Consider the following 57,671-nt stretch of genomic DNA (forward strand, 5'->3'; position numbering starts at 1 on the left):
ACCAACTGCTGCTACTTTAGCTGCAACTGATACTTGTGGAAATGCAACTGTAACCTTTAACGAAGTAAGAACAGATGGATCTTGTGTTAGTAATTATACCTTAACTCGAACTTGGACTGCAACTGATGTTTGTGGAAATGCAACTTCTGTATCACAAATCATAACGGTTAAAGATTCAACAGCTCCAACATTCACTTCAACAGCTCCCGCAAATGTGACTGTAGAATGTGATGCAGTACCAACTGCTGCTACTTTAGCTGCAACTGATACTTGTGGAAATGCAACTGTAACCTTTAACGAAGTAAGAACAGATGGATCTTGTGTTAGTAATTATACCTTAACTCGAACTTGGACTGCAACTGATAATTGTGGAAATGCAACTTCCGTATCGCAAATCATAACGGTTAAAGATTCAACAGCTCCAATGATCACAATAAATGCTACTAATATTGAAGTAGAATGTGATGGAACTGGTAATACTGAAGCTTTAAACAATTGGTTAAATTCTAATGGTGGCGCAGTAGCTTCCGACGTTTGTTCAACTGTAACTTGGAGTAATAACTTTAATTCAGTATCTGATACGTGTGGTGCAACTGGAACAGCAACTGTAATTTTTACAGCAACTGATAACTGTGGAAACACTTCAACTTCAACGGCAACCTTTACAATTATTGATACAACAAGCCCAACAATTTCAACACAAGCTGCTGATCTTTCAGTGCAATGTGATGGAACTGGTAATACTGAAGCTTTAAACAATTGGTTAAGTTCTAATGGTGGCGCAGTAGCTTCCGACGTTTGTTCAACTGTAACTTGGAGTAATAACTTTACTTCAGTATCTGATACGTGTGGCGCAACAGGAACAGCAACTGTAATCTTTACAGCAACTGACAACTGTGGAAACTACTCAACTTCATCGGCAACATTTACAATTATTGATTCTTCTAATCCAACTATTTCAACACAAGCTGCTGATCTTACAGTAGAATGTGATGGAAATGGAAATACTCAAGCTTTAAATACTTGGTTAGCTTCTAATGGTGGTGCAGTAGCAACGGATATTTGTTCGGATGTAACTTGGAGTAATAACTTTACTTCTGTATCTGATACGTGTGGCGCAACAGGAACAGCAACTGTAATCTTTACAGCAACTGATAACTGTGGAAATTATTCAACTTCATCTGCAACATTTACAATTGTTGATACAACAATACCAGTATTTACAAGTGATTTACCAGGAAACATAAGTGTTTCATGTGATAATCTTCCTGAAGTACAAACGTTAACAGCAGTTGATAATTGTGATGCTAATGTAGTAGTTACAGTAGCTGATACTTTAAACTATGAAGGCTCTAATTGCGCCGGTTCTTATAGTATTATTAGAACTTGGACTGCAACTGATGCTTGTAACAATAATGAAAGTCATACTCAGATTATTACTGTTACAGATACAACACCTCCTACTCTTATAACTCCTTTAGAAGCTGTAATCGATGTAATGTGTTCAGAAATTCCACCAGTACCAACACCGGAATTTACAGATAATTGTTCAGGAATATTAGATGTAGTTTATTCAGAGACAGTTACTACAATTTCTATTTACGATTATACAATTACACATCAATGGATTGTATCTGACAATTGTGGAAATGAAGCAACATTTTCTCAAGTAATTAACGTAAAAGTTGAAGAGCCATTTGATGCAATTAACTATTCTATTTGTACTGAAGATCAGGAAATTGATTTATTTTCTGTATTGGGAGTTACTACTCCTACCAATGGAGTTTGGTCTGAAGTTACTAGTTCTGGCGGTTTAAATGGAAATATATTTAATCCGTTAAACGTAACCGTTGGCTATTACACGATACAATATGTAGTTACTCAAGAAAATAATGATTGTCCTCTGATATTTGAAATTTATTTAAATGTAAACGATGATTGTATCGTACTAGCAGCTTGTGATATCACTGTTTACAATGCAGTTTCTCCTAATGGAGACGGCTCAAACGACTTCTTCTTCATTGACGGATTAGAATGTTACCCTACAAACAATGTGGAGATTTATAACAGATGGGGAATACTTGTTTATGACGAAAGTGGTTATGATAATGCAATGAAATCATTTAAAGGGAATTCTGAAGGAAGAAGTACTATCAACAAAAACGAGCCGCTACCTGACGGAACATATTTCTACATTTTGAAATATACAGATGAGGAAAATAAAAATTTTAATAAATCTGGGTATTTGTACCTTAATCGTTAATGAATTATAGTAATTAAAAAAATGAACAAGATGAAAACATATATCTCTATAATTTGTACATTACTTTTATGTGGTTTGAGCTATTCACAACAAGACTCTCAATATACCCAGTACATGTATAACACTGCAAATGTAAATCCGGCCTATGCGGGTTCAAGAGGAACTTTAAGTGCATTTCTCTTACATCGAACTCAATGGGTAGGATTAGATGGAGCTCCATTAACTAATAATTTTAGTGTAAACACACCTTTAGGCGATTCAAATTTTGGTGTTGGATTATCATTCACAAATGATAAAATAGGACCAACAAATGAAAATCAAATTTCGGCAGATTTAGCTTATTTTATTCAAGTATCTGAAAACTATAAATTATCTGTAGGACTAAAAGGAACTGCTAATTTGTTTAATTTAGATGTAAATAAATTGACTATATATGATCCTCTTGATCCTCAATTTCAAAATGTAGATACCGAATTTTCTCCAAATGTAGGAGCCGGTTTGTATTTGTTTTCTGAAAAAGGATATGCAGGATTGTCAGTTCCTAACTTTTTTGAAAGCTACAGATATAATGATAATGACATAGAAATTACTAAAGAAAAAATGCATTTTTATTTAATTGGAGGCTATGTTTTTGATATAAGCGAAAGTTTAAAATTCAAACCTGCTTTGTTAGCTAAAATTGTAGAAGGTGCACCAATTCAAGCAGATGTAACAGCTAATTTCTTATTATTTGATAAGTTAACGTTAGGAGCTGCTTATAGATGGGACGCTGCTGTTAGTGGTTTAGCCGGATTTCAAATTTCTGATTCGTGGTTTATTGGCTATGGATATGATATGGAAACCACTAAGTTAGCACGATTCAATTCAGGTTCGCACGAAATATTTCTTCGTTATGAACTTTTTAGTAAAACTCGAGTTTCTGCACCTAGATTCTTTTAAAAAAATATGATTATGAAAACAAAGTATATTTTTATTATCCTAATAGGTATGACCTTCTCAACATTTGGTCAATCGGCTAAATTAAAAACAGCCGATAAAAAATACGAACGCTATTCTTATATTGATGCAATTGAGATTTATGAAAAAGTTGCGGAAAAAGGTTATAAGTCAGTAGATTTATTTGAAAAATTAGGAAACTCTTACTATTTCAATGGCGATTTAGATAAGGCAGGAAAAGCGTATGAAGAATTGTTTGCACTTAGCCAAGATGTGGATTCTGAATATTATTTCAGATATGCTCAGACTTTGAAATCTCAAGAAAAATATGAGATGGCAGATGAATATATGGCTAAATTTAATCAGAAAACATCTGATTCTAGAGGTAGATTGTATGCCCAAAACAAAGATTATATAAAAGATATAAATGCAGTTTCAGGTAAATATGCAGTTGATAATACAGCTATAAATTCTGAATTTTATGATTACGGACCTTCATTTTTTGGAAAGAAATTAGTTTTTACTTCTTCTAGGATTGACGGGAATACAAATCCAAAAATTCACGATTGGACTAAGCAAAACTTCACAGATTTATTTGTAACATCAATTGACAATGAAGGAAAACTTGGAGCGGTAGAAAACTTTTCAAATGAGATCAATACTAAATTCAATGAGTCTTCTCCCATTTTTACCAAAGATGGAAAAACAATGTATTTTACTAGAAATAATTACAACAACGGAAAAAAAAGAAAGAGTAATGATAAAGTAAGTATTTTAGAGAAAATATATAAAGCAGAATTAGTTGATGGTAAATGGACCAATGTTACTGAGTTACCATTTTGTAATGATAACTATTCAACAGCTCATCCAGCTTTAAGTCCAGATGACAAAACAATGTATTTTGCATCTGATATGCCAGGAACTTATGGATTGTCTGATTTGTTCAAAGTAACAATTGATGCCAATGGAAAGTTTGGAACACCAGAAAATTTAGGAGCTACTATAAATACGGAAGGTCGAGAAACATTCCCTTTTGTTGATGCTGATAACAACTTATTCTTTGCATCTAATGGTCATCCTGGTTTAGGAGGTTTAGATATTTTCGAAGCAAAATATGTAAACAAGCAATTTCAAAATCCAGAAAACGTAGGTAAACCAATCAATAGTCCTAAAGATGATTTTGGATATGTAAATAGAGATAAATTAGGATTTTTCTCTTCAAATAGAAATGGTGGCGCTGGTTATGATGATATTTATTCGTTTAAAATTTGTACCCATAAATTATCTGGTATAATAACTGATATAGACACTAAAAAGGTTTTACCCAATTCAAAAGTGATTATATTTGACAATCAGATGAAACAAATAAGTGAGACAAATTCTTCAGAAACAGGATATTACGAATTTGAAATAAACTGTGATAAACAATATTATGTGAGAGCTTCAAAAGAAGAATACGAAACTACTGAAAAAATATTTGAACCTGTTAACGAAAAAGGTGAATCAAAATTAAATATTGAATTAAAACGTAATATAATTCCAATTGAAGAAGGTACGGATTTAGCGAAAGTATTGAACATAAGTATTATCTATTTTGATTTAGATAAATGGAATATTAGACCAGATGCTGCATTAGATTTGGAAAAAATAATTGCCGTTATGAAACAGTATCCATCTATGATAATTGACATCCGATCACATACCGATAGTCGTCAAACGCATAAATACAATGAATTACTTTCAGACCGTAGAGCAAAATCTACTTTAGAATTTATGGTTAAAAATGGAATTGAGAGAAAAAGATTAACGGCAAAAGGATTTGGAGAATCTAAATTAATAAATGACTGTAGTGATGGAGTTCCGTGCACTGAAACAGAACACCAACAGAACAGAAGAAGTGAGTTTATTGTAATTAAAATGTAATTAATTAAGTCTTATAAAAAAAGCAGCTATTCCTCTAAATGAAATAGCTGCTTTTTTGGTACTAACAAATATGAAAAACTACTTTTTTATAAACATATTTGTATAATATTTTTTTCCGTCAGCATCTGTTTTTATAGATACACCAAAATGAGTGTAATCACCTTCTAAATTTGCTTTGTGGCTTTGACTATTAATCCAAGCATTTACAGTTGAAAACGAGGATGAATAACCATAAGCAACGTTCTCTCCTACTCTAGCAGCACCTAAAACTTGCTGTAAATTTACTTTTCTTTCGCTAAATCCATCATGATTTACGCTCTTTACAGCAATCATATATTGATTATGTTCACTTGATTTGTAAGAAATATGTTCAATAATTTCTAAAGCATTTAACCCTATTGAAACTCGATAAGCATTAACCTCATCTAATAATTCTAGTTCCATCGCAGAATGAGAATAGCCTTTTAACGCTTCAATTGCAGTTGGGTTTGCAGCATTATCTGAATCAGATGAACAAGAAGTAAAGGTCAATACTGTAATTGCTAAAAAAGCTGCTATATAATTTTTCATAATTTCTATCTTTATACGGTAAACGGTCAAAATAACCGACGAAATAAGTAATACACTTGACAAAAGTATAAAACTATCGATAACACGCAAATATAATCGATGAAATGCTTAAAAATTTAACATATTTTGTGCTATAATAAGTATTAATTAATATTTTACTTACAAAAAAATCCCAACTAGTACTAGTTGGGATTTTTTTTGCGAAATTTTTTTATTATTTTATGGTGCTAATCTTTCTATTCGCCACTCATAATTATCTTTTAATTTGTATCTAATTCGATCATGTAAACGATTAGGTCGACCTTGCCAAAATTCTACTTCTACAGGTCGAACTAAAAATCCTCCCCAATTGGTAGGTCTTAGAATTTCATTCCCTTCCAAATCATTTTCTAACTGTTTTAAATTATTCTCCAAAAATTTCCTGTCGGGAATAATTTCACTTTGCGGCGAAACAATTGCACCGAGTTTACTTCCGTCGGGTCTTGAGGCAAAATAATTATCAGAAACAATAGCACTCGTTTTTTCAGCAATTCCTTTAATTATAATCTGACGTTCTACGGTTGGCCAAAAAAAAGATAAACAGACATTTGGATTGTTTGCTAGTGCTTTTCCCTTTTCGGAATTATAATTAGTATAAAAAATAAAACCTTCTTCATTAAATTTTTTCAATAATACAATACGGGCCTTTGGAAAACCATCTAAACCAATTGTATTTACCGTCATAGCATTCACTTCTTCAGCGGCGTTTAATTCTTCGGCTTCATAAAACCATCGGTGAAATAAATTAATTGGATCTTCAGGAATTGAATCTTCCAAAAGTTCACTTTTCTCGTATGACTTTCTATAATTACTTAAATCTTTCATCTTAATAAGCTGTTTATACAACAAAGTTACAACTCAAAAATAGAATTACCTCAAAACAAAAATTAAAATTAAACCTTTTTGAATATCTTTAGTCTTAAGTAATCAAACGTACTACTTTGCAAGACGAAAAAGCATTTATTTTAGAACTATTACATCCGAAAACGCAGAACGAAGCGTTTAGGAACCTCTTGCAATTGTATCAAAAACCATTATACAATCATATCAGAGGAATGGTTTTGAATCACGATGATGCTGATGATGTACTTCAAAATACGTTTGTGAAAATTTTCGGCAATCTTAAAAATTTTAAAGGTGATAGTAAATTATTTTCTTGGATGTATCGAATTGCCACGAATGAAGCGATAACTTTTATGCAACAAAGAGCTAAAAAACAAGGTATTTCAAATGAAGAAGTGCAGCAAAAAGCAATAAACAGTTTAGAAAGTGATGTGTATTTTGATGGAAATGAAATTCAACTCAAGTTGCAAAAAGCAATTACACTCTTGCCTGAAAAACAGCAGATTGTATTCAAAATGAAATACTTTCAAGAGTTAAAATATGAAGAAATGTCTGAAATCTTAGAAACTTCTGTTGGCGCACTAAAAGCGAGTTATCATCTTGCAGTTAAGAAAGTTGAACATTTTTTAAAAACAAATTAAACCTTTACGAATTATAATTGTCTAATGAATATGGAACCAATAGATAGAGAACATAACGATAAAATTGAATCCGGATTTAAAATTCCAGCAAATTACTTTGAGCAGTTTGAAGCTAAAATGATGGCACAAATTTCAGTGGAAAAGGAAATAAAAGTTGTTTCAATCTTTCAAAATAAGCAACTTTGGATTAGCAGTATTGCAGCTGCGGTTTTGCTAGCAATTGGTATTCCGGTTTACTTTACTATGGCTAATGAAACTAAGTTAGATGCTACAACTATTGAAAATTATTTAGCAACGCAAAAAAGTGTTGGTATGATAGAATTAACAAAACATTTAACTGATGACGATATTGAAGAATTAGAAGTTTCACTTGGAGTTACTATTGCAAACACAGACGGAATTGAAAACTATTTATCTGAAACAGAAAATTTAGACTACATTATAAACGAATAACATTATGATAAGAAAATTTATTGTACCCATTTTATTTCTTCTCGTTACCAATTTTTCCTTTGCACAAGGACACAAAGAAAAGCAAGAGAAGATAAAAGCCCTTAAAGTGGCTTACATTACTGAACAGTTAGAATTAACAACTGATGAAGCACAAAAGTTTTGGCCAATTTATAACGACTATCAAGAGAAACAATTCGATTTGCGTCACGAAAAAATGCGCACAATTCTTGGAAAATTAGATGTAGGAAATATTGAGAAATTATCTGAAAAAGAAGCTTCTTCCCTACTGTCACAAATGCAAAGTATTGAAGAAACATTATTCACACTTCAAAAAAAGTACACCAAAGACTTACAAGGAATAATGAGCGATAAAAAAATAATGAAGCTCAAAAAAGCAGAAGGTGATTTCAACCGTCATTTATTAAAACAAATGCGAGAAAAACATAAAAATTAAGGCAGAAGCGCTCAACAAATTGTTGGGCGTTTTTTATTTAATATCAAACCGGATTAATTTATTTTTACCAGTGGCATAAAATATTTTTTTAGAGGCAAATCTAAAGGTAAATAAGTCTTTATCGTCTGAAAATTTAATCCAATTCTTCCCAAAATCTGCTGAATAAAACAAACCGGTTCCTCCTACTGAAATTAATTGCTTTCCCTTAGTATTTGGTACGAATTGAACGCAAGAAGCATAACCAAAAGCCTGGTTTTCGGCTATTAAATCCCACGATTTTCCTCCATTAATAGTAATTGCTTTGTTTCCTGAATTTTGTTCTTGTTTTAAGTAATTCCCACCAGCGATAATTCCCATTTTAGCATCATAAAAATCAGCTGTGAAAATTCCAGTCATTTCTTCCCCTTGAATAATTGGCGTGTTATAAACATTCCAAGTTTTTCCAAAATCATTCGACACAAAAACACGAGATTTTTTTCCGCCTGAAACCATAAAAATGCTTTTTCCTCTTACGATTAAATTCGTATTACTAGTTGCGAATGCTCCTTCTCCATCTTCTACTTTTGGTAAATTTTCACATGGAACTTTTTGCCAAGAATTTCCGCCATCAGTAGTTTTGATAAACGATAAGCAATTTCCCATTGGATCGCCCATTGCAAAACCATTTAATTCATCTGCAAATTGCATACTGTCGTAAAAAACTTTATCGTCTTCTTCTTTATAAACTATTGTTTCTTTTTTGGTTTTTTTATCAATCTTCAACAACAAAGCGGGATTTCCAACCGTTAGTATAAAAACTGCTTCTTTAGTAATTGCAATGCTTCGGAACTCTGTTGAATTTGATACAAATCCGATTGTTTTTAATAGTAAAGTGTCTTTTTTCTTATCGTAATAACCAAATCTTCCTTTATCCATTCCCAACCAAATATAATCTTCATCCACTAAAAGAGCTCTACAACTCATTTTTTCATTGGAAAGTAGTTGAGATTGGAACTTTGGGCTAACCAAACTATTTTGTTTTGTAGCACATCCGAAGCAGAAAATCAGCAATAAAAAGAAATAATTTTTCATAGTTATAAATTATTCTCCAAATATAAAAAATCTGTTACAATAAAAGCAAAAACGCAACTACCTATAATTCAATAAATTAATCTGTAAAATATTTTTTGGCACAGAAATTGGATAGTCAAAATTAAGAAATATGTGTTTAACCTAAATACGGAAATTATGAAAACGAAATTACTGACTTTGAGTGCAATTGCAATGTTATCGATAACATCATTAGTCGCTCAGGATAAAACCACAGTTAGAGCAACAAGTGCTGATATTAGTGACAACTTAGATTTAAGAGCTATTGCGACCGTATTTGGTGATGCATCTAATTTAGAAGATTTTGAAAATAGAATCAACGATCCTAAAGCTCAAATTTCAAACCTAGATTTGAATAACGACAATTATGTTGATTATTTACGTGTTATTGAATCGGTTGAAGGAAATGCACATTTAGTAATTGTACAAGCCGTTTTAGAAAAAGATGTTTACCAAGACGTTGCTACAATTGAAGTGCAAAGAGACCGAAACAATAAAATTCAAGTTCAAGTTGTAGGTGACGTGTTTATGTATGGTGAAAATTACATTTACGAACCTGTTTATGTTCACAGTCCTAGAATTTATAATACATTTTGGGTAACTAATTATAGTCCGTATTATTCTTCTTGGCATTGGAATTATTATCCAAGTTATTATACTTATTGGGCTCCATATCCAGTTTACAGATATCGTAATAACGTTCACATTCACATAAATTTTGGTCATTCTTATCATTATGTAACGAATAGAAGATGTCAAGTTGCTTATTCTTCCTACTATGGAAGAAGAGGAAACGGTTATGAAACTAGGTATCCAGATCGTTCATTTTCGCACCGAAATGCAGGTTATGCAAATCGTCAAGATTTAGACAATAATAGGAGAGTAAATTCGCCAAGAGGAAGAAATGAAATGGCCGGAAATAATTCGAGAAACAGCGATTCAAATGGCGTCAGAGGAAATAGAGAAACTAGTACTTCGCCAAGAACGAGAGAAGTTAATGGTTCTAGAGATACAAATACGACGCCAAGAACTAGAGAAGTGAATGGAACTAGAGATGCGAATACATCACCTAGAACCAGAGAAGTTAACGCAACTAGAGATGCTAATGCTACTCCAAGAACTAGAACTGCAGAAGTTTCGCCAACAAGAAACACATCTCTTCCTAGAACAAATTCAACTAGAGCAGAATCCAATGCACCTAGACAAAGAGATGCAAATATAGCTTCTAGCACAAATACGCCAAGAAATTCTCCAAGAGCGGAAAACCAAAGAAATTCGGCTGAACCTAGAACATCTTCTCCTAGAGCGGATAATCAAAGAAATTCGGCTCCTTCAAGATCGAGTGGTCCAAGTGCTGGAAATCAAAGAAGTTCTTCACAATCTAGTCCAAGAATGAGTGCACCTAGAGGAGATTCAGGCCAACGAAATAGTTCCCAGAGAAGTGATTCGGGTTCAAGAAGTTCCGATTCCCGAAGCTCAGGAAGAGGATAAATCATAAAGCTGCCAAATAAGGCAGCTTTTTTTATTTAAATTCGTATCTTTGCAAGCTGATTTAAAATATAAAATGAGATTACATAGAAATTTAGTATTCACAACGATTGATTCGCTAATGGCAATTTTCAATGACGCTGAATATGCTGATAAAGTGGTAGCTAGAGCTTTAAAAAAAGACAAACGTTGGGGAAGTACGGATAGAAAATTCGTAGCAGAAACGATTTATGAAATTGTGCGATGGAAACGTTTATACGTTGAAATTGCAGAAGTAAGAGAACCATTTGATAGAGATAAAATTTGGAGAATATTTGCTGTTTGGGCTGTTTTAAGAGGTTACACCCTACCCGATTGGAAATATTTCGAAGAAACGCCGGTTAGAAGAATCAAAGGGAAATTTGACGAATTAACAAAAACTAGAAAATACAAAGAGTCAATTCCAGATTGGATGGACGAATTGGGTGTTAAAGAATTGGGCGAAGAAATTTGGACCAAAGAGTTAGCGGCTCAAAACCAACAAGCTAAAGTAATTCTGAGAGTAAATCTTTTGAAAACAACAAAAGAAAAACTAAGAGCTATTTTGATGGATTTAAATATTGCAACGGAATTTAACAAAGAGTATCCAGACGCTTTAATCTTAACAGAAAGAGCGAATGTGTTTTTAACAGATGCTTTTAGAGACGGTTTGTTTGAAGTACAAGATGCTTCTTCTCAATTAGTGGCTTATTTCTTGGATGTAAAACCAGGAATGCGAGTTGTAGATACTTGTGCAGGTGCAGGTGGAAAAACCTTGCATTTGGCTTCATTAATGGAGAATAAAGGGCAAATTATTGCAATGGATTTATATGAAAGTAAATTAAAGCAATTAAAAATTCGTGCTAAACGAAATGGTGCATTTAATATTGAACCAAGAGTTATTGAAAGCACGAAAACTATTAAAAAATTACACGAAAAAGCGGATCGAGTTTTAATCGATGCACCTTGTAGTGGTTTAGGAGTTTTAAAAAGAAATCCGGATAGTAAATGGAAACTTCAACCTGAATTTATTGAGAATATCAAAAAAATTCAGGCGGAAGTATTAGAAAATTATTCTAAAATCGTAAAACCAGGTGGTAAATTAGTTTATGCTACTTGTTCCGTTTTACCTTCAGAAAATCAAGAACAAATTGAGCGTTTCTTAACCACAGAAATTGGAAAAGAATTCACTTTTATTCAAGATAGAAAAGTTTTAGCACACGAAAGTGGTTTTGACGGTTTTTATATGGCTTTATTAGAACGAAAAAATAAATAGTATGAAAAAGAACTTTACTTTAATATTTTTTGCATTTGTTTCTTTAGCTTTTTCACAAGCTGGAGCACCAGCAACACCATATTACAATGGTTTTAACTGGACTTTAACTGGAATGAGTTTAAAAAGTGCTTTGGAAACAAAGATTACAAGCACTCATACCAAATTTCTCACTTACGCTGAAGCTGAAGATGCTATTAAAATTATTGATTTAGATCCAAATGACGTAACTAATACCTATTTATTTTTAGTTTATGGATTTAGTAGTAATGTTTGTACTTACGTAAGTGAATCCAACTTTGGGAATTCATTAGATGATAATGATCATCGAAGAAGACATAAAGAAGCAGATAGTGGCGCTCAAAATTGTGCTTGGAACAGAGAACATACTTATCCAAGAGCTTTAGGAACACCAAATTTAGAAGACAATGAAGCCAACGCAGATGTACATCATTTAAGAGCTGCTGACGTTGCAAGAAATGGATTACGCGATAACAATAAGTTTATTGATGGAAATGGAAATTCTTTTGAAAGTGGAATTTTATGGTATCCAGGTGATGAGTGGAAAGGTGATGTTGCACGAATGATGATGTATATGTATTTAAGATACGGATCACAATGTTTGCCAACAGGTGTAGCACAAACTGGAATAGCAACTGCCGCAAATGATAGTAATATGGTGCAATTATTTTTAGAATGGAATGCAGAAGATCCTGTTTCTCAATATGAAGATAACAGAAATACTTATCTTGGAAATACAGCAAATACTTATGCACAAGGAAATAGAAATCCGTTTATTGATAATCCTTACTTGGCAACCGTAATTTGGGGTGGTCCTCAAGCGGAAAATAGATGGCCAACAGTTTTCGTATTAGCTACAGATACTTATGCTTTGGAAAATAGCTTAGTTTATCCGAACCCTGCTGTGAACAATGAAGTTTATGTTACAACGTCAACAGAATTAAAAACCATCATTTTATACAATGTTAACGGACAAATTATACAAGAGATTAAAAATCCATCTAAAGTTGAAAACAACGCTTATAAAGTGTCTAATTTACCAACAGGTTTTTACATCATGCAATTAGCATCTGAAAATGCATCAACTATAAAAAAATTGATTGTAAACTAATACTTTCAAGCTATAAAATAAAAAAGCATCATTTAACGTGATGCTTTTTTTATGGTTTAGATTGTTACAAATGAAATTACAAAACTCATTTAATAGTAACTAAAAACTATTAATGGCAATCAACTTCAGGCTGAACAAATAAACTTGTATTGCTTGGAGAGATGTAAGGAATATCAAGACCTAATCCTCTTATAATAAACAACATTCCTATTAAAACTGCAATTACTGGAATTGCTTTTTGAATCTTTCCTCTTAAAGAAAATGACATTATATTGGAAGCATAAACCACTACTGTTAACATTGGGATTGTTCCTATTCCGAATAAAATCATATACAAAACTCCTAAAGATACACTTTGCATTGCTGTTGCTCCAAATATTGCGACGTAAACCATTCCGCAAGGCAAAAAACCATTTAATAAACCAATGGTAAACAAGGATTTATAGTTCTTCTTTTTAAATTGTTGGCCCAAACTCGATTTTACTTTCATAATAATCTTGTAAACCGGTTTTGAAAAGTTATATTTTGCAAATACTTTTTCAGGAACCAACGCCACTACTATCATCAAAATTCCGACAACGATAGATAATTGCTGTTGCATTCCGGCTAAATAAAAGCTTTTTCCTAACAAGCCAAAAACCAATCCTAAACTACCATAAGCAAATAATTTGCCAATGTGATACGTAAAGATTTGAGTGATTTTCTTTGCCTGATTGTTTCGATCTACAGGCAACATCATAGCAATAGGACCGCACATTCCTACACAGTGAAAGCTACTTATTAAACCAAAGATAAAAGCTGAATAAAGCATATTATTAAATCAAAAAATAAATTATAAATTCCAAATAGAACTAAAACTAAGCAGGCTTTATAACTAGGATTAGAAATAGACAGTTTCTTTGTTCAAATAGTCTTTTCCTTCGTAATTCCAATCTACAGAAATGTCCCACAGACCGCCGGTCAAATTACTTTTAGGTATGAGCAAATGTGAACTAGTTAGTGAAATCGAAACTTCAAAATCTAGTTTTTGACTTGACGGTCTATATAAGGACACTTTTCCATTAATTTTTGAATAATCGAAATCAGCTGGAAATTCAACTTGAATTCCTTCATCATTCTTTTTTATTATTACTTGAGTTGCTAAAGCATTCGCATTATTTTTCTTTTCAATTTCGTGATCAAGAGCTCCTTCTGCTTTGTAATAATCTTCAGTTACTAATTCATTATCATATTTTCGATCGGTTTGTACTCTATATACAAACGATAAAATAAATAGTATAAACAAAGTAAATGCAATTACAATTCCTGTTCCCCAACTAATTTTCATATCTATAATTTTATTTAAAACGTTCTTGGACCCATAAAATTGGTCGTTGCGGTTTCTATTAATTTATCACCACTGTAAACTTCAATGACAATTTCCATTTTATCATCTTCTAAAAGTGCTTGATTAATTTCAACAAACATGGTTCCTTGTACTAATCCTTGTTCTTTTATAACAATTGCTTCTTTACCAACTAATTTGATTTCACCCTTAGTGTTTCTAAGTTTAAAGTTAATATCTTTTAATTCGTTAACGGTTTTGTTTACAATTTTAAAAGTAAAAACATTACTAATGTTCTCGCCTTTATGTTCAAACATTTGACCCGGCATTCTTAGTACAGTTGCTTCAACATCATTACGTAAAAACAGCATTGCAATTAAAACACCAATTAAGATGATTAAAACTGCTATATACCCTTTCATTCGAAGAGTCAATTCGAACTTGCGTTTATTTACAATTTCATCTTCACTGGCATAACGAATTAGTCCTTTTGGTAAGCCTACTTTTTCCATAACAGCATCACACTCGTCGATACAAGCGGTACAGTTTACACATTCTAACTGCGTACCGTTACGAATATCAATTCCGGTAGGACAAACTACAACACATTGGTTACAATCGATACAATCACCATAACCAGCAGCTTCTCTATCTTCACCATTTCTCCATTTTTTTCTACCTTTCTCACCTTCTCCTCTAACGTGATCGTAAGCGACATTAATCGATTTATTATCTAATAACACACCTTGCATTCTTCCGTAAGGACAAGCAATAATACATACTTGTTCTCTAAACCAAGCAAAAACAAAATAGAAAATACCTGTAAAAATTAATAAAGGAATTAGTGTGCTTGTATTATTTACTGGTCCTTCAGTTATTAGTTTTAACAACTCATCACTTCCAATTAAATACGCTAAAAAAACATTTGCTATGAAGAATGAAAAAATAAAAAAGATCGTCCATTTAGTAGCTCTTTTTCTTATTTTTTCAGCATCCCATTTTTGTCTGTCTAAGCGTAATTGTGAACCTCTGTCGCCATCAATCCAATATTCAATTCTTCTGAAAACCATTTCCATAAAAATAGTTTGCGGACAAAACCAACCACAAAATATTCTTCCAAAAGCAACAGTGAATAAAGTTAATCCTATAATCCCAACAATCATTGACATCACGAACAGATAAAAATCTTGTGGCCAAAAAGGAAGTCCAAAAATATTAAATCTACGTTCCATAATGTTAAACATCAAGAACTGATTTCCATTTATTTTAATAAAAGGTGCTACTACTAAAACAACTAATAATATGTAGCTAAGTATTTTTCTTTTCTCCCAATAAGGTCCAGAAGGTTTCTTTGGAAAAACATAATTTCTTTTTCCATCTTCAGATATAGTTGAAATACTATCTCTGAAACTTTCGTCTGGTAAATTTATATTAGACATATTTTATACATTTTTAGTGCTTATAATTTAATTAAAAAAGGTTTTGGGTTTTCCCAAAACCTTTTTAGTTTTATTATTGCGTTGTTGTTTCACAACGTAAAATACTTAATTATTCTGCTACTGGAGCCATAACTTCTGCGGTTGGAGCCATATCAGCATCTACAGCTGGAGCAGCAGCACCTTCTTCTACCCAAACTTTTGCTTCTGGCTCAGTTGGTTTTGGGTCTGCAGGATTAGATCCTTGCAATGAAAGCACATAACTAGCTAATTTTTGTAAATCAGTTGGTTTAATTTGATCTTTCCAAGGAATCATACCTTTACCTGGTCTTCCACCTTCCATTAAAGTGTTGAATACATTCTTGATGCCTCCACCTAAAATCCAATGATCATCCGTTAAGTTAGGTCCAATTGCGCCTCCTGCGTCAGGTCTGTGGCAAGCGATACAATTTGCCTCGTAGATTTTTTTACCTTCGGCTAAGGCAGCAGCATCAGTTAATAAAATAACTTTATCCATATCCATTTGATCTGGAGCTGTTTTTAAATATTCTTCAACCTCTTTGTCTTTTTCTGCCATTTCGGTTAAAAATTCTTCATCTTGCGTGTAGTCTCCAACTACGTGAAAACGAACCATATAAACGATAGCAAAAATGATACCAGCCCAAAACAATCCAACCCACCAAGGTGGTAAAACATTATCTAGTTCTTTAATACCATCATAATCGTGGTCAAGCAAAACATCATTTTCTTCCTCGATGTTTTTAGTACGAGTTAATTTTTGTACAATATTTTGATAGAAATTGCTTTCCATGAAAGGCATAGCTTGCGCTTCCGCTAATTGTTTTTTCTGTTCATCTGTTAATAGATGATAAGTTATTTTGTCAACCGCACTAACTACAACTTCAATTGCAATTAATAAAAATAGAAATACACCTAAAAATAAAGAAACCATAGGAAACCTTACAAAAGCTGGTTGACTTCCGGAGTCAATAAAATATTCCAATGCTACAAATACAATTGCGAAAAGTACTGGAACTCTTACATATGCTGGAATTAGTTTTTTCATTTGATTAAATTTTAAAATTTGATAACGATAAGGTTATATAGACTTCCACTACTGCAAACTAGAGCGGAAGCTATTTATTTATTTTTCATCTTTGAATGGTAATTCACTCAATTCTTTGATTTTATCTTTACTGTATGTCATTGCCCAAACAATGAAAACAACGAATATTACGAAGAACAAAGTCAATGAAATTATCGGATAGATATCAACGCCGTTGATAGTTTCTAAATTATGTTTAATGAATTTTAACATTATTCAGATTTTTTAACTTTTATATCAGTTCCCATACGTTGTAAATAAGCAATAAGAGCAACAATTTCTCTGTCTTTCATTGGTACAAAAGTTTCTCCCTTTGCTGCTGAATTTTTCTTACTAGTTTCATACGATTTTACAAAATCTGGATCATTATGTAAGTTTTTCTCGATTTTAGAAGATTGGTCTTCAATGCTTTTTCTTGCATTTTTAATATCTTCTGGTGTATATGGAACTCCTAAAGTTACCATTACATCCATTTTTTTCTCGATCAAAGAATGATCCATTGCCTCATTATCAAATAACCATTTATAAGCTGGCATAATCGATTTTTCATCCATACGTTGTGGACTCCACATATGGTTGAAGTGCCAGTTATCGTTATATTTCCCTCCAATTCTCATTAAATCTGGACCTGTTCTTTTAGAACCCCATAAGTGTGGGTGATCATAAACATATTCACCTGATTTAGAATATTCACCGTAACGTTTTACTTCCGAACGGAAAGGTCTAATCATTTGCGAGTGACAGTTATTACAACCCTCTCTAATATAAATATCTCTCCCTTGTAACTCTAAAGGTGAATAAGGTTTCACACTAGAAATTGTAGGGATATTAGATTTTACAACTATTATCGGTACGATTTGAACAATACCTCCAATTGCAACAGCAATTGTAGTTAAAATTGTAAATTGGATTGGTTTTCTTTCTAACCAAGAATGCCATTTTTCACCTTTTAATTGTTTTCCTGAAATAGTTGTCAATGGAGCTGCTTCTGCTAATTCATCTTCGAATGCTGAACCTTGTCTTACCGTTCTGATAACATTATATACTAAAACTAAAAGTCCAATGAAGTATAATGTTCCTCCAATTGCTCTCATAATATACATTGGCATAATTTCAGTAACAGTTTCTAGAAAGTTTCCATATACTAAAGTTCCGTCTGGATTGAATTGTTTCCACATTGAAGCTTGTAAAAAACCGGCAACATACATAGGTATTGTGTAAAGAATAACTCCTAAAGTTCCTATCCAAAAGTGGAAATTTGCTAATTTTTCAGAGAATAATTTGGTTTTTGTCATTCTTGGGATTAACCAATAAATCATACCAAAAGTCATAAAACCATTCCATGCTAATGTTCCTACGTGAACGTGAGCAACGATCCAGTCAGTAAAGTGAGCAATAGCATTTACGTTTTTCAAAGATAACATTGGCCCTTCAAAAGTAGACATACCATAACCTGTTATAGCTACAACGTAAAATTTAAGTACAGAATCTTCTCTAACTTTATCCCAAACACCTCTTAATGTTAACAGTCCATTTATCATACCACCCCAAGATGGTGCTAATAACATAATTGAGAAAGCAACACCTAAATTCTGAGCCCAATCTGGCAATGCAGAATATAATAAATGGTGAGGTCCTGCCCAAATGTAGATGAAAATTAACGACCAGAAGTGAATAATAGATAATCTGTAAGAATAGACAGGACGGTTAGCAGCTTTAGGCACAAAATAATACATCAATCCTAAGAAAGGCGTCGTCAGGAAGAATGCCACTGCATTATGTCCATACCACCACTGCACTAATGCATCTTGAACTCCAGCATAAACTGAATACGATTTGAATGCAGAAACCGGAATTTCTAAACTGTTAAAAATATGTAGTAAAGCAATTGCAATAAAAGTAGCTAGGTAAAACCAAATGGCTACATAAATATGACGCTCTCTTCTTTTGATAATTGTGCCAATCATATTCACACCAAATGAAACCCAAATCAGAGCGATGGCAATGTCAAACGGCCATTCTAATTCTGCATATTCTTTTGATGTTGTAAAACCTAAAGGTAAAGTGATTGCAGCTCCTAAAATAATTAACTGCCAACCCCAAAAGTTAAGTTTACTTAAGAAATCGCTGTACATTCTTGTCTTTAACAAACGTTGTAGTGAGTAATATGCCCCTGCAAAAACAGCATTCCCAACGAAAGCGAAAATTACTGCGTTAGTATGCAAAGGTCTTAGTCTCCCGTAACTTAACCACGGAATTCCGTCCGTTAAATTTGGAAACAGGTATAAGAAGGCTACGATTAGCCCTACAAGCATTCCTACAACTCCAAAAAGTATTGAGGCGTAAAGGAAGTTTCTTACAATTTTGTTGTCGTAATAAAATTGTTGCTTCTCCATAATTAGATTGATTTTTGTTTTTCTGTTTGTGTTTGTATTAATTTGTCTGGATTTTCTTTTACTAATTCATCGTCAAATAACATTCTGACAGATGGCGTATAATCATCATCATATTGTCCACTTCTTACTGCTTTTATAAAAGCAAATAGAAAAAAAACAGCAACGCTTATACTTACTGCGATTAATATATAAATGACACTCATACCTTAATTTTGTGTTAACAAAGTTACTTCTGCTCTATTTTATAAAATATGATAATTATCATATCAATTTTTTTAATTGAAATTACTTGCCTTTAGCAAATAAATTACTCATAATGGTCACGAAACTTACAATTGTAATTGTACTCAAGGGCATAATAATCGCGGCAACTACTGGTGCTAATTCCCCTGTTACCGCATAACTTAAACCAACTATATTATATAACAATGATAAACCAAAACTCATATAAATAGTTTTCATAGCATTTTTAGCATAGTTCATTAAAAATCCAATGGATTCAAACCTACTGGCATCGACGATTCCATCGCAAGCGGGCGAAAACACGTTTACATTTTCTGAAATTACGATTCCCACATTACTCTGTGCTAAAGCTCCGGCATCATTAAGCCCATCTCCTACCATCATCACATTATGCGAATTTTGTTGCAACTGCTCAATATATTGCAACTTTTGCTCTGGTTTTTGGTTAAAAACTAAAACCGTATTTGAGGGTAACATTTTCTCTAAAATCTTGCGTTCACCATCATTATCTCCTGATAAAATAACCAATTGATACTTTTTAGAAAGCTCGGCAAATAATTGCTCTAAACCTTTTCTATATTGATTATTGAAGACATAACTTCCTTTGTAAACACCATTAACTTCTACGTGCACTTTTGTCTTTTTGTGCGTATTCTCGCTCATATGTTCCAAAAACTGCGAAGAACCTAATTTTATTGAACCTTCTTCAAAAGTAGTAAAAATTCCTTTACCGATCACTTCTTCGAAGCTAGTTGTTGCTAATTTTTCTTGATTTGGTAAGAAATCGTATAATCTTCTACTTAGTGGATGATTTGATCCTCTTAACGCATTTTTCAATAATTTTAAATCAAAATCAGTTAAGGCTTCGCCTTCGTAAGTAATTGATGTCTTTTTATTAGTCGTAATCGTTCCAGTTTTATCAAAAACTATGGTATCGACTTTTGCTAATTGTTCTACTACCAATGCATTTTTTAAGTAAAATTTGCGTTTTCCTAAAATACGCAAGACATTTCCTAAAGTAAACGGAGCCGTTAAGGCTAAAGCACAAGGACAAGCAACAATTAAAATGGCTGTAAAGACATTAAAAGCTGTAGTAATATCAATGAAAAACCAATATATAAAAGATATAAATGCCAAAGCTAATAAAGCAGGCGTAAAATAGCGACTGATTTTATCGGTAACCGTTTTATGTTGTTGTTCTACTCTTTTTTGGAAAACATCATTGCTCCATAACTGCGTTAAATAGCTTTGGGAAACAGAAAATAAAACTTCAATTTCGATTACTTTTCCAATTTGTTTTCCACCTGCAAAAACTTTATCGCCCGATTTTTTATCAATCGCAACTGCTTCTCCCGTAACAAAACTATAGTCTATGGAACCGTTTTCAGAAATTAAAATTCCATCTACCGGAATTAATTCTTGGTTTCGAATTAACAATCGATCGCCTTTTTCAATATCATAAACCTGAACGGATTCTTCGGTTCCATTTGGTAGAATTTTTGTGATTGCAATAGGGAAATAAGACTTATAATCGCGTTCAAATGAAAGGAAATCATAGGTCTTTTGTTGAAATAACTTCCCTAAAAGCATAAAGAATACTAAACCGGCCATACTGTCGAAAAATCCTTGACCATAATCAAAAATAATATCTACCGTACTCCGAATAAACATCACAATTATTCCTAAAGCTATAGGAATATCGATATTTAACATCCCCGATTTAATACTTTTCCAAGCAGAAACGTAGTAACCAGAGGCCGAATAAAAAAAGGACGGAAGTGCTAATGCAAAAATCAACCATCGGAAAAAACCACGGTATTGATTGATCCAAAACTCTTCTACCTCAAAATATTCTGGGAACGATAATAGCATAATATTTCCGAAACAGAAAAATGCAACCCCTATTTTGTAGATTAAACTTCTATCGATTTTCTTCTTCCCTTCGTCAAAGTTTTCTAAACTAATATAAGGTTCATAACCAATAGTGCTTAATAAATAAACAATTTCTTTTAAAGTAGTCTTTTCGGAATTGTATGTAATACGTACTTTTTTCTCCGGAAAATTTACCTGAGAAGTGCTTATTCCTGGTTGAAGTTTTTGTAAATTTTCCAAAATCCAAATACACGAACTACAATGTATATGAGGAATGTAGAGTGAAACAATATATGTATTGCTCTCTTGGAAGTCAAGTAATTTGTTAACAATTTCGTCATTATCTAAAAAGTCATATTTTCCTTGTATGTCTTGTGGTGTTGCACCCGGCGCTACTTGAAAATCATAATAACACGTCAGATCATTCAGACTAAAAATTTCGTAAACGGTTTTACATCCGTTGCAACAAAACTTCTTATCATCAAATAAAACCTCGTCTTTTTTTATAATTTCATTACCACAATGGAAACAATTTTCTGCGTCCATAAATCTGCTCATTTTACCTTTTGCAAAGTTCTTTTATAATTATAACTCAAAATATGATAATTGTCATACATTTTTGTAATTTTGCAGACTTAAAATAACTGCATTCTATGGGTAAATGTGAACAATGTATCGTGAGGCAATTTAGTTCTTTAAAAGCATTAAACAAAGAAGAACTTGTACGAATGGCCGATTGCAAAACTTCTTATACAATTAAAAAAGGAGAACCTATTTTTGAAGAAGGAGAAGTGACAAATGGCATTTATTGCATTAAAGAAGGCGTTTGTAAATTGTCTAAATTAAGTGATAATGGAAAAGACCAAATTGTAAAATTGGTAAAACCAGGAGAACTTTTAGGACAACGCTCCATGATTAGTGATGAACCTGCAAATTTAAGTGCAGTAGCATTAGAAGATATGGAAGTTTGTTTTATTCCAAGAAACGAAGTGATGCATTTTTTTACTGAAAACAATCAGTTTTCTATGAATGTGATGAAAACCATTTGTGAAGATTTAAAAGGTGCCGATGATCATATGGTAAATATGGCTCAGAAAACCGTTCGTCAGCGTTTAGTGGATACCTTAATTTATTTGGAAGAGACTTTTGGAAAAAATCAAGACGGAACGTTACGTATTCAGCTTTCAAGAGAAGAACTAGCCGGAATGATTGGAACTGCAACAGAAAGTTGCATCCGTTTGCTTTCCGAACTGAACAAATCAAAATTAATTGAATTAACCGGAAAGAAGATTCTTCTTGTTGACAAAGTAAAATTGAAAAAATTCGCTTAATAAAATAAAATTATAATTTCATTGAAAAAGCTGTTTTAGAAATCTAAAACAGCTTTTTTTATTAAAACCTGAATATTCAAAAAAGGTATTAAAAACTTTATGTTATAAGAATTAATTCCTTTTCCAAAATGGATGGTAAAAATTCAACACCCTATAATTTTAAAAATAGACCGATGCATAGTTTATTGTTGTGTGACTGATTCCCCTTAAATATTGGAGACGTAGGCTTTTTTGCATGCCCGAACGGGTGGAAATGACATACACCATTACAGCTACTTCAACAACCTGACTACCCGTGTCCTTCGTTTCACCAGCATCGGTTCAATTTTTATTTAATTTGACTCCCAACAGCCATAGAGAACTAAATCAGAATGCAGTTTTTTCTTTATTTTTATTTCTACTGTTGTAAAAATTAATAGGTAAAGATATACTTGAATTCTGTTTAGTAAATTTATGAAAAACACCTTGTTAAGCTTTATAGAATTTTAATAAATTATTATAACATTCTGAGTTTATGACGTAAATTTCAATAAAAATAAGATTAAATGTAAAAACTGCTTTAAGTATTCCGAAAATCCCTTAATAGCCCTGGTTGGATGAAAATCCTTTTGTTTTTATTAAAAAAAACAAAAGATTGTAAGGAAAACAGGAATATGGATTCCTGACAGTGCCGGAAACATTCGCTTCAAAGAAAAGATAATTTATATAAATAGAAACGCCCCGATTTTACAGTCGAGGCGTTAGTTTGAAGGTTTATTTCTTTTCTTCATTGTTCATTTTATCATCTAAATCTGGCAATTCGCCCTTGAATTTCTGTGTGTCAACGTCATAATTTTCATCATTCGTTAAAACCTCTTCGTGATCTTTATATTGATGTTTTCGCATATCACTTCTGTTGTCACTTCCTTTGTTTTTCGCTGCTTGCGGATTTTTGTTTGCGCTCATACTATTTGTTTTTAATGTTAGGATAAAATTACAAAAAAGTATGTGCAAATGTTTTACATAATTATTGTTAATAGTTACATAATCATATCATTATAACGAAAATCAGCGCAGCATCCTTAGATCAAATTAACTTATTTCTATAGAAGTTTTAAATAAAAAAATCCGCTAAATGCGGATTTTAGCTATTATGAAATTTTCTTATTCCGTTGGTCCCTCCCACTGAGAGATTCCGCCTAGTAAATTATATGCGTTTTCGAAACCAAGTTGCTTCATTACCCCACAAGCTTGCCCGCTTCTTCCGCCAGACAAACAATAAACGTAGTAGTTTTTAGATTTATCTAACTCCTCCAGCCTGTAAATAAAGCCTTGTCCTTTATAAATATCAATGTTTAAAGCCCCCGGAATTTTACTGCTTTCAAATTCTTCATCGGTTCTTACATCTAAGATTATTCCATTTTGGTCGGCTTCAAACTTGCTCCACCATTCGTTTTGTTCTAAATTCATTGTCTTCTATTTTTACCAAAAGTACTATGCAAATTTTTAATTTCAAAAAATTAATATAAAATTAACACACATTTGTAGCTACAAATAAAATATTTACTACATTTGTACCTACAATTATTAAAATAACAAATGAGAATCGAAGACATTATAAAACCTACTTCCCCAATGCCAATTGAAAAGCGCACATTGTTAAACGTGATGTTTACGCAACACGTCATTGCTGAAAAGTTTAATGAGATTTTAAAACCATTTGAAATATCGGCTGAACAATTTAATGTATTGCGTATTTTAAGAGGTCAAAAAGGAAATCCGGTAAACATGTTTACGATTCAAGAACGAATGATTGCAAAAACTAGTAATACCACAAGATTGGTAGATAAATTACTCTTGAAAGAATTCGTAAACAGAGAAATTTGTTTGGAAAACAGAAGAAAAATGGAGATTACTATCACTTCGAAAGGATTGGAATTACTGACCCAATTAGATCCAGTAGTAGAAGCGCACGAAAAGACATTCACTAGCAACCTTTCGAAAAATGAAATCGAATTATTGAATGAACTTTTAGAAAAATTTAGAATTAAATCATAAGAATTAAAGATGAGTAACTTCATAGAGAATCAAAATTGGCGTTATGCCACCAAAAAATTTGATGCCACCAAAAAAATATCGGCAACAGATTTAGAACTATTAAAAAAAGCAATTCAGTTGAGTTCTTCTTCTTATGGTTTGCAACTATACAAAGTGTTTATCATAGAAAATCCAGCTATTAGAGAGCGATTAAAGCCCGTTTCTTGGAATCAAGCTCAGATTGTTGATGCTTCTCACCTATTCGTTTTTGCCAACATTGTTGATGTGCAAGACAAACATATCGATGCTTACGTGGAGAATGTAGCCAAAACAAGAGGTGTCGACATTGAAACATTAAAAGGGTATTCTGATTTTATGAAATCTAAAATTGTGACACTTCCGGTGGAAGAAAAAGCAGTTTGGACTTCAAAACAAACGTATTTGGCTTTGGGAAATTTAATTAATGCTTCTGCCGAATTGAAGATTGACGTAACTCCGATGGAAGGTTTTGATGCAGAAAAATACAACGACATTTTGGGCTTGACCCAATTAGGTTTAAATGCGTCATTAGTTGCTCCTGCTGGTTATCGTCACGAAGATGATAGCACACAACACAGCCAAAAAGTTAGAAAACCAATCGAAGAATTATTCGAAATTATATAATAACAAACCTTAAAAAAATCAAACAATGAAAAATTTAAAATCAATTGCATTTGCATTAGTTGCTTTCCTAACATTATCGACAACAGCACAAACTAAAAAAGTTGACGCTACAAAAAGCACGATAAACTGGGTTGGGAAAAAAGTAACAGGATCGCATGAAGGAACAATTAACCTGAAAGATGGTGCTTTAGTTTTCAAAGGAACTCAATTATCAGGTGGAATGTTCAATGTGGACATGCCATCAATTATTGTAACCGATTTGGAAGGAAAAAGCAAGGCGAGTTTAGAAGGTCATTTAAAATCGGAAGATTTCTTTGGAACAGAAAAATTTTCAACAGCAAATTTAGTATTCAAAAAAATTACCGATAAAGGAAATGGCGTTTATGGAATAACTGCAGATTTAACTATTAAAGGAAAAACTAATCCAATTAATTTTGACATCATTGTTTCAGGAAATTCAGCTACTGCAGATTTAAAAGTCGATAGAACCAAATATGACATTACATACAAATCAGGAAACTTTTTTACCGATTTAGGCGATAAAGCAATTTATGATGATTTTCAATTAAAAGTAAAATTAGTGTTCTAGATTAAATTGGGGGAATTGCTATGAAAAAGAAAGCCTTGGAGAAATTCAAGGCTTTTTTGTGTTTACTTATTGCTCAATCTCTCCAAGTAATATCGTCCAAACCTCTTTTCTTGTTGTTCCAAAAGATTTTAAAACAGGTTTAAATTTGACATTTTGAAAATAATGCGATTTGCTTTTTTTACTGTTTTGAATCACTGTTAATTTGTATTGCATCGTCCAATAATCGGAAGCTACAATTGAACTTTCAAAATCGGAAACTAGAAAAGTATAATTTTTATTTTGAATTTTATCGATGAATTTATTTAAAGGAATAAATGGTTTTTCATCGGTTGTAAAATCAATTATATTCACATTTTCTGTTTCAAAAAAGCTATAAATTGAAGCTTTAATTTCGATTTTTAATACTCCAGAAGTAGTTTCATTAGATAATAATGTTAGATAATTATAGAAATCCTCTACTTTTAAAGTTGCACTTTCTTGATATGCTTTCACCGAAGCTGTCGTAAAATTAGCTTTTATAGTTTTTGTTGCAGGAGAATTTACACTTTGTCCAAAGGAAAAAAATGTAAGCAATAGAAAAACGATGTGATAAGTTCTAATCTTCATATTATTCTTGTAAAATTCTTATAAAATTAATTTCGTTCATATTATTTCTTTGAATATCAATTACTTTCATTTTCTTAAGAGAAACACTCGGAACAATTAACTTTTCTGAAAATTCTTTTTTGTTGAAATATTCAATGCCTAAATCATTTTTCAGCATTACTAAAACTTCTAAATCTGTCGCTAAAATTTTATGCAATTGCTCTTTTCGAGTTTGCCAATCTTTGATGTCCGATTTCATAAAACCTTTTAAAATCATTGCAGAATCATCAGGTTGCAGCGAGATATCAGAATTTGAATTCTTATTAATGATAACCGTTTTGTCTTTGTAATACGGACTTTTCAATACGATTTTCGAACTATCTTTCGCGTTAATTTGAATTTTAGAATCAATAATTTCAATTGGCGTTTCTACATTTTCTTCAATCAAGATGGCTTTTACTTCGTCGCTATTTACTTGTTCTTCGGTAAAGGCGTTTTTTACTTCAATGGTTTGTAAATTTTCCTTTTTTATAAATTTATAGCTTAAATACATAAGTAATAATACAACTAGAAAAAGCACAAAATAAATTTTAGCACGATTTGACGATTTCTCTTGTGCAACTATAATCGGTTCTTCTTTCCCTTTAAAAACATATTCATCCCAACCCGAACAACCTACAAATTGTGCTAAAATATCCAACATATCTTTCCGCGGAAGTTTCTCGTTAGTTTCCGATTTTAGATGCGTGTAAATCCATTTTTCACTTATAGTTTGTTTTACATTTATAGTAACTAAATCGATTAGATTCTGAATGTCTTGCGAACTAAATGTTTTCCAATTTCCCTTAAAATAAGGATATTGCTTCTGATAGGTCAAAAGCACATCTTCTTTAAGTTTTTGAAAGACAAGTATTGGATTCATTAATTGTATTAGGATTCAAAAGTAATTTACAGTTCTTATTATTCGCTGTAAAACTACTGTAAAAGTAATGAAAAATCTTTACCAACAAAGGAAAGTGGTTTTACTGCAGTACTTTTTGTTTTGAAATGTAGTATTGCATTATTATAATCTTAAAAAAACAAAAACATGAAAACGCAATTCCTTTTATTAAACGAAAAAATTAAATTCTTTATTGTATTATTTCTGCTTACAACTTTTGCTTCTCTTGCCCAAATTAGCGGGAATCAAATCTATGAAAATAGCGATTACAGTTCGAAGAATTATAATCAAACAACTACCTCTAATAGTACAAGTTTTTCCATTAATGATAATAATTTATCATTTACGATCAAAATATTGCTGAATAACAAAGCAGATGGATTCATAATTACATTAGGATTGAATGAAGAAAACGAAAGCGTTTCTGGTTGTAACCAAAAAATAAATTCTAGACTCAATGGATTTATTGGAAAACTTAAAGCAATCGGTATTAAGCCTGAACATACTTATGTCGATTTTATTTCGCAAACTAAAATTTACGATTTCACTACAAATGATTTAACGGCTAAACAATTTGAAAAGGGATTTGAAATAAAAAAGAATATCATTATTTCGACTTCAAACGTTGTGAATTTAGAAAAAATAATCACTTTGGCTTCTGAATATGAAATTTACGATGTTATTAAGGTAGATTATTTCAACACTGATTTAGATGCGATTCACAATTCACTTTTTGATGAAGCATTGCGTTTGGCAGAAAGCAAAAAAGTTAGTTATCTGAAAGCATTTGGCAAACGAATTGTTGGCACACCAACTGCTACAGAGAACTTTACGACGTTTTTACCAAAATCACAATACAAAACTTATCAAGCTTTTGAAAGTTCGGAAATACAAACGAATTCCAATTCTAGAGCGCAATATTTAAAAAAGATGGAACGTAAAAATAAAACATTTTACTACGATGGAATGTCAAATGCTGGTTATGATAAAGTAATAAATGCGAATCAGACGGAAGTTGGAATTCAATACGCAATAACACTTACGGTTTCATATAAAATTGATACGTCAATCTAAATCCATAAAAAAAGCCCTGAATTGCTTCAGGGCTTTTGTAAATAAAAATGGGTGAAAGACGGGGCTCGAACCCGCGACCCTCGGTACCACAAACCGATGCTCTAACCAACTGAGCTACAATCACCATTTGTTTAACGGGTGCAAATATAAGGCAAAAGTTCTATTTTGCAAACCTTTTTAGATAATTTTTATTACAATTTTATTTCAAATCACTTAAACTATTGACTGCCAAATATCTTTCAGTTGTAAAACCTTCCGCATAAGTCACATTTACTAGTCTTCCTAGATCTTGCGCACGATATTTTACACTGTCTAAAAAGTTTTTTGAAGTAATTGGAGAAACGGGTTCATTGGAGTTTGGATTATAAAATTGGGATCCATAAGCTAAAACTGAATCCATCTTTTTATCCATAAAATCAGAAATATCTACAACAAAATCAGGTTCAATATTTTGCCACTGAATGTAATGATAAACTATTTTTGGACGCCAAGCTTCTTGAGCAACACCATCTAAATCGGTTTCAATTCTAATTAATCCGGATAAGAAACAAGCGTCGCTTACCAATTTACTTCCTTTTCCGTGGTCAATGTGTCGGTCTTGAATTGCGTTACACAACACAATTTCAGGTTTATATTTACGAATCATTTCAATTATTTTCAATTGATGCGCTTCGTCATTTAAGAAAAAACCATCACGCATGTCTAAATTTTCACGTGCAACAACTCCCAAAATAGCTGAAGCTTTTGCAGATTCCGAATTACGTATTTCAACCGAACCACGAGTTCCTAATTCGCCTCGCGTTAAATCTATAATTCCGACTTTTTTTCCTAAACTTATTTCTTTAGCGATTGTACCGCTGCAACCTAACTCTACATCATCAGGATGTGCTCCAAAAGCAAGTATATCTAATTTCATTTTTATAGTTTAAAAGTTATTAGTTTATGCGTTTACAACCAAAATATTCCGCATCGTCATTGATTTATTCTCCGTTTCAATAAATTCTTTTTCAGGGTTACTGTCTTTTGTGATGCCACAACCTACGTAAATGTTCACAACATCATTATCCACTTCCAAACAACGTAAATTTACGAATAAATCGGTTTGATTGTCTTTATTATATTCGCCTAAAAATCCAGCGTAATATTTTCGATTGTAACCTTCACTTTTCAGAATAAAATCAATTGCATTTTCCTTGGGTAAACCACAAACCGCTGGAGTTGGATGTAATATTTTTATCAAATCAATCAACTGAAAATCAGTTGTTAATTCTCCTGAAATAAACGATTTTAAATGTGCTAAATTTCCAGCTTTAACTGTTTTAGCATTAGAAATAATAAGTTTATTTACTTTATCTTTTACTTTAGCAACAATATAATCCGTTACAAATTGTTGTTCTTCGATTTCTTTGGTTGCCCAAGTTACGCTTTCTGAATACAATTGCGTTCCAGCTAAAGCCACCGTTTCAAAATTATTGTGATTGATTTTTACCAATTGCTCAGGCGTTGCTCCCATCCATAATCCAATTTTGGGATGAAAAAACAAATAACGAAAAGCCGTTTGATAAGTGGCAATTAAATTTTGAAACGTATCCAAAATTGCAAGATTTTCGTTCAAAACAATTTTTCGAGAAACTACAACTTTTTGAAAAATTCCTTTGTTAATTTCGACAATTCCTTTGGAAACTAATGCTTCAAACGCTAACTTTTCTGCAATTTCTGAAGGTTTAAAAGCTTTTGAAGATTCTTTTTGTGACACCACAAATTCTTCTGTTTGAAATGAATTACCTTCAAATGGAAGTACAACTTTTAATCCCGCATCAAAAGGCATAAACACAAATCCCGATTGTCCTGAAAATTCGTTTAATTCCGAATTGTTTTGAATTAATAAATTCCCAATAGTTTCGTTTGGTTTTGCATAACAAACGAATGGTTTTTCACCAATTAAAAGTATATTTATTTGTTCAAAAATATTCATTATTGTCTTCTCGATAATACCATATTAGTCAACTTACAAAGCGAAATTAATTTGCCTTCTTCGTCCACAATTCTAATTTCCCATAAATGAAGACTTGCCCCTTTATGAATTATTTTGGCAGTTGCGGTAACCATTCCTTCGCGCTTACTTTTTAAATGATTGGCCGCGATTTCAATACCCCGAACTTCCTGTTTTTCTGGATTTATAAACATCAACGAAGCGGCACTTCCAACACTTTCTGCTAAAGCAACTGTAGCACCACCGTGTAATAAGCCCATAGGTTGATGAACTCTAGGATTTACAGGCATTGTAGCGGTCAAAAAATCTTCACCAGCATCTGTGTAAACAATATCTAAGGTATTCATTAAGGTGTTTTTGCTCCAATCGTTACACAATTGCAACATTTTTTCTCTATCAAAAATCATAACTTTATTTTTTGTAAAATTAAACATTCCTAAGAGAATATTTCTACTGATTTAACGTTTTAATAAGTATTTTAAGCTTATTTTGTTTTTAGAAATTTAAAATTAATAATTATATTTACAAAAATTCTACTAAAGATGCGTCGTTTATTACTTTTATTATTGATTGGATTTGCTGTTTCATTAACTTCTTGTAGAAACGATTTTGATTTTGAATCAAGCAACGGAGGTTTGCGCTTTTCAAAAGACACGGTTTACTTAGATACTGTTTTTACTAATATTGGTTCAAGTACCTACACTCTAAAGGTGTATAATAAAAGTGATAAAAATATTGCGATTCCTTCACTTAAACTGGGAAAAGGAATGGCATCAAAATACCGATTAATGGTGGATGGAATTCCTGGACAAGAATTTCAAAATGTAGAAATGCTAGCGAAAGATAGTATGTATATTTTTGTATCCGTTACTGCAGATGTTGCCGATTCAAATCCAACCGATTTTTTATACACCGATCAAATTTTATTTGGAGAAGGAACAAATCAACAAAAAGTAGCATTAGTTACTTTAATTCAAGATGCTGTCTTCTTATATCCTCAAAAATTTTCTGACGGAACAACTGAAACTTTACCTTTAGGCGATGAAGAAATATACGGTTTTTTCTTAGACGAAGCAGATCCTAATAATGGAAACGAATTGCATTGGACCAATACTAAACCTTATGTCGTTTATGGTTATGCCGCTGTTCCAAGTACGAAAACATTAATTGTTGATGCAGGCGCAAGAGTCCATTTTCACGCAGAATCGGGATTAATTGTAGCGAACAACGCATCATTACAAATAAACGGAAGTTCCTCTTCAACAGCAGCTTTAGAAAACGAAGTCATTTTTGAAGGCGATCGATTAGAGCCCGATTTTTCGGAAGTTCCAGGACAATGGGGAACTATTTGGTTAACCCAAGGAAGCACAAATAACAGTATTTCAAATCTTACAGTTAAAAATGCAACGGTAGGATTATTAGTTACCGGAAATGATGGTACTTCTACCCCAACTTACATCAATAATACCCAAATTTATAATTGTGCGAACGTAGGAATATTAGCTCGAACTGGAAATATTGAAGGTAGAAATATAGTAATTAATAACTGCGGACAAAGCTCTTTTGCAGGAACTTTTGGAGGAAGTTACGAATTTACACATTGTACCTTTGCTAATCATTGGTCAAGCCCGAATCAAACTGCAGTAGTTTTAAGTAATGAAAATATTGCGACGGAACCTCCAATTCCAACAGAACTAACAAAAGCTTATTTTAAAAACTGTATTATTTATGGTTCGACAAATCTAGCTATGAGTTTAAAAAAAGAAGGTGCAACTTTCAATTATAGTTTTGATCATTGTTTAATTAAATTCGTAGATCTTGGCAACCAATTTGGAACGAATCCGCTATATCAATTTTCAGGAACTAATTATGTAAATTGCCTAATTGCATCAAGTTCTAGTAATAAGAGGCCATTCTTTAAAGATCCTAATAACAATGAATTAATTATTGGAGAAGATTCAGCTGCAAAAGGGAGTGCTAATGGAAGTTACTCTACATTTAATGATATTTTAAATAATCCGAGAACTGGTGCTACTGATATGGGCGCATATAACTGGATAACTTTTGACTAAATTTAAGTTAAAAATGAAATCATAAGAAAAATTTTATTAAATTTGCATACCCCAAATATTTAAAAAATTTAAATAGGTCCTAAAAGTTTGGTAGCTTCTTTTTATAATTTTTCGATGAAATTTTTTATTGTTATTCTTTTATTCGTTTTCAGCTCTCAAGCACAAGTAGGAATTGGAACTACAGATTTAGAACCTAGTGTTTTACTAAAGTTGGAAAGCAAAAATCAGGCTTTTGTTACTACTAGAGTTTCTACAACGCAAATGAATGCTATTGTTAATCCGTTAGAAGGTTCGTTTGTGTTTAACATTACGGAACAATCGCCTTTTGTTTACATCAATGGAGCTTGGGTAAAATCTGAAAGCAATAGAACTCCTTCGCTTCTTATGGGAAGAAGTTCTGGAAACTTTGCTGCATCTACAACAATGGAATATCAATTTCCTTTAAATATATCAAACGCAATTGTAAATGATGCTTCTGTGTTTGGAATTAATAATTCAAATGGTAAGGTAACTATATTAAAAGATGGTATTTATTTTTTTTCAGCAACTTTAAGTGCTGTAGATCTTAAAGCCGGAAACCGAAAATTTTATCTAAAACTCTATAAGAATAATATAGATATTGGAAATTTATCAGCAATAACTTTTTACATGCCATCCAATGATTATTGGGGAGGAAATGGTGTGTTTATGATTAATGCTAAAGCCAATGATGTTTTTGATTTACGTTATTATTTAAATGAAAACGAAAGCAAAAAAATTGCAATTTTAACTTATAATATCACTAAATTAAGATAATGAAAACAGTTCTTACCTTTATATTAATTATAACCTCTTTTATAGCAGCGGCCCAAGTAGGCATCGGAACAACGACGCCTAGTCCTAGCTCAATTCTAGAATTACAAAGTACTACACAAACATTTGTTCCTCCTAGAATGACAGGAGCAGAAATGAATGCAATTGCATCTCCATTAAACGGCTCTATTGTGTACAACACTACTGAAGATGCTATGTATATTAAAACAAGCGCAGGATGGCAAAGTATGTTTTTTGTAAACAATGATGTTTTATTATTAAATAAAGAGTTTTCTGTAGGGAATAATGCACTTACTACAGTAAATAATTCCTATTCTAAATTACCAATCAATAGTGCGGACATTATACAAATCGAACCTCTTACCTATTTAGTAACTGGAAATGGAACTATAAAAATTTTAAAATCAGGAGTTTATTCGATTGTTGCAGCTTTGTCAACTTCAAATTTACCAGCTGGAAATGCTAAATATATTATCGCAGTATATAAAAACGGAATTTTATATAATTATTTAGCAAGAGGAGTTTCTAATAATTCCTCAACTGATGAGTTTGGATTTAGTGGTTCAACAGGTATCACTGTAAATGCCGGAGATGTAATAAGTATACAATATGTATTAAATAATGGTGGTGCTCCAATAGATGCTAAGTATATTAATTTAGGAATAACTAGATTGAAGTAGACAGTAGTTTTTTGAAGTTCTAAACATAAGAAGTAGTGCTATAAATCTTTTACGAATTACAATAGTAAAATATATTCTAATTAGAATCTGCTTGTTATGTGTGATTTTGCGAAACGAAGCATGTAATCAAAGACTTAATAAAAGAAATGAACAATAAAATTATTTCAAAATCCGAAAAAAGTTTAACAAACACTATCATTATTTTTATTGGTATAATTTTATTTACTTTCTTTATATTTTTAATAAATAATAATTTTCAACCAAAAAACAATTATGAAGAAAATCTGAAATTATTAGGATTTTTAGTTTTAAGTTCAATTATTTTTTATTGTATTTATTATTTGGTTAACCAAAAACGAATTTATGTTTATGAAAATTATTTTGAAATCAAAAAAAATTTTCAAACTCAAAAATATAATTATTCTGAAATAGTAACTCACTTTTCTGAACATTTTGAAGGGAAATACAATTCTTGGACTGAATATTACCTTATATTAAAAAACGGTAAAAAAATTACTTTAATTGATTCTGAATATTCTAATTTTTATAGCTTTTACTCTAAAATAGAACAAAGAGTGAAAATAAGTGAAGAAATAAATGCAAAATTGTCAGAACCAAAATATTTAAAATATGCTATAATTTGTGGAATTTTTGGGATTTTGATATTTTATTTTTCAAGTTTTTTTTATAATTTTAAAAAAATAGAAAACAACGATTTTGTTTATTTTACAAGCAAACTTAAAAATGATATAACTCTTGAAAAAGGCAGAAAAGGAAAAAACAATTTCGTTATTCAATTAACTGATTATTCAAATTTTAATTTTAAAATATCAGGTCGAAATTACGACGGTATATTTGATGATGATGAATTTCTAAAAACATTCAAAAGTGGTGATATAATCACAATTGGATTAGACAAAGATGATTTTAACAAAAAAATATCAAAAATAAAGGAATTGAATTTACTGGATAAATATTTAAATTTTTCAGTTATTCAAGTGAAACAAATAATGAATAATAAAAACAAGCCTTTAATAAACTTGGAAGAAGTTAACAGTCTTCTTATTCAAAATAATTATATTGGTATTGGACTATTTTCTTTTTTCAGTTTATTCTTTTTTTTCTTAACTTATGGAAATTATAAAGCATATATTAAATCCTTAAATCAATTAACAAATAAAAACCACACATAATAGTGGTCTGTAAATATTGTTTTATTTGTTGGAATCACCGTAAACAATTAGATTTACGATAAATAAATTAAGAATTGTTTTCATAAGAAAACAACATTCACAAGCCACAAAACGAAATAAATATTGAGTTTTCAACACTATTTTTTAAACCTGTTGAAAAAAGATATTTATTTTGATTTTTATAACAATATAAAACTTTGAACTTGAAGTTATTTTAAATAAATTTGCACTTTCAAAACAACAACACAAACGCACTGATAAGTCTAGACTTGTCACTAAAATTTCAACACAATGATTCATTTCTTCGGAAACCAATCCAACACGGTTTTTGCGGTTCAATCGCAAAACGAAATTTCATCAGAAGACAGCAACAAATTAAATTGGCTTTTTGGCAACGCTCATAAAATTGAAAAATCCGTATTGACGGATTTTTTTGTTGGACCTCGTGCCACTATGATCACGCCTTGGAGCACTAATGCCGTTGAAATCACTCAAAATATGGGGATTTCTGGAATTATTAGAATCGAGGAGTTTGAAAAAGTTACAGCTGATTTCACTGATTTTGATCCGATGCTTTCGCAAAAATATTCGGAATTAAATCAAGAAATTTTTGCCATTAATATTCAGCCAGAACCTATTTTAGAAATTGATGATATCGATGCTTACAACAAACAAGAAGGTTTAGCCTTAAGTTTGGAAGAAGTAGGTTATTTAGATGATTTGGTAACCAAATTGGGTAGAAAATTAACGGATTCTGAAATTTTTGCATTTTCTCAAGCCAATTCAGAACACTGTCGTCATAAAATTTTCAACGGAACTTTTATAATCGATGGCGAAGAAAAACCAACTTCATTATTCAAATTAATTCGAAAAACGTCTGAAACGAATCCAAACGAAATTGTTTCAGCTTATAAAGATAACGTAGCTTTTGTAAAAGGTCCGAAAGTGACTCAGTTTGCTCCAAAAAGCGCTGACAAACCTGATTTTTACGAAGAAAAAGAATTTGATTCGGTACTTTCTTTAAAAGCAGAAACGCACAACTTCCCTACAACTGTTGAACCTTTCAATGGAGCAGCAACAGGATCTGGAGGAGAAATTCGTGATCGTTTAGCCGGAGGTCAAGGTTCATTACCCCTAGCAGGAACTGCAGTTTATATGACTTCTTATTCTCGTTTGGACAATGACAGGACTTGGGAAGAAAATATGGAAGAAAGACCTTGGTTATATCAAACACCAATGGATATTTTAATTAAAGCTTCAAACGGAGCTTCAGATTATGGAAATAAATTTGGACAACCTTTGATTACAGGTTCTATTTTAACTTTCGAACACGAAGAAAATAACCGTAAAATTGGTTACGATAAAGTAATTATGCAAGCGGGAGGAATTGGTTACGGAAAATTAGACCAAGCCATAAAAAAGACACCACAAGAAGGCGATAAAATCGTCATTTTAGGGGGTGAAAATTATAGAATTGGAATGGGTGGAGCTGCAGTTTCTTCAGCAGATACAGGCGCTTTTGGTTCAGGAATTGAATTAAATGCAATCCAACGTTCTAATCCAGAAATGCAAAAACGTGCAGCTAATGCTATTCGAGGAATGGTAGAAAGCGATGTGAATCCAATAGTTTCTATTCACGATCACGGCGCTGGTGGTCACTTAAATTGTTTGTCCGAATTAGTAGAAGACACCGGAGGTTTAATCGATTTAGATAAATTACCAGTTGGCGACCCGACACTTTCTGCTAAAGAAATCATCGGAAATGAATCTCAAGAACGTATGGGATTAATTATCGCTAAGAAAGACATCGCTATTTTACAAAGAATTGCAGACAGAGAACGTTCTCCAATGTATGAAGTTGGTGATGTTACTAGCGATCATCGATTTACTTTCGAATCAAAAACAACCGGTGAAAAACCGATGGATTATGCTTTGGAAGATTTCTTCGGAAGTTCGCCAAAAACCGTTATGACTGATAAAACAGTTGTAGCAAATTATGCAGAATTAACTTATTCTCAAGATACTATTGCACATTATTTAAATCAGGTGTTGCAATTAGAAGCTGTCGGTTGTAAAGACTGGTTAACTAATAAAGTAGACCGTTGTGTAGGCGGACGCGTTGCAAAACAGCAATGTGTTGGACCGTTACAATTGCCTTTAAACAATGTGGGTGTAATGGCTTTGGATTATAAAGGTAAAGAAGGAATTGCAACTTCAATTGGCCACTCTCCTATTGCTGCTTTAATCGATCCTGTTGCTGGTTCAAGAACTGCTATTGGTGAATCTCTATCAAATCTTGTTTGGGCTCCTTTAAAAGACGGAATGCAATCCGTTTCTTTATCAGCAAACTGGATGTGGGCTTGTAAAAATGAAGGTGAAGATGCTCGTTTATATGAAGCTGTAAAAGGTTGTTCGGATTTTGCTATTGAATTGGGAATCAATATTCCGACAGGAAAAGATTCGCTTTCAATGAAACAAAAATATCCTAATGATGAAGTAATTGCACCAGGAACGGTTATTATTTCGGCTGCAGGAAATTGTTCCAACATTACGAAAGTTGTGGAACCTGTTTTACAAAGAAATGGCGGAAATATCTATTACATCAACTTATCGCAAGATTCGTTTAAGTTGGGAGGAACATCATTTGCCCAAGTTTTAAATAAAATTGGTACGGAAGTTCCTACTATTAAAGATGCAAAGTTCTTTAAATCGGCATTCAATGTATTGCAAGATTTAATTAAAGAACGTAAAATTAAAGCAGGTCACGATATCGGAAGTGGTGGATTAATCACAACTTTATTAGAAATGTGTTTTGCAGATGATAAATTAGGAGCATTAATCGACTTGACTTCCTTAGGAGAAAAAGATACGGTAAAAGCATTATTTAATGAAAATATTGGAGTAGTTTTCCAAGCAGATGCATCGGTTGAAGCTACTTTCAAACAACATAATATCGAAATTTTCAATATTGGTTCAGCTATTGACGGTGACGCGTTTACAATCATTAATAACGAAGACAGTTTAACTTTTAGTATTTCAACATTAAGAGATACTTGGTATAAAACATCATTCTTATTAGATTTAAAACAATCTAAAAACGGAATGGCCGCTGCTCGATATGAAAATTATAAAAATCAAAAGTTAGAATTTACGTTCCCATCACATTTTGATGGAAAACTACCTGCAATTGATGCTTCAAAATCAAGACCAAAAGCAGCTATTATTCGTGAAAAAGGAAGTAATTCTGAACGTGAAATGGCAAATGCAATGTTCTTAGCTGGTTTTGATGTAAAAGATGTGCACATGACCGATTTAATTTCGGGAAGAGAAACATTGGAAGACATTCAATTCATTGGAGCGGTTGGAGGATTCTCAAATTCAGATGTATTAGGTTCGGCTAAAGGTTGGGCCGGAGCCTTTTTATACAATGAAAAAGCAAACTCAGCGTTGAAAAATTTCTTTAAACGTGAAGACACACTTTCTGTTGGAATTTGCAATGGTTGTCAGTTATTTATGGAATTAGAATTAGTAAATCCAGCACATGAAGTGCACGGAAAAATGCAACATAATACGTCTCAAAAACACGAAAGTGGCTTTACTTCAGTGACGATTCAAAAAAACAACTCGGTGATGCTTTCTAGTTTAGAAGGTTCAACTTTAGGCGTTTGGATTTCACATGGGGAAGGAAAATTCAAGTTACCTTATTTGGAAGAAAAATATAATATTGTTGCAAAATATGCTTATGAGGGTTATCCCGCAAATCCAAATGGTTCTGACTTTAACACAGCAATGATGACGGACAAAACCGGAAGACATTTAGTAATGATGCCACATATTGAACGTTCTACTTTCCCTTGGAACTGGGCACATTATCCGGAAAGAGGTCAGAAAGATGAAGTTTCACCTTGGTTAGAAGCTTTTGTAAATGCCAAAAAATGGATTGAAAATAAGTAATAAAATCAATAAAGCTCTCAATATAATGAGAGCTTTATCTCTAGAAAAAGAAAACTTTATAAAAAGTTCTCCTTTCTTTAGGTCCCCAAACCTAAAAAAATAAACTTATCTTTATACTAGTAATTTGTTAAATATATGCGTCAATTAGATTCTATTTGAAATTGAATAAATACTGTTCTATTGGTATTAAATCAAATTAATATCGATTTGTAATAGTTATCTTCTCATCATTTTATGATCAATTGGAAGGTTAGGTCTTTGATTCATTTTATCTTTAAATGAAACAGCGTTGTTAACCATTTTACCTTCTAAAAAATTTTCAAAACCCGGCGCTAGATTTTCCATATGGCCAATGGTTTCATACTCGATATCTTCTACTTCTTCTTCAATTTTTGTTGTAAAATTTGCTGTGGTTTCTTTCACTGCTTTCGCAATTAATTTTCTGGTTTTTTTACCTTTATGAGGAGCAAAAAGTACTCCTACTGAAGCACCAATTAAGGCGCCAATTATAAAACTACCCGCAGCTAATCCGATGTTGTTATTTCTAGTTGTCATATTTCTGTATTTTATAGTTATACTTAAATAAGGAATGCATCTCCATTCAAAATTAAGTCGTCAATGTTTTTTTACCTTTTACAAACCTCACTATCACTAATGTCACAGCCGCAATTAATGCCAGATGAATAAAATCTCCTATGTCATAAATAAAAAATCCAATTCCCCATATTCCAAAAAGAATAAATGCTATTACATATATTAAATTTCTCATTACCATAATTTCTATTGTTTTTAGGAGTGTTATACAAATTTCAGAAAAATTGAAGTAACTTGTGTTATACAATTAATTGCAATGTTTATAAAATTTACCTTTTTTGTAGATTATAGAAGAAAGTCTTATTAGTTTTTCAAACAAACGAGACTTATGAACATTATTTCATAGGATTCCAACAATTTTGATTAGAATTTAATAATTTCACTAAATTAGTAGGCGAGCATAGTATTTTTATATGTTCAAAAATTTAAAGTAAAGATTATCAATTGTTTAAAAAATTGCACAATTAGTTTTATTTTTATACTTTGCATTAAATATTAATTGTGAATTATGGACAATATTACACGCTTATTTGACTTTCCTTATCACCAATTAGAAAAGTACAATTTATCGGACGCTCTAGTAACCAAATATGGTAACGATTGGATCAAGACATCAACTAAAGAATATTTAGAGAAAGCCAATGCTTTTTCCAGAGGATTAATTAGACTTGGCGTCAATAAAAATGACAAAATTGCTATTATTTCTTCTAACAACCGAACGGAATGGCATATTACCGATATCGGTGTACTACAAACAGGAGCGCAAAATGTGCCTATTTATCCTACAATTTCAGCAGAAGATTATGAATATATTCTGAATCACTCTGATTCTTCGTATTGTTTTGTGTCTGATCAGGAAGTTTATGAAAAATTGATTAGTGTAAAACATAATATCCCAAATCTTAAAGAAATATATTGTTATAATGATATTTCTGGTTGTAAAAGTTGGAAAGAAATTCTTGAATTAGGAAAAGATGAATCCAATCAAGATGTGGTGGAAGAAAGAAAAAATAATGTAAATACAACTGATTTAGCTACAATTATTTATACTTCGGGAACTACGGGAAGACCAAAAGGCGTTATGTTATCTCATCAAAATATAGTTTCAGATGTTTTAATGAGTGCGCCAAGAGTTCCTTTGAGACCAGGTGACGCTAGAGGTTTAAGTTTCTTACCTATTTGCCATATTTTCGAAAGAATGATAACTTACATCTATCAATATTATGGAATTTCAATCTACTTTGCAGAAAGTATTGACAAAATTTCAGACAATTTAAAAGAAGTAAAACCTCACGTAATGTCTGTTGTTCCTCGATTATTGGAAAAAGTTTACGATAAAATCTACGCAAAAGGAGCCGATTTATCTGGCATCAAAAAGAAATTATTTTTCTGGGCAACAGGTTTAGGAATTCAGTTCAAACCTTATAAAGAAAATGGTTGGTTCTACGAATTCCAATTAAAAATTGCTAGAAAATTGATTTTTTCAAAATGGCAAGAAGGTCTTGGAGGCGAATTAGAACTTTTAGTTTCTGGAAGTGCAGCATTACAACCAAGATTAACAAGAGTTTTCACCGCCGCTGGAATTCCAGTAATGGAAGGTTACGGGCTTACAGAAACTTCACCAGTAATCTCAGTTAATGATATGAGAAATGGCGGTTTTAGAGTAGGAACCGTAGGAAGAGTTTTAGACGGTGTCGAAGTTAAAATTGCAGAAGATGGTGAAATTCTTTGTAAAGGACCAAACGTAATGCTCGGCTATTACAAAGATGAAGAACAAACAAAAGTAGCTATGGAAGGTGGTTATTTCCATACAGGAGATATTGGAGAAATTGACACCGATGGTTTCTTAAAAATTACAGACCGTAAAAAAGAGATGTTCAAAACATCAGGCGGAAAATATGTTGCACCACAATTACTTGAAAATACGTTCAAACAATCAAGATTTATTGACCAAATAATGGTAATTGGTGAAGGCGAAAAAATGCCGGCTGCTTTTATTCAAGTAAATTTTGACTTCGTTAAAGAATGGGCAAATAGAAATAGATTTAATATTGGAGCTACAAACCAAGAAATTTGTTCGAATAGTGAAGTAATCAAACGTATTCAAGAAGAAGTAGATCACTACAATGAAAAATTTGGAAATTGGGAAAAAGTAAAACGTTTTGAGTTGACACCCGAGATTTGGTCAATTGAAGAAGGACACCTTACGCCTACTATGAAATTAAAACGTAAAATTATCATTGAAAAATACAAAGCCCTATATACTAAAATATATGGTGAACATTAAATAATTCCTGTTCATATGGATGAATTACATTTTTTAAATGTTAAAAAATGGTCATTTTATAAAAAAAAACTAAAAATACTATGCGCGCATAGTATTTTTTTTTATATTTGAATTAAATTACAAAGATGCAAGACAAAACGATAGATTACATATTAAGATCCACCTGGCAAGGTGTGGCGAGAATGTATAACGAAGAGGCAACAAAATATGGTGCTACTATGGCTACAGGTTTTGCATTGTTAAGCATTGACCGAGAACACGGAACCTCTTCAACCGCATTAGGTCCAAGAATGGGAATGGAAGCCACTAGCCTAACTAGAACCCTGAAATCAATGGAAGAAAAAGGATTAATCTATCGCAAAAAAAATCCGGCAGATGGAAGAGGTGTCTTAATATTCCTGACAGAATTGGGAAAGGAAAAAAGAGAATTGTCTAAAAACACGGTATTGAAATTTAATGATACAGTGAAAGCAAATCTTAGCGAAGAAAAACTAAGAATTTTTGCGGAAGTCTCCGAAACGATAAATGAATTAATCACAGATAAAAAAATATTTAACGACAAATAATTAACCTAGACATGAAACGAAATATTAAGAAAGTTGCTGTTATCGGTTCTGGTATTATGGGAAGTGGCATAGCGTGTCATTTTGCTAATATCGGTGTAGAAGTCTTATTATTAGACATTGCACCAAACGAGTTAACAGAAGCAGAACAAAAAAAAGGACTAACTTTAGAAAGTAAAGCTGTTAGAAATCGATTAGTAAATGATCATCTTGCAAACGCTTTAAAATCGAAGCCCTCTCCTATTTATCATCCAAGTTTTGCTAGTAGAATTACTACTGGAAACACTACTGATGATATGAAAAAAATTGCTGAGGTAGATTGGATCATCGAAGTTGTTGTAGAACGCTTAGATATTAAAAAATTGGTTTTCGAACAAGTTGAAAAATACCGTAAACCAGGCACTTTAATTACTTCAAACACTTCAGGTATTCCAATTCATTTTATGAGTGAAGGCAGAAGCGAAGATTTCCAACAACATTTTTGTGGAACGCATTTCTTCAATCCAGCACGTTATTTAAAATTATTCGAAATCATTCCGGGTCCAAAAACATCGCAAGAAGTATTAGACTTCTTAACAGTTTATGGAGAAAAATTTTTAGGAAAAACTTCTGTTGTTGCTAAAGATACACCAGCTTTTATTGGAAATAGAATTGGAATCTTCGGAATTCAAAGTTTATTTCACCAAGTAAAAGAAATGGGACTAACGGTTGAAGAAGTTGATAAATTAACCGGTCCAGTTATTGGTCGTCCAAAATCAGCTACTTTCAGAACCGTTGATGTTGTAGGATTAGATACATTAGTTCACGTAGCTAACGGAATCTACGAAAATTGTCCAAACGACGAAGCGCACGAATTGTTTAAATTGCCAGAATTTGTTACCAAAATGATGGAAAACAAATGGTTAGGAAGCAAATCAGGACAAGGTTTCTACAAAAAAGAAGGAAAAGAGATTCTAACATTAGATTTAGATACTTTAGAATATAGAGCAAGTAAGAAAGCTTCATTCGCTACTTTAGAATTAACCAAAACGATTGAAAAACCAATCGATAGATTCAAAGTTTTAGTTACAGGAAAAGACAAAGCAGGAGAATTTTACAGAAAAAACTTCGCTTCTATGTTCCAGTATTGTTCGAATAGAATTCCTGAAATTACAGATGCATTTTACAAAATCGACGACGCTATGAAAGCTGGTTTTGGTTGGGAAAATGGTCCATTCGAAATTTGGGATGCTATTGGAGTTGAAAAAGGAATTGAATTAATGAAAGCAGAAGGTTATGAACCAGCAGCTTGGGTTACTGAAATGTTAGCAGCAGGAGTTACTACTTTCTATGCTGTAAAAGAGGGATCAACTTACTTCTACTCTATCACAAACAAAAAATTAGAAAAAGTTCCAGGACAAGATTCGTTTATTATCTTGAACAACATTCGCGAAAGCAAAAAAATATGGAACAACAGCGATTCGATCATTACCGATTTAGGTGATGGAATTATCAATTTAGAATTTACTTCAAAAATGAATTCAATTGGAGCTGGAGTTTTACAAGGAATCAACAAAGCAATTGATATTGCGGAGAAAGAGTACAACGGTTTAGTAATTGGAAATCAAGGCACAAATTTCTCTGTAGGAGCAAATTTAGGTATGATTTTTATGATGGCTGTTGAGCAAGAATACGACGAATTAAATATGGCAATCAAAATGTTCCAGGACACTATGATGCGTTGTCGTTATTCGGCTATTCCAGTTATTGCTGCTCCTCACGGTATGACGCTTGGTGGTGGTTGTGAACTTACAATGCACGCTGACAGAGCTGTTGCTGCTGCTGAAACTTATATTGGTTTAGTTGAATTTGGAGTGGGTGTAATTCCAGGTGGTGGTGGTTCTAAAGAAATGGCTTTGAGAGCTTCCGATTTATTCCGTAAAAATGATGTAGAATTAAACGTGTTACAAGAATATTTCTTAACGGTTGGAATGGCTAAAGTTGCTACTTCTGCTTATGAAGGATTTGACACAGGTGTTTTACAAAAAGGAAGAGACATTGTTGTAGTAAACAAAGACCGTCAAATTGCAACTGCGAAACAAGTAGCAATGCAAATGGCAGATCAAGGTTATACACAAGCACCAAGAAGAAAAGACATTAAAGTTTTAGGAAAACAAGCTTTAGGAATGTTCTTAGTAGGAACTGATCAAATGGAAGCTGGTAAATATATTTCAGAACACGATAAAAAAATTGCAAATAAATTAGCTTATGTTATGGCTGGTGGTGATTTATCTGAACCAACATTAGTAACTGAGCAATACTTATTAGATCTTGAAAGAGAGGCATTCTTATCACTTACAGGTGAAAGAAAATCTTTGGAAAGAATTCAATTTATGTTAACCAAAGGGAAACCGTTGAGAAACTAATAATATTAATATCCTATATATTTACAGGAACACAGATTAAAGAAATAAATATAATTTTAAAAATTTATCTAATTTCTTAAATCTGTGTTCCAAAAATAAAAAAACAAGAATATGAAAACAGCATATATAGTAAAAGCATATAGAACGGCAGTTGGTAAAGCACCAAAAGGAGTTTTTCGTTTCAAAAGACCTGATGAATTGGCCGCTGAAACAATCGAATACATGATGGCAGAATTACCAAACTTCGACAAAACGCGTATTGACGATGTTATGGTGGGTAATGCGATGCCAGAAGCAGAACAAGGATTGAACGTCGGTCGTTTGATTTCATTAATGGGATTAAAAGTTGAAGATGTTCCTGGAGTAACTGTAAACAGATACTGTGCTTCTGGAATTGAAACTATCGGAATGGCAACAGCTAAAATTCAATCAGGAATGGCAAGTTGTATTATCGCTGGTGGTGCCGAAAGTATGAGTTTTATTCCAATGGGAGGCTACAAACCTACTCCAGATTATAAAGTAGCTAAAGCCGGAAATGAAGATTATTATTGGGGAATGGGATTAACTGCTGAAGCTGTTGCAAAACAATTCAATGTTTCTCGTGAAGACCAAGACGAATTTGCATACCATTCGCACATGAAAGCATTAAAAGCTCAGGCTGAAGGTAAATTTGACGCACAAATTGTTCCAATTACGGTTGAAGAAACTTTTGTAAACGCAAATGGTAAAAAAGAAACGCGTTCATACGTTGTAAATAAAGATGAAGGTCCAAGAGCAGGAACTTCTAAAGAAGGTTTAGCAGGTTTAAGAGCTGTATTTGCTGACGGCGGGAGCGTAACGGCTGGAAACTCATCGCAAATGAGTGATGGTGCTGCTTTCGTATTAGTAATGAGTGAAGAAATGGTAAAAGAATTAAACCTTGAACCAATTGCTCGTTTGGTAAACTTCGCTTCGGCGGGTGTTGAACCAAGAATTATGGGAATGGGTCCTGTAAAAGCAATTCCAAAAGTATTGAAACAAGCAGGTTTAGATTTAAAAGACATTGACTTAATTGAATTAAATGAGGCTTTTGCTTCACAATCTTTAGCAGTTATTCGTGAATTAGGTTTAAATCAAGAGATCGTGAATGTTAATGGTGGTGCAATTGCATTGGGTCACCCACTTGGTTGTACAGGTGCAAAATTATCAATTCAGTTATTTGACGAAATGCGCAAGCGTGGCAATGCGAAATACGGAATGGTAACGATGTGTGTAGGAACAGGACAAGGAACTGCAGGTATTTACGAATTTTTAAAATAATAGAGAAACAACACAGACTTAAGAAATAAATAAAATTTATAAAATCTGTGTTAAAAAAACAAATAACAATATTAAATTATAAATCATGGCAGATATTATTAGAGGAGGTCAATTCCTTGTAACAGAAACAAAATGTGAAGACGTTTTCACACCAGAAGATTTCAACGAAGAGCAAATTATGATGCGTGATTCTGTTATTGAATTCGTGGATAAAGAAATTTGGCCTTATAAAGAAAGATTCGAAAAGAAAGATTATGCACTTACGGAAGAAGTAATGCGTAAAGCGGGAGAATTAGGTTATTTAAGTATTGCTGTTCCTGCAGAATATGGTGGAATGGGAATGGGATTTGTGAACACAGCTTTAGTTTGTGATTACATTTCTGGAGCAACAGGTTCATTTTCTACTGCTTTTGGAGCGCATACTGGAATTGGAACTATGCCAATCACGTTATATGGAACAGAAGAGCAAAAACAAAAATATGTACCAAAATTAGCTTCTGGCGAATGGTTTGGTGCGTATTGTTTAACAGAACCTGGAGCAGGATCTGATGCAAATTCAGGAAAAACAAAAGCTGTTTTATCTGAAGATGGTAAATATTACAGCATTACGGGTGGAAAAATGTGGATTTCAAATGCAGGTTTTTGTAGTGTAATGATCGTTTTCGCTCGTATTGGAGATGATAAAAACATTACAGGTTTCATCGTGGAAAATGATCCTGCAAACGGAATTTCAATGGGTGATGAAGAACATAAATTAGGAATTCGTTCTTCTTCTACACGTCAGGTGTATTTTAATGACACTAAAGTTCCTGTAGAAAATATGTTGGCAGGTCGTGGTGAAGGATTTAAAATTGCAATGAACGCTTTGAACGTTGGTCGTATTAAATTAGCAGCTGCGTGTTTAGAAGCACAAAGAAGAACTATTACCGGTGCTGTAAATTATGCTAACGAAAGAATGCAATTTAATGTTCCAATTTCTAGCTTTGGCGCTATTCAAGCTAAAATTGCTGAAATGGCTACAAATGCTTATGCTGGCGAAAGTGCAACTTATAGAGCAGCTTCAGATATTGAAACTAGAATTAAAATTAGAGTAAGTGAAGGAAATTCGCACCAAGAAGCAGAATTAAAAGGTGTTGAAGAATTCGCAATCGAATGTTCTATCTTAAAAGTTGCCGTTTCTGAAGACGTACAAGCTTGTACCGATGAAGGAATTCAAATTTTTGGTGGAATGGGATTCTCTGAAGACGCTCCTATGGAAAGTGCTTGGAGAGATGCTCGTATTGCTAGAATCTATGAGGGAACTAACGAAATCAACAGAATGTTATCGGTTGGAATGTTAGTGAAAAAAGCAATGAAAGGGCATATTGACTTTTTAGGTCCAGCAATGGCTGTGGGTGAAGAATTAATGGGAATTCCATCGTTTGATGTACCAGATTATTCTGAATTATTTGCTGAAGAAAAAGAAATGCTTGTTAAGTTGAAAAAAGTATTCTTAATGGTTGCAGGTGCTGCTGTTCAAAAATATGGACCAGAATTAGAAGCACACCAACAATTGTTAATGGCTGCTTCTGATATCTTAATTGAAATCTATATGGCGGAAAGTACTATTCTTAGAACTGAGAAATTAGCTAAAAAAGAAGGTGCTGATAAAGTACAAGAACAAATTGCTATGGCACAATTATACTTATATCACGCGGTAGACGTCATTAACCAAAAAGGAAAAGAAGGAATTGTTTCTTTTGCTGAAGGCGATGAACAACGTATGATGCTAATGGGTTTAAAACGTTTCACAAAATATGCGAACATGCCAAATGTAATTGGTCTTCGTGAAAAAATTGCTGCAAAAGTAATTAGTGAAAACAAATACGCTTTCTAATATTATTTTTGAGTTATATTAAACTTAAAACCGTCAAGTATTCAATTACTTGACGGTTTTTTTATAAGGGTACATCAATGTCGATTTTTAAATTTGAATCATCATTTAAATTATTTTTAATTGTAGAAGAATCTGTATTGGTTTTATTGAGCATTAAACCTAACATCATAATTAGCGCAGTTAATACAATAACCTGAATTATTAAGGCATTATTAACCAAATCGATTTTGAGTGTTGACGGAATGCCAATAAATAATAAAATGGTTATCAAACCTCTTGGTGCTACAAACAATAAAGGCATCAATTTAACTTTATAAATTTTTAGCTGAATAGCTCTAACTGAATAAATTAGAATTACAATTCCGACAGCTAATTCAAATGTATGCGGATTAATTACATCTTCTGTTCTAATCAAAAATCCAAAAAGTATAAAGAATAAAGAACGAACTAAAAATGCAGCTTCGATAACTAATTCTTTAAATTTATGAACTTCCTTTTCAAGTGTTCTTGGCTTTAGCGTTTTAATCCAACTATAGTGTTCTAATTCATCAAAATTACCCATAATTATACCAAATATCATAATAAAAATTAAGGCCGGTAAATGATAAATTTCAGATACCGCATAAATTAATATTATAAAAAGTACGATTGGTACAAACTTAACATGATGATCTATTCTACTTAATAAAAAAGCTAGAAAAGCCGTTGCTATAAACGAAATAACTAACATTACTAAAATTTGTAATCCAAAACTTCCAAATGTTTCTATATTAATAACTTCATTTAAAACCAAAAAATTAAAGAATAATACTCCAATAATATCAGATAAACTACTTTCATAAATAGCAAATTCTTTATTAAATGAACTTAAACTACCAACGCTTGAAATTGCAATTGCACTACTAATTATACACAGCGGAATAGCATTTATTAATCCTTGTTTATAATCGGCCTCTAAAAAATAGTAGAAGAAATGACCTATGGCAAAAGCGGTTATTACTAAAGGAACTATTGCTGTAACTACTGTTTTACCAATAAAAGGTAACTTTCGCTTATTTAATTGCAATTCTAAAGAACCTTCTAGAACAATTAATATTAAACCTACCGTACCAAAAAAAGGTAATAACGGATTTAAATCAGGAATAATAATTTGCAACAAATCGATGCCTTGTTTAACCAACCATCCCATTAAGATTAATAATATAACCGAAGGAATTTGTGTTTTATTAGACGAAACAGTAAAAGCATACGCTAATAATAGTAAAACACAAATTGTAACAATAATTACATAATTCATAAAAAAATAGTTTTTAGCAAGATAAAAATACTTTTAAAAAAAATACAATTTAACGCTACATATTTTCAAATTTTATCTGAACTATTAAAAAGTGGAAGTTTCTAAAAAAAAAGTATTTTTGCAAAAAGATATTAAATGAATATTCGACTTATAACAATAGGGAAAACCGATAATAAAAATTTACAATCACTAATTGAAGACTACACGAAACGTTTATCGTTTTACGTAAAGTTTGATTTAGATATTATTGCCGATATAAAAAATGTGAAAAATTTATCGGAAGCCCAACAAAAGGAAAAAGAAGGCGAATTAATTTTATCTAAAATAAGTGCAACTGACAACTTAATCTTGTTAGACGAAAACGGAAAAACATTTAATAGTGTGGGATTCTCCAATTATTTACAAAAAAAGATGAATGCAGGAACCAAAACTTTAGTTTTCGTCATTGGTGGTCCTTATGGATTTAGCGAAACGGTTTATCAGAAAGCAAATGGAAAAGTTTCCTTATCTGAAATGACATTTTCACATCAAATGGTTAGACTATTTGTAATTGAACAAATTTACAGAGGATTTACGATATTAAAGAACGAACCTTATCATCACCAATAAAAAGTACTTTAAATTTCAACGTATCGTTTAATTATTTCAAATAATTTGCTGCTGTCAAATGGTTTTACGATTACATCATCAATTTGCGCTTCTTTCACTTTATCCATAATTTCTTGCTTATCGAATGCTGTGACTGCAATAATAGGTGTGGTAATTCCTTCTTGTCTAATTAATTTTGAAGTTTCAAATCCATTGATTTTTGGCATATTTATATCCATCAAAATAATATCATAGCTTTTTTGTTCTAATAAGTCTAAAGCGTTATACCCATCATCCACCATATCACAAATAAAATGATTGTTTTCTAATAATTTTCGAGTTACTATTTGATTAATCTTATTATCTTCAACTACTAAAACAGTATAATTTTTAGTAATCGATAATTCGACCGGTAAATTATTAATTAGCTCAATGATCCTATTTTCATCAATTTCAAATGGAATTGTTAATGTTATTTTGGTTCCTAAATTTTCTTCACTTTCTAATGCGATCGTTCCTTTAAAAAGTTCAACCATTTTCTTTACAATTGTGAGTCCAAGTCCAGTTCCTTGATAATCATCCTCTTTTCGGACAATTTGAATAAATTTCTCAAATACTTTTTCATGATTTTTTTTAGCAATTCCGATACCATTATCAATTATTTCAAATTGAATATTAGCTGCTGTTTTTGTTTTTTCTATTAAATTAGCTTTAATGGTTACAAAACCATCGGTAGTAAATTTTAAAGAATTACTTACTAAATTAATAAATATTTGAGAAAGCCTTATTTTATCACCAATAACATATTCCGGAATTGTAGAATCAAATTCAATCGTAATTTGATTATTGTTTTTTATGGCAATAAAATGAAGTGAATCCTTAATAATTTCAATTTCATCCTTCAAATTAAAAACGTTGTTCTCTAAAAGAACTTGGTTTTCTTCAATTTTGTAGACGTTTAAAATATCATTAACCAAGGATAATAAATATTTTGCCGAAAATTTTAACGATTTTAAGTGCGGACTATCTTTTAATTCTTTGTGTTCTTCTAAAATGATATCAGTTATTCCTACAACACCATATAAAGGAGTTCTCAATTCGTGACTTACTGTCGAAATAAATTGTGATTTTAAATGAGATGCTTCTTCTGCTTTTTCTTTTGCAAATAATAAGTCAGCATTTGCCTTTTTTAACTGAACATTAATAAGTGTTTTTAATCTATTATTTCTAATGAATGAAAACAATAACAAGAGTAAAGTAGTTACAATAATTACGGATAAAACGATGAACTGGTTATTTTTATTAATGCGTTCTTCTTGCGCTACTTTCTCGGCTTCAATGGCTTGAATTTTTCTGTTAATTTCGTCATATTCTATTTCTACGCCCGCAACTTTTACACCGTCTAACCTATTTGTATTATATATTTCTTCTTTTAAATCATTGTGTTTTGTTAGATAAAAATGTGCTTTTTCAAAATCCTTATACTTCAAATAAAAATTTGAAAAATCCTTATAGAGAACACATATATTCGATTTTATTAATTCAACGTCATTTTGATCTGCAAATTCTATTGCTTTTAAATAATATTCTTCTGCTTTTTTAAAATCATTTAAATTATTATGATACAAAGCAAAATTAGAATTTAAAGATATTTTAGCTTCAATATTGTCTTCAGTTTCTACAAATTCTTTAATTTCATTTAGATATTTGATACCATTATCGAAATCTAAAACTGTAAAATAGGCACTACCAATATTTAATTTTGTAAAAGCTAACTCATATTGATCATTGAGCTTTTCAGAATATATAAGTGCTTTTTTGTAATTTTCAATACCTTTTGTAAAATCGATTTTATGATAGCAATATACATTGCCAAGATTATTAAACAACCAAGATTTTACAGTGTCATTATTTGTTTTTAAAGCTAAATTAATTCCTTTGTTATAATACTCAATTGCTTTATTATATTCAGAAAATTCATCAAAATTTAAACCTATTAAGTTGTAGGCTTTTGCTGCTAAAAGATAATCTTCAGTACGCAAGGACAATTCTAGAGATTGTTTGGCATATTTTAAAGACCTTTTCCCTTCTAATTCTATAAAACTTTGTCCTGCTTTTGTTAGCAATTGTTTTGCTTCCTTATTACTATCATTTTCTTGTGACCAAAGTAAATGGAAACTTAAAAAAAGAAGCGAAAACAGAAATAAAGGTTTAGAAAATATCATTATTAATTTAGTAATTTGACTATGCCAATATAAAAAAAATCCTGAAGAAATCAGGATTTTTTTTAACATTTATTTATCGAATTAATTTCTTGTATTTAATTCTTGTTGGCGTAACATCTTTTCCTAAACGTTTGCGTTTATTTTCTTCATATTCGGAGAAACTTCCTTCAAAACAATAGACTTGAGAATCACCTTCAAAAGCTAAGATATGCGTACAAACTCTGTCTAAAAACCATCGGTCGTGAGAAATAATAACAGCACAACCAGCAAAATTTTCTAACCCTTCTTCCAACGCACGTAATGTATTGATATCCAAATCATTCGTGGGCTCATCTAAAAGCAATACGTTTCCTTCTTCTTTCAAAGTCATGGCAAGGTGCAATCTATTTCTTTCCCCACCTGATAAAGTTGCAACTTTTTTGTTTTGATCACTTCCACCAAAGTTAAAACGAGATAAATAAGCTCTTGAATTTACTTGTCTTCCGCCCATCATAATCAATTCTTGACCATCACAGAAGTTTTCCCAAAGTGATTTATTAACATCAATATTAGAATGCGATTGATCTACATAAGCGATTTTTACGGTATCACCAATTTCAAAAGTTCCTCCGTCTGGCTGTTGTTCTCCCATAATCATTTTGAAAATGGTCGATTTACCAGCACCGTTTGGACCAATAATTCCAACAATTCCAGCTTGTGGAAGTACAAAATTTAAATCGTCATATAATAATTTATCACCAAATGCTTTTGCAACACCTTTAGCTTCAATTACATTAGTTCCTAAACGTGGTCCATTAGGAATATAAATTTCTAATTTCTCGTCTAATTCTTTTTGATCTTCGTTTAATAACTTATCATAATTCTGTAAACGTGCTTTTTGTTTGGTTTGACGTCCTTTTGCTCCTTGACGTACCCAATCTAACTCACGTTCTAAGTTTTTTCTACGTTTTGAAGCTACTTTTTCCTCTTGCGCCATACGCGTCGATTTTTGATCTAACCAAGATGAATAATTTCCTTTCCAAGGAATACCTTCTCCTCTGTCTAACTCTAAAATCCAACCGGCTACATTATCTAAGAAATATCTATCGTGTGTAACAGCGATTACTGTTCCAGCATATTGTGCTAAATGTTGTTCTAACCAAAGCACCGATTCGGCATCCAAGTGATTCGTAGGTTCGTCTAATAATAATACATCTGGTTGTTGCAATAATAAACGACATAAAGCTACACGACGCTTTTCTCCGCCCGATAACACATTAATTGGTGTATCTGCTTCCGGTGTGCGCAATGCATCCATTGCAATTTCTAATTTGGTATCGATTTCCCAAGCGTCACAAGCGTCAATTCTATCCTGTAATTCTGCCTGACGGTCCATAAGTTTTTCCATTTTTTCTGGATTCTCATACACTTCTGGCAAACTAAAATCGTCGTTAATTTTATTAAATTCAGCTAATAATGCGAATGTTTCTGCAGCTCCTTCACGAACAATTTCAATTACTGTTTTAGTTTCGTCTAAAAGTGGTTCTTGTTCCAAATAACCAACGGTATAGCCTGGTTGAAAAACCACATCACCTTGATAATTTTTATCAATTCCTGCAATAATTTTTAATAAAGAAGATTTTCCTGAACCATTTAATCCAAGGATACCAATTTTTGCACCATAGAAAAAGCTTAAATAAATGTTTTTTAGAACCGGTTTGTCGGCTCCTGGATAACTTTTACTCAATTTTTGCATTGAGAAAATTACTTTCTTATCATCTGACATAATATAAATTTATTTTTAAGAATATTTTTTTTAACCAAATCGCTAACAACTACTTACACTCTTCCCTTTAAAGCATTAAAAACCCAAGCAATAGCAAAAAAACCTACACCTACAGCCGAAAAACCCCAGCCTGCAACATCTGCGTAGCGATAAATTCCTAATCCAATTAGAAGTAATCCCATTAAAATCATAATGAAAGTAGCCCAAGCTAATATTGTGTTTTTATTCATTCCCATTTTGTGCACGTTTTGTTTTAATAAAAATTTAGGACTGCAAATATAAGCATTATAAAAGGTTTCTTGGAAATTCAGGTTTAATTAAAAATATTAATCAACATTTCCTTTAATAAATCGTGCTGAGTCATCGATGCGGCACCAACACCTTTACTTTTTACGTCGATATCGCGAAGCGTTCCAACAATAGCGCTTACTTTTCGCATTGGATAATTTCTGGCTGCCAATTCATAATCTTTTACAAAAAAAGGATTAATTTTAAGTTCCTTAGCCACATTAAACTTTGATTTATCTTTTAGACCATGATACTGCAATAATTGAGAAAAGTATGAAAACACCATTGCCGTAGTAACAACTAGCGGATTATCTTTCGGATTTTGAGCAAAGTAATCAACGATTTGGTACGATTTTAATTGATTTTTTTCACCAAGAGCACTTCTTAGTTCAAAATTGTTAAAATCTTTGCTAAAACCTATATTTTCTTCAATGTCTTTAGCGGTTATCGTGTGACCTTTGTGCAAAATAATTTTCAATTTATCCAATTCATTACTAATTTTAGACAAATCCGTCCCTAGAAACTCTACTAAAATAGATGAAGCTTTGGGTTCGATGGCATAACCTTGACCCGATAAAACGCGCTTAATCCAATCGCCAACTTGATTATCGTATAATTTTTTACTTTCAAAAACGACTCCAAATTTTTCTAATAACTTGGTCACTCTTTTTCGTTTATCTAATGTTTTATACTTGTAAGCAAAAACCAAAACAGTTGTCGGTTGTGGATTTTCGACATAAGATTCTAGCTTATCAATATATCTTGATAATTCTTGGGCTTCCCTAACAATAACTACTTGCCTATCGGCCATCATTGGATAGCGTTTTGCATTCGAAACTACTTCTTCAATCGTAGTATCTCTACCATAAATTATGGTTTGATTAAAATCGCGCTCATGTTCTTGCAAGATATTTTCCTGAATAAAATCGGTCAATTTATCAATGTAATAAGGCTCTTCACCCATAAAAAAGTAAATTGGCTTAATATTTCCTGCTTTAATATCTTTTGTAATTTGAATTACTTCATCCATAATTTAATCGTCAGTGTTCAGTAAATAGTTGGCAGTTACTAATTTTTAAGTAATTTTGACCTATGAAAAAGTTGAATTTCCCAACCTATTCGTTTCGGTTCAAAAATAGTGAAAATAAAGTGTCTATTTTTGATGAAATTAGAAAAAAATTTATTGTGCTTTCGCCCGAAGAATGGGTGCGCCAAAACGTGATTCAGTTTTTATTACAGAACAAAAACTACCCAAAATCTTATATTAACGTTGAAAAGCTAATTAAAGTCAACGGATTAAGTAAGCGTTATGATGGCATTGTTTTTAAGCCAAATGGTGAAATATTCTTACTTATTGAATGCAAAGCTCCGGAAGTTCCTATTTCACAAGATACTTTTGATCAAATTGCTCGATACAATTTAGAATTAAAAGCCCAATATTTAATGGTTACCAATGGCTTAAATCACTATTTTTGTCAAATGGATTTTGAAAACGAAACATATATTTTTCTGAAAGAACTTCCAGATTTTAAAAGCTAATTATGGTAAAAAGAGATTTAATTTTAGACCAAATTGAACAAATGGGTGCGTTTCTCAGGAAGTTAGTCGCAAAATTTTCAAACAGTAATTCGTTCAATGATGGTAATGGAGCTTCTGATTCAGTTATAAATGAATTGAATGATGAAATAGGTTTTGATTTGAATTTATTTTTAACCCTTTCGGTAGAAGATGCTAAAAAATATCTTTCTAGCTATAAATTTTCGGAAGAACATTTAGAAACTTTATCAAATTTATTAGTTAAATTAAGTGTTGATGCAACTACTAAAATGGAATATTTATCGAAGGCACTCTTGATCTTAGATTTTTCAGATGGCATTTCAAATACTTTTTCTTTTGAACGAAATAATACAAAAAACAAGATTAAAGAATTAATAAAAAATTAGTAATTGAAAAAAATAGCAGTAGTCATTCTCAATTGGAACGGTGCGAAATTATTAGAACAATTTTTGCCTTCAATAGTAGCGCATTCGGACGAAGCAACAGTTTATGTAGCTGATAATGCCTCAACTGATAATTCAATTGAAGTCATCAAACAACAATTTCCATCAGTAAAAATAATTAAAAATACGGATAATTTTGGTTTTGCAAAAGGATATAATGAAGCATTGAAAAATGTAGAAGAACCTTATTATGCTTTAGTAAATTCGGATATAGAAGTAACAAAAAATTGGTTAGCTCCTATTATAAATATCTTTGAAACGGAACCGAAAACAGCAATAATTCAACCAAAACTATTAGATTTCAAGAAGAAAACTCATTTTGAATATGCCGGCGGAGCAGGTGGTTTCATTGACAAATACGGATATCCCTTTTGTCGTGGCCGTATTTTCAATACGATTGAAGAAGATAAAAATCAATACGATGATGAAATTAAAATATTTTGGGCAACTGGTGCTTGTTTTTTCATTAGAAAAGAAGTGTATCGCATTTTAAATGGCTTTGATGATGATTTCTTTGCCCATCAAGAAGAAATTGATTTATGTTGGCGTGCCTTCAACTTAGGCTATATTTCAAAATTCACTTCAAAATCAATAGTTTATCACGTTGGTGGCGCAACTTTAAACGAAGGAAATCCGAAAAAAACATTTTTAAATTTTAGAAATTCTTTGCTGATGTTGGTCAAAAATCTTCCTAAAAAACAATTGATTTCTATAATCTTTACGCGAATGATTTTAGATGGTTTAGCAGGATTTCAATTTATTCTGAAAGGTAAATTCAAACATTTTTTTGCTATTCTTCAAGCGCATTATTCTTTTTATTTACTTGCGCATATATTTTATAAAAAAAGAAATAGCATACAAAAAACAAATTATTTTAAAATAAAAAGCATCGTTTCTCGTTATTTTATAAATAATGGCAAGGAGTTTGATAAATTGTTTTAACAATAGTTTAAGTATAAAAATTTCATATCCTTGAACTTCCTGTATAAATTTGTAAAAAATAATTATTAGTATGAAAAAAGTATTGTTAGTCATCACCATTGTTTCAATGTCGCTAACTTCTTGTGTTTCTAAAAAGAAATA

At 31.9% G+C, this 57,671-nt stretch carries 54 protein-coding genes and 1 tRNA gene (1 of these 55 running past the window's edge); 29 read left to right on the forward strand and 26 right to left on the reverse strand.

All coding sequences use genetic code 11. The features are described from left to right. The 3 genes from T1L09_RS02755 to T1L09_RS02765 form a co-directional block, all read left to right on the forward strand. On the forward strand, positions 1 to 2,263 hold a 2,263-nt coding region (locus tag T1L09_RS02755; RefSeq protein ID WP_322549422.1), incomplete at its 5' end, for a T9SS type B sorting domain-containing protein. A gap of 30 nt (positions 2,264 to 2,293) precedes the next feature. Beyond that, entirely contained in the window at positions 2,294 to 3,202 is a 909-nt protein-coding gene (locus T1L09_RS02760; protein WP_322549423.1) for a PorP/SprF family type IX secretion system membrane protein, read from the forward strand. Positions 3,203 to 3,214: 12 nt separating this feature from the next. Then, entirely contained in the window at positions 3,215 to 5,122 is a 1,908-nt protein-coding gene (locus tag T1L09_RS02765) for an OmpA family protein (protein WP_322549424.1), read from the forward strand. A gap of 78 nt (positions 5,123 to 5,200) precedes the next feature. On the opposite strand, the gene T1L09_RS02770 is transcribed toward T1L09_RS02765, so the two are convergent. Next, positions 5,201 to 5,692, reverse strand: a complete 492-nt coding sequence (locus T1L09_RS02770) for a CAP domain-containing protein (protein ID WP_322549425.1) — start codon at positions 5,690 to 5,692, stop codon at positions 5,201 to 5,203. A gap of 219 nt (positions 5,693 to 5,911) precedes the next feature. Then, positions 5,912 to 6,556 carry a pyridoxamine 5'-phosphate oxidase gene (gene pdxH / locus T1L09_RS02775; protein ID WP_322549426.1) on the reverse strand — a complete coding sequence of 215 codons (645 nt, stop codon included), beginning with the start codon at positions 6,554 to 6,556 and terminating at the stop codon, positions 5,912 to 5,914. 116 nt (positions 6,557 to 6,672) lie between these two features. Here pdxH and T1L09_RS02780 point away from each other — a divergent pair, with 116 nt between their 5' ends. Genes T1L09_RS02780 through T1L09_RS02790 form a run of 3 tightly spaced genes read left to right on the forward strand, consistent with a single transcriptional unit; the run spans position 6,673 to position 8,122 of the window. Beyond that, positions 6,673 to 7,215, forward strand: a complete 543-nt coding sequence (locus T1L09_RS02780) for an RNA polymerase sigma factor (protein WP_322549427.1) — start codon at positions 6,673 to 6,675, stop codon at positions 7,213 to 7,215. A gap of 30 nt (positions 7,216 to 7,245) precedes the next feature. Then, a complete protein-coding gene (locus T1L09_RS02785) occupies positions 7,246 to 7,668 on the forward strand; it encodes a hypothetical protein (protein ID WP_322549428.1) in 423 nt (140 codons plus the stop codon). Positions 7,669 to 7,672: 4 nt separating this feature from the next. Further along, entirely contained in the window at positions 7,673 to 8,122 is a 450-nt protein-coding gene (locus tag T1L09_RS02790) for a sensor of ECF-type sigma factor (protein WP_322549429.1), read from the forward strand. A 33-nt stretch (positions 8,123 to 8,155) separates the two neighbouring features. On the opposite strand, the gene T1L09_RS02795 is transcribed toward T1L09_RS02790, so the two are convergent. Continuing rightward, positions 8,156 to 9,085, reverse strand: a complete 930-nt coding sequence (locus tag T1L09_RS02795; RefSeq protein WP_322549430.1) for a WD40/YVTN/BNR-like repeat-containing protein — start codon at positions 9,083 to 9,085, stop codon at positions 8,156 to 8,158. Between the two features lie 264 nt (positions 9,086 to 9,349). On the opposite strand from T1L09_RS02795, the gene T1L09_RS02800 reads away from it, so the two are divergent. The 3 genes from T1L09_RS02800 (at position 9,350) to T1L09_RS02810 (ending at position 13,122) form a co-directional block, all read left to right on the forward strand. After that, positions 9,350 to 10,702 (forward strand): hypothetical protein, encoded by a 1,353-nt coding sequence (locus tag T1L09_RS02800; RefSeq protein ID WP_322549431.1) that lies wholly within the window; start codon positions 9,350 to 9,352, stop codon positions 10,700 to 10,702. Between the two features lie 73 nt (positions 10,703 to 10,775). Beyond that, the gene (locus tag T1L09_RS02805; RefSeq protein WP_322549432.1) at positions 10,776 to 11,993 is read left to right on the forward strand and encodes an RsmB/NOP family class I SAM-dependent RNA methyltransferase; all 1,218 of its coding nucleotides are present in this window, start codon (positions 10,776 to 10,778) and stop codon (positions 11,991 to 11,993) included. A 1-nt stretch (position 11,994) separates the two neighbouring features. Next, a complete protein-coding gene (locus T1L09_RS02810) occupies positions 11,995 to 13,122 on the forward strand; it encodes an endonuclease (protein ID WP_322549433.1) in 1,128 nt (375 codons plus the stop codon). 109 nt (positions 13,123 to 13,231) lie between these two features. Here the strand turns inward: T1L09_RS02810 and T1L09_RS02815 are convergent, their stop codons facing one another. From T1L09_RS02815 to T1L09_RS02850, 8 genes are all read right to left on the reverse strand, one after another. Then, positions 13,232 to 13,933: a sulfite exporter TauE/SafE family protein gene (locus T1L09_RS02815; RefSeq protein ID WP_322549434.1), complete on the reverse strand. Its 702-nt coding sequence runs from the start codon at positions 13,931 to 13,933 to the stop codon at positions 13,232 to 13,234. 69 nt (positions 13,934 to 14,002) lie between these two features. Further along, entirely contained in the window at positions 14,003 to 14,449 is a 447-nt protein-coding gene (locus tag T1L09_RS02820) for a FixH family protein (protein ID WP_322549435.1), read from the reverse strand. A 14-nt stretch (positions 14,450 to 14,463) separates the two neighbouring features. Further along, on the reverse strand, positions 14,464 to 15,885 hold the full coding sequence (ccoG, locus tag T1L09_RS02825; protein ID WP_322549436.1) for a cytochrome c oxidase accessory protein CcoG: 1,422 nt from the start codon (positions 15,883 to 15,885) through the stop codon (positions 14,464 to 14,466). Positions 15,886 to 15,994: 109 nt separating this feature from the next. Further along, on the reverse strand, positions 15,995 to 16,948 hold the full coding sequence (locus T1L09_RS02830; protein ID WP_322549437.1) for a cbb3-type cytochrome c oxidase N-terminal domain-containing protein: 954 nt from the start codon (positions 16,946 to 16,948) through the stop codon (positions 15,995 to 15,997). Between the two features lie 78 nt (positions 16,949 to 17,026). Then, entirely contained in the window at positions 17,027 to 17,200 is a 174-nt protein-coding gene (locus T1L09_RS02835) for a CcoQ/FixQ family Cbb3-type cytochrome c oxidase assembly chaperone (protein WP_322549438.1), read from the reverse strand. Beyond that, positions 17,200 to 19,383 carry a cytochrome-c oxidase, cbb3-type subunit I gene (gene ccoN, locus T1L09_RS02840; protein WP_322549439.1) on the reverse strand — a complete coding sequence of 728 codons (2,184 nt, stop codon included), beginning with the start codon at positions 19,381 to 19,383 and terminating at the stop codon, positions 17,200 to 17,202. Before ccoN ends, T1L09_RS02835 begins: the two co-directional genes overlap by 1 nt. A gap of 2 nt (positions 19,384 to 19,385) precedes the next feature. Beyond that, positions 19,386 to 19,586 carry a cbb3-type cytochrome oxidase assembly protein CcoS gene (gene ccoS / locus T1L09_RS02845; RefSeq protein WP_322549440.1) on the reverse strand — a complete coding sequence of 67 codons (201 nt, stop codon included), beginning with the start codon at positions 19,584 to 19,586 and terminating at the stop codon, positions 19,386 to 19,388. A gap of 82 nt (positions 19,587 to 19,668) precedes the next feature. Continuing rightward, positions 19,669 to 22,044, reverse strand: a complete 2,376-nt coding sequence (locus tag T1L09_RS02850) for a heavy metal translocating P-type ATPase metal-binding domain-containing protein (RefSeq protein ID WP_322549441.1) — start codon at positions 22,042 to 22,044, stop codon at positions 19,669 to 19,671. A gap of 107 nt (positions 22,045 to 22,151) precedes the next feature. Between T1L09_RS02850 and T1L09_RS02855 the strand changes: the two genes are divergently transcribed. After that, the gene (locus T1L09_RS02855) at positions 22,152 to 22,829 is read left to right on the forward strand and encodes a Crp/Fnr family transcriptional regulator (protein WP_322549442.1); all 678 of its coding nucleotides are present in this window, start codon (positions 22,152 to 22,154) and stop codon (positions 22,827 to 22,829) included. A 753-nt stretch (positions 22,830 to 23,582) separates the two neighbouring features. On the opposite strand, the gene T1L09_RS02860 is transcribed toward T1L09_RS02855, so the two are convergent. Then, positions 23,583 to 23,774 (reverse strand): hypothetical protein, encoded by a 192-nt coding sequence (locus T1L09_RS02860; RefSeq protein WP_322549443.1) that lies wholly within the window; start codon positions 23,772 to 23,774, stop codon positions 23,583 to 23,585. A 198-nt stretch (positions 23,775 to 23,972) separates the two neighbouring features. Continuing rightward, positions 23,973 to 24,278, reverse strand: a complete 306-nt coding sequence (locus T1L09_RS02865) for a rhodanese-like domain-containing protein (RefSeq protein ID WP_322549444.1) — start codon at positions 24,276 to 24,278, stop codon at positions 23,973 to 23,975. A 129-nt stretch (positions 24,279 to 24,407) separates the two neighbouring features. Between T1L09_RS02865 and T1L09_RS02870 the strand changes: the two genes are divergently transcribed. The 3 genes from T1L09_RS02870 to T1L09_RS02880 are packed head-to-tail and all read left to right on the forward strand — an operon-like array spanning position 24,408 to position 26,097. Beyond that, positions 24,408 to 24,866 (forward strand): MarR family winged helix-turn-helix transcriptional regulator, encoded by a 459-nt coding sequence (locus T1L09_RS02870; RefSeq protein ID WP_322549445.1) that lies wholly within the window; start codon positions 24,408 to 24,410, stop codon positions 24,864 to 24,866. Positions 24,867 to 24,875: 9 nt separating this feature from the next. Beyond that, positions 24,876 to 25,508, forward strand: a complete 633-nt coding sequence (locus T1L09_RS02875) for an NAD(P)H-dependent oxidoreductase (RefSeq protein WP_322549446.1) — start codon at positions 24,876 to 24,878, stop codon at positions 25,506 to 25,508. A 25-nt stretch (positions 25,509 to 25,533) separates the two neighbouring features. Further along, positions 25,534 to 26,097 (forward strand): YceI family protein, encoded by a 564-nt coding sequence (locus tag T1L09_RS02880; RefSeq protein ID WP_322549447.1) that lies wholly within the window; start codon positions 25,534 to 25,536, stop codon positions 26,095 to 26,097. 66 nt (positions 26,098 to 26,163) lie between these two features. On the opposite strand, the gene T1L09_RS02885 is transcribed toward T1L09_RS02880, so the two are convergent. Further along, positions 26,164 to 26,703 (reverse strand): hypothetical protein, encoded by a 540-nt coding sequence (locus tag T1L09_RS02885; protein WP_322549448.1) that lies wholly within the window; start codon positions 26,701 to 26,703, stop codon positions 26,164 to 26,166. Position 26,704: 1 nt separating this feature from the next. After that, on the reverse strand, positions 26,705 to 27,604 hold the full coding sequence (locus tag T1L09_RS02890; RefSeq protein WP_322549449.1) for a hypothetical protein: 900 nt from the start codon (positions 27,602 to 27,604) through the stop codon (positions 26,705 to 26,707). 165 nt (positions 27,605 to 27,769) lie between these two features. Here T1L09_RS02890 and T1L09_RS02895 point away from each other — a divergent pair, with 165 nt between their 5' ends. Then, complete coding sequence (locus T1L09_RS02895) at positions 27,770 to 28,696, forward strand: SIMPL domain-containing protein (RefSeq protein WP_322549450.1); 927 nt, start codon at positions 27,770 to 27,772, stop codon at positions 28,694 to 28,696. 49 nt (positions 28,697 to 28,745) lie between these two features. On the opposite strand, the gene T1L09_RS02900 is transcribed toward T1L09_RS02895, so the two are convergent. From T1L09_RS02900 to T1L09_RS02915, 4 genes are all read right to left on the reverse strand, one after another. Then, positions 28,746 to 28,821, reverse strand: a tRNA-His gene (locus T1L09_RS02900). Between the two features lie 74 nt (positions 28,822 to 28,895). Beyond that, complete coding sequence (gene bshB1 / locus T1L09_RS02905; RefSeq protein ID WP_322549451.1) at positions 28,896 to 29,612, reverse strand: bacillithiol biosynthesis deacetylase BshB1; 717 nt, start codon at positions 29,610 to 29,612, stop codon at positions 28,896 to 28,898. A gap of 24 nt (positions 29,613 to 29,636) precedes the next feature. Continuing rightward, positions 29,637 to 30,671 carry an isochorismate synthase gene (locus T1L09_RS02910; protein WP_322549452.1) on the reverse strand — a complete coding sequence of 345 codons (1,035 nt, stop codon included), beginning with the start codon at positions 30,669 to 30,671 and terminating at the stop codon, positions 29,637 to 29,639. After that, positions 30,671 to 31,096, reverse strand: coding sequence for a hotdog fold thioesterase (locus T1L09_RS02915; protein ID WP_322549453.1), 426 nt, complete (start codon positions 31,094 to 31,096; stop codon positions 30,671 to 30,673). The genes T1L09_RS02910 and T1L09_RS02915 overlap by 1 nt, the downstream gene beginning before the upstream one ends. Positions 31,097 to 31,231: 135 nt before the next feature. Here T1L09_RS02915 and T1L09_RS02920 point away from each other — a divergent pair, with 135 nt between their 5' ends. From T1L09_RS02920 to purL, 5 genes are all read left to right on the forward strand, one after another. Beyond that, positions 31,232 to 32,761 carry a hypothetical protein gene (locus T1L09_RS02920; RefSeq protein ID WP_322549454.1) on the forward strand — a complete coding sequence of 510 codons (1,530 nt, stop codon included), beginning with the start codon at positions 31,232 to 31,234 and terminating at the stop codon, positions 32,759 to 32,761. 114 nt (positions 32,762 to 32,875) lie between these two features. Then, positions 32,876 to 33,556 (forward strand): hypothetical protein, encoded by a 681-nt coding sequence (locus tag T1L09_RS02925; protein WP_322549455.1) that lies wholly within the window; start codon positions 32,876 to 32,878, stop codon positions 33,554 to 33,556. Continuing rightward, the gene (locus T1L09_RS02930; RefSeq protein WP_322549456.1) at positions 33,556 to 34,254 is read left to right on the forward strand and encodes a hypothetical protein; all 699 of its coding nucleotides are present in this window, start codon (positions 33,556 to 33,558) and stop codon (positions 34,252 to 34,254) included. The genes T1L09_RS02925 and T1L09_RS02930 overlap by 1 nt, the downstream gene beginning before the upstream one ends. A gap of 146 nt (positions 34,255 to 34,400) precedes the next feature. Beyond that, entirely contained in the window at positions 34,401 to 35,447 is a 1,047-nt protein-coding gene (locus T1L09_RS02935; RefSeq protein ID WP_322549457.1) for a hypothetical protein, read from the forward strand. A 291-nt stretch (positions 35,448 to 35,738) separates the two neighbouring features. Continuing rightward, the gene (gene purL / locus T1L09_RS02940) at positions 35,739 to 39,401 is read left to right on the forward strand and encodes a phosphoribosylformylglycinamidine synthase (RefSeq protein WP_322549458.1); all 3,663 of its coding nucleotides are present in this window, start codon (positions 35,739 to 35,741) and stop codon (positions 39,399 to 39,401) included. A gap of 216 nt (positions 39,402 to 39,617) precedes the next feature. Here purL and T1L09_RS02945 read toward each other — a convergent pair whose 3' ends face one another. Then, positions 39,618 to 39,956: a YtxH domain-containing protein gene (locus tag T1L09_RS02945; protein ID WP_322549459.1), complete on the reverse strand. Its 339-nt coding sequence runs from the start codon at positions 39,954 to 39,956 to the stop codon at positions 39,618 to 39,620. Between the two features lie 52 nt (positions 39,957 to 40,008). Continuing rightward, positions 40,009 to 40,176: a lmo0937 family membrane protein gene (locus tag T1L09_RS02950; protein WP_322549460.1), complete on the reverse strand. Its 168-nt coding sequence runs from the start codon at positions 40,174 to 40,176 to the stop codon at positions 40,009 to 40,011. A 327-nt stretch (positions 40,177 to 40,503) separates the two neighbouring features. On the opposite strand from T1L09_RS02950, the gene T1L09_RS02955 reads away from it, so the two are divergent. The 5 genes from T1L09_RS02955 (at position 40,504) to T1L09_RS02975 (ending at position 48,425) form a co-directional block, all read left to right on the forward strand. Further along, positions 40,504 to 42,282 carry an AMP-dependent synthetase/ligase gene (locus T1L09_RS02955; RefSeq protein ID WP_322549461.1) on the forward strand — a complete coding sequence of 593 codons (1,779 nt, stop codon included), beginning with the start codon at positions 40,504 to 40,506 and terminating at the stop codon, positions 42,280 to 42,282. A gap of 125 nt (positions 42,283 to 42,407) precedes the next feature. Then, positions 42,408 to 42,848, forward strand: coding sequence for a MarR family winged helix-turn-helix transcriptional regulator (locus T1L09_RS02960; RefSeq protein WP_322549462.1), 441 nt, complete (start codon positions 42,408 to 42,410; stop codon positions 42,846 to 42,848). 11 nt (positions 42,849 to 42,859) lie between these two features. After that, positions 42,860 to 45,250 carry a 3-hydroxyacyl-CoA dehydrogenase/enoyl-CoA hydratase family protein gene (locus T1L09_RS02965; RefSeq protein WP_322549463.1) on the forward strand — a complete coding sequence of 797 codons (2,391 nt, stop codon included), beginning with the start codon at positions 42,860 to 42,862 and terminating at the stop codon, positions 45,248 to 45,250. Positions 45,251 to 45,361: 111 nt separating this feature from the next. Continuing rightward, entirely contained in the window at positions 45,362 to 46,549 is a 1,188-nt protein-coding gene (locus T1L09_RS02970) for an acetyl-CoA C-acyltransferase (protein ID WP_322549464.1), read from the forward strand. A gap of 85 nt (positions 46,550 to 46,634) precedes the next feature. Continuing rightward, positions 46,635 to 48,425, forward strand: a complete 1,791-nt coding sequence (locus tag T1L09_RS02975; protein ID WP_322549465.1) for an acyl-CoA dehydrogenase family protein — start codon at positions 46,635 to 46,637, stop codon at positions 48,423 to 48,425. 61 nt (positions 48,426 to 48,486) lie between these two features. On the opposite strand, the gene T1L09_RS02980 is transcribed toward T1L09_RS02975, so the two are convergent. Continuing rightward, positions 48,487 to 49,722, reverse strand: coding sequence for a cation:proton antiporter (locus T1L09_RS02980; RefSeq protein ID WP_322549466.1), 1,236 nt, complete (start codon positions 49,720 to 49,722; stop codon positions 48,487 to 48,489). Between the two features lie 135 nt (positions 49,723 to 49,857). Between T1L09_RS02980 and rlmH the strand changes: the two genes are divergently transcribed. Continuing rightward, on the forward strand, positions 49,858 to 50,331 hold the full coding sequence (gene rlmH / locus T1L09_RS02985; protein WP_322549467.1) for a 23S rRNA (pseudouridine(1915)-N(3))-methyltransferase RlmH: 474 nt from the start codon (positions 49,858 to 49,860) through the stop codon (positions 50,329 to 50,331). Positions 50,332 to 50,339: 8 nt separating this feature from the next. Here the strand turns inward: rlmH and T1L09_RS02990 are convergent, their stop codons facing one another. The 4 genes from T1L09_RS02990 to holA form a co-directional block, all read right to left on the reverse strand. Next, the gene (locus T1L09_RS02990; protein WP_322549468.1) at positions 50,340 to 52,535 is read right to left on the reverse strand and encodes an ATP-binding response regulator; all 2,196 of its coding nucleotides are present in this window, start codon (positions 52,533 to 52,535) and stop codon (positions 50,340 to 50,342) included. Between the two features lie 73 nt (positions 52,536 to 52,608). After that, positions 52,609 to 54,300 (reverse strand): energy-dependent translational throttle protein EttA, encoded by a 1,692-nt coding sequence (ettA, locus tag T1L09_RS02995; RefSeq protein WP_322549469.1) that lies wholly within the window; start codon positions 54,298 to 54,300, stop codon positions 52,609 to 52,611. Between the two features lie 53 nt (positions 54,301 to 54,353). Continuing rightward, positions 54,354 to 54,536: a CAL67264 family membrane protein gene (locus T1L09_RS03000; RefSeq protein WP_026725732.1), complete on the reverse strand. Its 183-nt coding sequence runs from the start codon at positions 54,534 to 54,536 to the stop codon at positions 54,354 to 54,356. Positions 54,537 to 54,613: 77 nt separating this feature from the next. Then, the gene (gene holA, locus T1L09_RS03005; RefSeq protein WP_322549470.1) at positions 54,614 to 55,618 is read right to left on the reverse strand and encodes a DNA polymerase III subunit delta; all 1,005 of its coding nucleotides are present in this window, start codon (positions 55,616 to 55,618) and stop codon (positions 54,614 to 54,616) included. Positions 55,619 to 55,680: 62 nt separating this feature from the next. Here holA and T1L09_RS03010 point away from each other — a divergent pair, with 62 nt between their 5' ends. The 4 genes from T1L09_RS03010 to T1L09_RS03025 form a co-directional block, all read left to right on the forward strand. Beyond that, a complete protein-coding gene (locus tag T1L09_RS03010) occupies positions 55,681 to 56,127 on the forward strand; it encodes a type I restriction enzyme HsdR N-terminal domain-containing protein (RefSeq protein WP_322549471.1) in 447 nt (148 codons plus the stop codon). A 2-nt stretch (positions 56,128 to 56,129) separates the two neighbouring features. Continuing rightward, positions 56,130 to 56,531 (forward strand): hypothetical protein, encoded by a 402-nt coding sequence (locus tag T1L09_RS03015; protein ID WP_322549472.1) that lies wholly within the window; start codon positions 56,130 to 56,132, stop codon positions 56,529 to 56,531. Between the two features lie 3 nt (positions 56,532 to 56,534). After that, on the forward strand, positions 56,535 to 57,530 hold the full coding sequence (locus tag T1L09_RS03020; protein ID WP_322549473.1) for a glycosyltransferase family 2 protein: 996 nt from the start codon (positions 56,535 to 56,537) through the stop codon (positions 57,528 to 57,530). Positions 57,531 to 57,600: 70 nt separating this feature from the next. Continuing rightward, positions 57,601 to 57,671 carry the beginning of an OmpA/MotB family protein gene (locus T1L09_RS03025; protein ID WP_322549474.1) on the forward strand. It continues 769 nt past the right edge of the window, so 71 of the gene's 840 nt are visible here — the first part of the coding sequence; the start codon lies at positions 57,601 to 57,603; its stop codon lies off the right edge, out of view.

The sequence above is a fragment of the Flavobacterium psychraquaticum genome, assembly GCF_034497725.1.
Taxonomy (GTDB): Bacteria; Bacteroidota; Bacteroidia; order Flavobacteriales; family Flavobacteriaceae; genus Flavobacterium; species Flavobacterium psychraquaticum.

Excerpts from the sequence above, each read along its gene's own strand:
- T1L09_RS02760 (WP_322549423.1), top strand. The coding sequence starts at position 2,294 with ATGAAAACATATATCTCTATAATTTGTACATTACTTTTATGTGGTTTG.
- T1L09_RS02765 (WP_322549424.1), top strand. The coding sequence starts at position 3,215 with ATGAAAACAAAGTATATTTTTATTATCCTAATAGGTATGACCTTCTCA.
- T1L09_RS02770 (WP_322549425.1), bottom strand. The coding sequence starts at position 5,692 with ATGAAAAATTATATAGCAGCTTTTTTAGCAATTACAGTATTGACCTTT.
- pdxH (WP_322549426.1), bottom strand. The coding sequence starts at position 6,556 with ATGAAAGATTTAAGTAATTATAGAAAGTCATACGAGAAAAGTGAACTT.
- T1L09_RS02785 (WP_322549428.1), top strand. The coding sequence starts at position 7,246 with ATGGAACCAATAGATAGAGAACATAACGATAAAATTGAATCCGGATTT.
- T1L09_RS02790 (WP_322549429.1), top strand. The coding sequence starts at position 7,673 with ATGATAAGAAAATTTATTGTACCCATTTTATTTCTTCTCGTTACCAAT.
- T1L09_RS02795 (WP_322549430.1), bottom strand. The coding sequence starts at position 9,085 with ATGAGTTGTAGAGCTCTTTTAGTGGATGAAGATTATATTTGGTTGGGA.
- T1L09_RS02800 (WP_322549431.1), top strand. The coding sequence starts at position 9,350 with ATGAAAACGAAATTACTGACTTTGAGTGCAATTGCAATGTTATCGATA.
- T1L09_RS02805 (WP_322549432.1), top strand. The coding sequence starts at position 10,776 with ATGAGATTACATAGAAATTTAGTATTCACAACGATTGATTCGCTAATG.
- T1L09_RS02810 (WP_322549433.1), top strand. The coding sequence starts at position 11,995 with ATGAAAAAGAACTTTACTTTAATATTTTTTGCATTTGTTTCTTTAGCT.
- T1L09_RS02815 (WP_322549434.1), bottom strand. The coding sequence starts at position 13,933 with ATGCTTTATTCAGCTTTTATCTTTGGTTTAATAAGTAGCTTTCACTGT.
- T1L09_RS02820 (WP_322549435.1), bottom strand. The coding sequence starts at position 14,449 with ATGAAAATTAGTTGGGGAACAGGAATTGTAATTGCATTTACTTTGTTT.
- ccoG (WP_322549436.1), bottom strand. The coding sequence starts at position 15,885 with ATGTCTAATATAAATTTACCAGACGAAAGTTTCAGAGATAGTATTTCA.
- T1L09_RS02830 (WP_322549437.1), bottom strand. The coding sequence starts at position 16,948 with ATGAAAAAACTAATTCCAGCATATGTAAGAGTTCCAGTACTTTTCGCA.
- T1L09_RS02835 (WP_322549438.1), bottom strand. The coding sequence starts at position 17,200 with ATGTTAAAATTCATTAAACATAATTTAGAAACTATCAACGGCGTTGAT.
- ccoN (WP_322549439.1), bottom strand. The coding sequence starts at position 19,383 with ATGGAGAAGCAACAATTTTATTACGACAACAAAATTGTAAGAAACTTC.
- ccoS (WP_322549440.1), bottom strand. The coding sequence starts at position 19,586 with ATGAGTGTCATTTATATATTAATCGCAGTAAGTATAAGCGTTGCTGTT.
- T1L09_RS02850 (WP_322549441.1), bottom strand. The coding sequence starts at position 22,044 with ATGGACGCAGAAAATTGTTTCCATTGTGGTAATGAAATTATAAAAAAA.
- T1L09_RS02855 (WP_322549442.1), top strand. The coding sequence starts at position 22,152 with ATGGGTAAATGTGAACAATGTATCGTGAGGCAATTTAGTTCTTTAAAA.
- T1L09_RS02860 (WP_322549443.1), bottom strand. The coding sequence starts at position 23,774 with ATGAGCGCAAACAAAAATCCGCAAGCAGCGAAAAACAAAGGAAGTGAC.
- T1L09_RS02865 (WP_322549444.1), bottom strand. The coding sequence starts at position 24,278 with ATGAATTTAGAACAAAACGAATGGTGGAGCAAGTTTGAAGCCGACCAA.
- T1L09_RS02870 (WP_322549445.1), top strand. The coding sequence starts at position 24,408 with ATGAGAATCGAAGACATTATAAAACCTACTTCCCCAATGCCAATTGAA.
- T1L09_RS02875 (WP_322549446.1), top strand. The coding sequence starts at position 24,876 with ATGAGTAACTTCATAGAGAATCAAAATTGGCGTTATGCCACCAAAAAA.
- T1L09_RS02880 (WP_322549447.1), top strand. The coding sequence starts at position 25,534 with ATGAAAAATTTAAAATCAATTGCATTTGCATTAGTTGCTTTCCTAACA.
- T1L09_RS02885 (WP_322549448.1), bottom strand. The coding sequence starts at position 26,703 with ATGAAGATTAGAACTTATCACATCGTTTTTCTATTGCTTACATTTTTT.
- T1L09_RS02890 (WP_322549449.1), bottom strand. The coding sequence starts at position 27,604 with ATGAATCCAATACTTGTCTTTCAAAAACTTAAAGAAGATGTGCTTTTG.
- T1L09_RS02895 (WP_322549450.1), top strand. The coding sequence starts at position 27,770 with ATGAAAACGCAATTCCTTTTATTAAACGAAAAAATTAAATTCTTTATT.
- bshB1 (WP_322549451.1), bottom strand. The coding sequence starts at position 29,612 with ATGAAATTAGATATACTTGCTTTTGGAGCACATCCTGATGATGTAGAG.
- T1L09_RS02910 (WP_322549452.1), bottom strand. The coding sequence starts at position 30,671 with ATGAATATTTTTGAACAAATAAATATACTTTTAATTGGTGAAAAACCA.
- T1L09_RS02915 (WP_322549453.1), bottom strand. The coding sequence starts at position 31,096 with ATGATTTTTGATAGAGAAAAAATGTTGCAATTGTGTAACGATTGGAGC.
- T1L09_RS02920 (WP_322549454.1), top strand. The coding sequence starts at position 31,232 with ATGCGTCGTTTATTACTTTTATTATTGATTGGATTTGCTGTTTCATTA.
- T1L09_RS02925 (WP_322549455.1), top strand. The coding sequence starts at position 32,876 with ATGAAATTTTTTATTGTTATTCTTTTATTCGTTTTCAGCTCTCAAGCA.
- T1L09_RS02930 (WP_322549456.1), top strand. The coding sequence starts at position 33,556 with ATGAAAACAGTTCTTACCTTTATATTAATTATAACCTCTTTTATAGCA.
- T1L09_RS02935 (WP_322549457.1), top strand. The coding sequence starts at position 34,401 with ATGAACAATAAAATTATTTCAAAATCCGAAAAAAGTTTAACAAACACT.
- purL (WP_322549458.1), top strand. The coding sequence starts at position 35,739 with ATGATTCATTTCTTCGGAAACCAATCCAACACGGTTTTTGCGGTTCAA.
- T1L09_RS02945 (WP_322549459.1), bottom strand. The coding sequence starts at position 39,956 with ATGACAACTAGAAATAACAACATCGGATTAGCTGCGGGTAGTTTTATA.
- T1L09_RS02950 (WP_322549460.1), bottom strand. The coding sequence starts at position 40,176 with ATGGTAATGAGAAATTTAATATATGTAATAGCATTTATTCTTTTTGGA.
- T1L09_RS02955 (WP_322549461.1), top strand. The coding sequence starts at position 40,504 with ATGGACAATATTACACGCTTATTTGACTTTCCTTATCACCAATTAGAA.
- T1L09_RS02960 (WP_322549462.1), top strand. The coding sequence starts at position 42,408 with ATGCAAGACAAAACGATAGATTACATATTAAGATCCACCTGGCAAGGT.
- T1L09_RS02965 (WP_322549463.1), top strand. The coding sequence starts at position 42,860 with ATGAAACGAAATATTAAGAAAGTTGCTGTTATCGGTTCTGGTATTATG.
- T1L09_RS02970 (WP_322549464.1), top strand. The coding sequence starts at position 45,362 with ATGAAAACAGCATATATAGTAAAAGCATATAGAACGGCAGTTGGTAAA.
- T1L09_RS02975 (WP_322549465.1), top strand. The coding sequence starts at position 46,635 with ATGGCAGATATTATTAGAGGAGGTCAATTCCTTGTAACAGAAACAAAA.
- T1L09_RS02980 (WP_322549466.1), bottom strand. The coding sequence starts at position 49,722 with ATGAATTATGTAATTATTGTTACAATTTGTGTTTTACTATTATTAGCG.
- rlmH (WP_322549467.1), top strand. The coding sequence starts at position 49,858 with ATGAATATTCGACTTATAACAATAGGGAAAACCGATAATAAAAATTTA.
- T1L09_RS02990 (WP_322549468.1), bottom strand. The coding sequence starts at position 52,535 with ATGATATTTTCTAAACCTTTATTTCTGTTTTCGCTTCTTTTTTTAAGT.
- ettA (WP_322549469.1), bottom strand. The coding sequence starts at position 54,300 with ATGTCAGATGATAAGAAAGTAATTTTCTCAATGCAAAAATTGAGTAAA.
- T1L09_RS03000 (WP_026725732.1), bottom strand. The coding sequence starts at position 54,536 with ATGGGAATGAATAAAAACACAATATTAGCTTGGGCTACTTTCATTATG.
- holA (WP_322549470.1), bottom strand. The coding sequence starts at position 55,618 with ATGGATGAAGTAATTCAAATTACAAAAGATATTAAAGCAGGAAATATT.
- T1L09_RS03010 (WP_322549471.1), top strand. The coding sequence starts at position 55,681 with ATGAAAAAGTTGAATTTCCCAACCTATTCGTTTCGGTTCAAAAATAGT.
- T1L09_RS03015 (WP_322549472.1), top strand. The coding sequence starts at position 56,130 with ATGGTAAAAAGAGATTTAATTTTAGACCAAATTGAACAAATGGGTGCG.